Origin of the sequence: Paenibacillus sp. 102 (genome assembly GCF_039549175.1) — a bacterium.
GTDB lineage: Bacteria > Bacillota > Bacilli > Bacillales > Bacillaceae_G > Bacillus_A.
In genome coordinates this window covers 461,235-518,905 of record NZ_JBCGHT010000001.1, presented here as the reverse complement: position 1 = coordinate 518,905, position 57,671 = coordinate 461,235, and the positions used below count along the sequence as shown (strand labels likewise).

62 protein-coding genes, 1 pseudogene and 1 riboswitch (2 of these 64 cut by a window edge) are annotated in these 57,671 nt (G+C 35.5%); of the genes and pseudogenes, 43 read left to right on the top strand and 20 right to left on the bottom strand.

From position 1 onward, the window contains the following. The 3 genes from metE to AAIE21_RS02670 form a co-directional block, all read right to left on the bottom strand. On the bottom strand, window positions 1-341 hold the start of the coding sequence (gene metE, locus AAIE21_RS02680; protein ID WP_343265341.1) for a 5-methyltetrahydropteroyltriglutamate--homocysteine S-methyltransferase. It extends 1,948 nt beyond the left edge of the window; only the first 341 of its 2,289 coding nucleotides appear in the window; the start codon lies at window positions 339-341; the stop codon falls past the left edge of the window. Window positions 342-470: 129 nt separating this feature from the next. Next, window positions 471-659, bottom strand: a riboswitch (cobalamin riboswitch). A gap of 345 nt (window positions 660-1,004) precedes the next feature. Further along, the gene (locus AAIE21_RS02675) at window positions 1,005-1,559 is read right to left on the bottom strand and encodes a PadR family transcriptional regulator (protein WP_343265340.1); all 555 of its coding nucleotides are present in this window, start codon (window positions 1,557-1,559) and stop codon (window positions 1,005-1,007) included. A 92-nt stretch (window positions 1,560-1,651) separates the two neighbouring features. Next, entirely contained in the window at window positions 1,652-3,187 is a 1,536-nt protein-coding gene (locus AAIE21_RS02670) for an MDR family MFS transporter (protein ID WP_343265339.1), read from the bottom strand. A 580-nt stretch (window positions 3,188-3,767) separates the two neighbouring features. Here AAIE21_RS02670 and AAIE21_RS02665 point away from each other — a divergent pair. Further along, window positions 3,768-4,280, top strand: coding sequence for a hypothetical protein (locus AAIE21_RS02665; RefSeq protein WP_343265338.1), 513 nt, complete (start codon window positions 3,768-3,770; stop codon window positions 4,278-4,280). A 27-nt stretch (window positions 4,281-4,307) separates the two neighbouring features. Here AAIE21_RS02665 and AAIE21_RS02660 read toward each other — a convergent pair whose 3' ends face one another. Continuing rightward, window positions 4,308-4,541, bottom strand: a complete 234-nt coding sequence (locus AAIE21_RS02660; RefSeq protein WP_343265337.1) for a phage holin — start codon at window positions 4,539-4,541, stop codon at window positions 4,308-4,310. Between the two features lie 436 nt (window positions 4,542-4,977). Between AAIE21_RS02660 and AAIE21_RS02655 the strand changes: the two genes are divergently transcribed. Continuing rightward, a complete protein-coding gene (locus AAIE21_RS02655; RefSeq protein ID WP_343265906.1) occupies window positions 4,978-5,598 on the top strand; it encodes a YkyA family protein in 621 nt (206 codons plus the stop codon). A gap of 30 nt (window positions 5,599-5,628) precedes the next feature. On the opposite strand, the gene AAIE21_RS02650 is transcribed toward AAIE21_RS02655, so the two are convergent. Further along, window positions 5,629-6,081, bottom strand: coding sequence for a YkyB family protein (locus AAIE21_RS02650; RefSeq protein ID WP_343265336.1), 453 nt, complete (start codon window positions 6,079-6,081; stop codon window positions 5,629-5,631). Between the two features lie 178 nt (window positions 6,082-6,259). On the opposite strand from AAIE21_RS02650, the gene AAIE21_RS02645 reads away from it, so the two are divergent. Further along, window positions 6,260-7,798, top strand: coding sequence for a Ppx/GppA phosphatase family protein (locus tag AAIE21_RS02645; protein ID WP_343265335.1), 1,539 nt, complete (start codon window positions 6,260-6,262; stop codon window positions 7,796-7,798). 108 nt (window positions 7,799-7,906) lie between these two features. Beyond that, on the top strand, window positions 7,907-10,015 hold the full coding sequence (locus AAIE21_RS02640; protein ID WP_343265334.1) for an RNA degradosome polyphosphate kinase: 2,109 nt from the start codon (window positions 7,907-7,909) through the stop codon (window positions 10,013-10,015). A gap of 466 nt (window positions 10,016-10,481) precedes the next feature. Here the strand turns inward: AAIE21_RS02640 and AAIE21_RS02635 are convergent, their stop codons facing one another. Next, complete coding sequence (locus AAIE21_RS02635) at window positions 10,482-10,715, bottom strand: hypothetical protein (RefSeq protein WP_174099227.1); 234 nt, start codon at window positions 10,713-10,715, stop codon at window positions 10,482-10,484. A 99-nt stretch (window positions 10,716-10,814) separates the two neighbouring features. After that, window positions 10,815-11,672 (bottom strand): metallophosphoesterase, encoded by an 858-nt coding sequence (locus AAIE21_RS02630; RefSeq protein WP_343265333.1) that lies wholly within the window; start codon window positions 11,670-11,672, stop codon window positions 10,815-10,817. Window positions 11,673-11,968: 296 nt separating this feature from the next. On the opposite strand from AAIE21_RS02630, the gene fadH reads away from it, so the two are divergent. The 3 genes from fadH to AAIE21_RS02615 all read left to right on the top strand — a co-directional run bounded on the left by fadH (window position 11,969) and on the right by AAIE21_RS02615 (window position 14,900). Then, window positions 11,969-12,733 carry a 2,4-dienoyl-CoA reductase gene (gene fadH / locus AAIE21_RS02625; protein WP_343265332.1) on the top strand — a complete coding sequence of 255 codons (765 nt, stop codon included), beginning with the start codon at window positions 11,969-11,971 and terminating at the stop codon, window positions 12,731-12,733. A 266-nt stretch (window positions 12,734-12,999) separates the two neighbouring features. Next, the gene (locus AAIE21_RS02620) at window positions 13,000-14,217 is read left to right on the top strand and encodes an EAL domain-containing protein (RefSeq protein ID WP_343265331.1); all 1,218 of its coding nucleotides are present in this window, start codon (window positions 13,000-13,002) and stop codon (window positions 14,215-14,217) included. A gap of 182 nt (window positions 14,218-14,399) precedes the next feature. After that, entirely contained in the window at window positions 14,400-14,900 is a 501-nt protein-coding gene (locus tag AAIE21_RS02615; protein WP_343265330.1) for a DUF3993 domain-containing protein, read from the top strand. An 11-nt stretch (window positions 14,901-14,911) separates the two neighbouring features. Here AAIE21_RS02615 and AAIE21_RS02610 read toward each other — a convergent pair whose 3' ends face one another. Continuing rightward, window positions 14,912-15,154, bottom strand: a complete 243-nt coding sequence (locus AAIE21_RS02610) for a glutaredoxin family protein (RefSeq protein ID WP_343265329.1) — start codon at window positions 15,152-15,154, stop codon at window positions 14,912-14,914. A gap of 233 nt (window positions 15,155-15,387) precedes the next feature. Between AAIE21_RS02610 and AAIE21_RS02605 the strand changes: the two genes are divergently transcribed. The 12 genes from AAIE21_RS02605 (at window position 15,388) to AAIE21_RS02550 (ending at window position 23,956) form a co-directional block, all read left to right on the top strand. Further along, window positions 15,388-15,624: a YkuJ family protein gene (locus AAIE21_RS02605; protein WP_000055151.1), complete on the top strand. Its 237-nt coding sequence runs from the start codon at window positions 15,388-15,390 to the stop codon at window positions 15,622-15,624. A gap of 217 nt (window positions 15,625-15,841) precedes the next feature. Beyond that, window positions 15,842-15,991: a hypothetical protein gene (locus AAIE21_RS02600; RefSeq protein ID WP_343265328.1), complete on the top strand. Its 150-nt coding sequence runs from the start codon at window positions 15,842-15,844 to the stop codon at window positions 15,989-15,991. Between the two features lie 75 nt (window positions 15,992-16,066). After that, a complete protein-coding gene (locus AAIE21_RS02595; protein ID WP_343265327.1) occupies window positions 16,067-16,585 on the top strand; it encodes a ribonuclease H-like YkuK family protein in 519 nt (172 codons plus the stop codon). A gap of 82 nt (window positions 16,586-16,667) precedes the next feature. Next, a complete protein-coding gene (abbA, locus tag AAIE21_RS02590) occupies window positions 16,668-16,859 on the top strand; it encodes an antirepressor AbbA (protein WP_343265326.1) in 192 nt (63 codons plus the stop codon). A gap of 246 nt (window positions 16,860-17,105) precedes the next feature. After that, on the top strand, window positions 17,106-17,549 hold the full coding sequence (gene cbpB, locus AAIE21_RS02585; protein WP_343265325.1) for a cyclic-di-AMP-binding protein CbpB: 444 nt from the start codon (window positions 17,106-17,108) through the stop codon (window positions 17,547-17,549). A gap of 366 nt (window positions 17,550-17,915) precedes the next feature. Then, window positions 17,916-18,773 carry a LysR family transcriptional regulator gene (locus AAIE21_RS02580; protein ID WP_481858649.1) on the top strand — a complete coding sequence of 286 codons (858 nt, stop codon included), beginning with the start codon at window positions 17,916-17,918 and terminating at the stop codon, window positions 18,771-18,773. A 71-nt stretch (window positions 18,774-18,844) separates the two neighbouring features. Beyond that, on the top strand, window positions 18,845-19,567 hold the full coding sequence (gene dapD / locus AAIE21_RS02575; RefSeq protein ID WP_343265324.1) for a 2,3,4,5-tetrahydropyridine-2,6-dicarboxylate N-acetyltransferase: 723 nt from the start codon (window positions 18,845-18,847) through the stop codon (window positions 19,565-19,567). A 58-nt stretch (window positions 19,568-19,625) separates the two neighbouring features. Further along, window positions 19,626-20,756 (top strand): N-acetyldiaminopimelate deacetylase, encoded by a 1,131-nt coding sequence (locus AAIE21_RS02570; protein ID WP_343265323.1) that lies wholly within the window; start codon window positions 19,626-19,628, stop codon window positions 20,754-20,756. A 204-nt stretch (window positions 20,757-20,960) separates the two neighbouring features. Continuing rightward, window positions 20,961-21,509 carry a peroxiredoxin gene (locus AAIE21_RS02565; RefSeq protein ID WP_343265322.1) on the top strand — a complete coding sequence of 183 codons (549 nt, stop codon included), beginning with the start codon at window positions 20,961-20,963 and terminating at the stop codon, window positions 21,507-21,509. Between the two features lie 72 nt (window positions 21,510-21,581). Further along, window positions 21,582-22,040, top strand: a complete 459-nt coding sequence (locus tag AAIE21_RS02560; protein ID WP_343265321.1) for a TlpA disulfide reductase family protein — start codon at window positions 21,582-21,584, stop codon at window positions 22,038-22,040. Between the two features lie 297 nt (window positions 22,041-22,337). Beyond that, window positions 22,338-23,204, top strand: coding sequence for a cytochrome C oxidase assembly protein (locus AAIE21_RS02555; protein ID WP_343265320.1), 867 nt, complete (start codon window positions 22,338-22,340; stop codon window positions 23,202-23,204). Between the two features lie 86 nt (window positions 23,205-23,290). Then, window positions 23,291-23,956, top strand: a complete 666-nt coding sequence (locus AAIE21_RS02550; protein WP_343265319.1) for a potassium channel family protein — start codon at window positions 23,291-23,293, stop codon at window positions 23,954-23,956. Window positions 23,957-24,003: 47 nt separating this feature from the next. On the opposite strand, the gene rnjA is transcribed toward AAIE21_RS02550, so the two are convergent. After that, a complete protein-coding gene (rnjA, locus tag AAIE21_RS02545; RefSeq protein WP_343265318.1) occupies window positions 24,004-25,671 on the bottom strand; it encodes a ribonuclease J1 in 1,668 nt (555 codons plus the stop codon). A 3-nt stretch (window positions 25,672-25,674) separates the two neighbouring features. Continuing rightward, the gene (locus AAIE21_RS02540; protein WP_343265317.1) at window positions 25,675-25,887 is read right to left on the bottom strand and encodes a DNA-dependent RNA polymerase subunit epsilon; all 213 of its coding nucleotides are present in this window, start codon (window positions 25,885-25,887) and stop codon (window positions 25,675-25,677) included. Between the two features lie 592 nt (window positions 25,888-26,479). Between AAIE21_RS02540 and AAIE21_RS02535 the strand changes: the two genes are divergently transcribed. Beyond that, entirely contained in the window at window positions 26,480-27,253 is a 774-nt protein-coding gene (locus tag AAIE21_RS02535; protein WP_343265904.1) for a Cof-type HAD-IIB family hydrolase, read from the top strand. Window positions 27,254-27,314: 61 nt separating this feature from the next. On the opposite strand, the gene def is transcribed toward AAIE21_RS02535, so the two are convergent. Next, window positions 27,315-27,869 carry a peptide deformylase gene (gene def, locus AAIE21_RS02530; RefSeq protein WP_343265316.1) on the bottom strand — a complete coding sequence of 185 codons (555 nt, stop codon included), beginning with the start codon at window positions 27,867-27,869 and terminating at the stop codon, window positions 27,315-27,317. Window positions 27,870-28,004: 135 nt separating this feature from the next. Continuing rightward, window positions 28,005-28,085, bottom strand: a pseudogene (locus AAIE21_RS29565) (YjcZ family sporulation protein); the annotation flags it as partial. A 580-nt stretch (window positions 28,086-28,665) separates the two neighbouring features. Here AAIE21_RS29565 and pdhA point away from each other — a divergent pair. The 5 genes from pdhA (at window position 28,666) to AAIE21_RS02500 (ending at window position 34,072) form a co-directional block, all read left to right on the top strand. After that, entirely contained in the window at window positions 28,666-29,781 is a 1,116-nt protein-coding gene (pdhA, locus tag AAIE21_RS02520) for a pyruvate dehydrogenase E1 component subunit alpha (protein WP_000536894.1), read from the top strand. Window positions 29,782-29,784: 3 nt separating this feature from the next. After that, complete coding sequence (pdhB, locus tag AAIE21_RS02515) at window positions 29,785-30,762, top strand: pyruvate dehydrogenase complex E1 component subunit beta (RefSeq protein WP_174099246.1); 978 nt, start codon at window positions 29,785-29,787, stop codon at window positions 30,760-30,762. Between the two features lie 92 nt (window positions 30,763-30,854). Next, the gene (gene pdhC / locus AAIE21_RS02510; RefSeq protein WP_343265315.1) at window positions 30,855-32,147 is read left to right on the top strand and encodes a pyruvate dehydrogenase complex dihydrolipoyllysine-residue acetyltransferase; all 1,293 of its coding nucleotides are present in this window, start codon (window positions 30,855-30,857) and stop codon (window positions 32,145-32,147) included. A 5-nt stretch (window positions 32,148-32,152) separates the two neighbouring features. Next, on the top strand, window positions 32,153-33,565 hold the full coding sequence (gene lpdA, locus AAIE21_RS02505; protein ID WP_343265314.1) for a dihydrolipoyl dehydrogenase: 1,413 nt from the start codon (window positions 32,153-32,155) through the stop codon (window positions 33,563-33,565). Window positions 33,566-33,844: 279 nt separating this feature from the next. Continuing rightward, window positions 33,845-34,072: a hypothetical protein gene (locus AAIE21_RS02500; RefSeq protein WP_343265313.1), complete on the top strand. Its 228-nt coding sequence runs from the start codon at window positions 33,845-33,847 to the stop codon at window positions 34,070-34,072. A gap of 1 nt (window position 34,073) precedes the next feature. Here the strand turns inward: AAIE21_RS02500 and AAIE21_RS02495 are convergent, their stop codons facing one another. After that, a complete protein-coding gene (locus tag AAIE21_RS02495; RefSeq protein WP_343265312.1) occupies window positions 34,074-34,466 on the bottom strand; it encodes a DUF1885 family protein in 393 nt (130 codons plus the stop codon). Between the two features lie 134 nt (window positions 34,467-34,600). On the opposite strand from AAIE21_RS02495, the gene AAIE21_RS02490 reads away from it, so the two are divergent. The 4 genes from AAIE21_RS02490 (at window position 34,601) to AAIE21_RS02475 (ending at window position 35,610) form a co-directional block, all read left to right on the top strand. After that, entirely contained in the window at window positions 34,601-34,897 is a 297-nt protein-coding gene (locus AAIE21_RS02490) for a DUF3055 domain-containing protein (RefSeq protein WP_003199960.1), read from the top strand. 196 nt (window positions 34,898-35,093) lie between these two features. Further along, window positions 35,094-35,222: a GapA-binding peptide SR1P gene (locus tag AAIE21_RS02485; protein ID WP_343265311.1), complete on the top strand. Its 129-nt coding sequence runs from the start codon at window positions 35,094-35,096 to the stop codon at window positions 35,220-35,222. Between the two features lie 62 nt (window positions 35,223-35,284). Then, window positions 35,285-35,416: a GapA-binding peptide SR1P gene (locus AAIE21_RS02480; RefSeq protein ID WP_006095811.1), complete on the top strand. Its 132-nt coding sequence runs from the start codon at window positions 35,285-35,287 to the stop codon at window positions 35,414-35,416. Between the two features lie 62 nt (window positions 35,417-35,478). Further along, window positions 35,479-35,610, top strand: coding sequence for a GapA-binding peptide SR1P (locus tag AAIE21_RS02475; RefSeq protein WP_343265310.1), 132 nt, complete (start codon window positions 35,479-35,481; stop codon window positions 35,608-35,610). A gap of 33 nt (window positions 35,611-35,643) precedes the next feature. Here AAIE21_RS02475 and AAIE21_RS02470 read toward each other — a convergent pair whose 3' ends face one another. Further along, a complete protein-coding gene (locus AAIE21_RS02470; protein ID WP_343265309.1) occupies window positions 35,644-36,474 on the bottom strand; it encodes a protein-glutamine gamma-glutamyltransferase in 831 nt (276 codons plus the stop codon). Between the two features lie 75 nt (window positions 36,475-36,549). Beyond that, window positions 36,550-38,022, bottom strand: a complete 1,473-nt coding sequence (locus AAIE21_RS02465; RefSeq protein WP_481858648.1) for an aminotransferase class I/II-fold pyridoxal phosphate-dependent enzyme — start codon at window positions 38,020-38,022, stop codon at window positions 36,550-36,552. 611 nt (window positions 38,023-38,633) lie between these two features. Between AAIE21_RS02465 and AAIE21_RS02460 the strand changes: the two genes are divergently transcribed. Beyond that, entirely contained in the window at window positions 38,634-38,903 is a 270-nt protein-coding gene (locus tag AAIE21_RS02460; RefSeq protein ID WP_343265308.1) for a UPF0223 family protein, read from the top strand. An 81-nt stretch (window positions 38,904-38,984) separates the two neighbouring features. Here AAIE21_RS02460 and AAIE21_RS02455 read toward each other — a convergent pair whose 3' ends face one another. Beyond that, complete coding sequence (locus tag AAIE21_RS02455; protein WP_343265307.1) at window positions 38,985-39,611, bottom strand: YktB family protein; 627 nt, start codon at window positions 39,609-39,611, stop codon at window positions 38,985-38,987. Between the two features lie 207 nt (window positions 39,612-39,818). On the opposite strand from AAIE21_RS02455, the gene AAIE21_RS02450 reads away from it, so the two are divergent. Both AAIE21_RS02450 and AAIE21_RS02445 read left to right on the top strand, forming a co-directional pair. Next, on the top strand, window positions 39,819-40,007 hold the full coding sequence (locus AAIE21_RS02450) for a hypothetical protein (RefSeq protein ID WP_001250169.1): 189 nt from the start codon (window positions 39,819-39,821) through the stop codon (window positions 40,005-40,007). Window positions 40,008-40,095: 88 nt separating this feature from the next. Beyond that, window positions 40,096-40,887 carry an inositol monophosphatase family protein gene (locus AAIE21_RS02445; RefSeq protein ID WP_343265306.1) on the top strand — a complete coding sequence of 264 codons (792 nt, stop codon included), beginning with the start codon at window positions 40,096-40,098 and terminating at the stop codon, window positions 40,885-40,887. Window positions 40,888-40,932: 45 nt separating this feature from the next. Here the strand turns inward: AAIE21_RS02445 and AAIE21_RS02440 are convergent, their stop codons facing one another. Then, entirely contained in the window at window positions 40,933-41,112 is a 180-nt protein-coding gene (locus AAIE21_RS02440) for a DUF5325 family protein (RefSeq protein WP_000400124.1), read from the bottom strand. A gap of 140 nt (window positions 41,113-41,252) precedes the next feature. Here AAIE21_RS02440 and typA point away from each other — a divergent pair, with 140 nt between their 5' ends. The 3 genes from typA (at window position 41,253) to AAIE21_RS02425 (ending at window position 43,940) form a co-directional block, all read left to right on the top strand. Continuing rightward, window positions 41,253-43,097, top strand: a complete 1,845-nt coding sequence (gene typA / locus AAIE21_RS02435; RefSeq protein WP_343265305.1) for a translational GTPase TypA — start codon at window positions 41,253-41,255, stop codon at window positions 43,095-43,097. Between the two features lie 251 nt (window positions 43,098-43,348). Further along, window positions 43,349-43,651, top strand: a complete 303-nt coding sequence (locus tag AAIE21_RS02430; RefSeq protein ID WP_343265304.1) for a YlaH-like family protein — start codon at window positions 43,349-43,351, stop codon at window positions 43,649-43,651. Window positions 43,652-43,664: 13 nt separating this feature from the next. Next, window positions 43,665-43,940: a hypothetical protein gene (locus AAIE21_RS02425; RefSeq protein ID WP_343265303.1), complete on the top strand. Its 276-nt coding sequence runs from the start codon at window positions 43,665-43,667 to the stop codon at window positions 43,938-43,940. A 37-nt stretch (window positions 43,941-43,977) separates the two neighbouring features. Here AAIE21_RS02425 and AAIE21_RS02420 read toward each other — a convergent pair whose 3' ends face one another. Beyond that, complete coding sequence (locus tag AAIE21_RS02420; RefSeq protein WP_026049164.1) at window positions 43,978-44,178, bottom strand: YlaI family protein; 201 nt, start codon at window positions 44,176-44,178, stop codon at window positions 43,978-43,980. A 142-nt stretch (window positions 44,179-44,320) separates the two neighbouring features. Here AAIE21_RS02420 and AAIE21_RS02415 point away from each other — a divergent pair, with 142 nt between their 5' ends. Both AAIE21_RS02415 and AAIE21_RS02410 read left to right on the top strand, forming a co-directional pair. Beyond that, window positions 44,321-44,776 carry a pyridoxamine 5'-phosphate oxidase family protein gene (locus AAIE21_RS02415; RefSeq protein ID WP_343265302.1) on the top strand — a complete coding sequence of 152 codons (456 nt, stop codon included), beginning with the start codon at window positions 44,321-44,323 and terminating at the stop codon, window positions 44,774-44,776. Window positions 44,777-45,051: 275 nt separating this feature from the next. Further along, window positions 45,052-46,380 carry a PhoH family protein gene (locus AAIE21_RS02410; RefSeq protein ID WP_343265301.1) on the top strand — a complete coding sequence of 443 codons (1,329 nt, stop codon included), beginning with the start codon at window positions 45,052-45,054 and terminating at the stop codon, window positions 46,378-46,380. A 30-nt stretch (window positions 46,381-46,410) separates the two neighbouring features. Here AAIE21_RS02410 and AAIE21_RS02405 read toward each other — a convergent pair whose 3' ends face one another. Then, window positions 46,411-46,908: a molybdopterin-binding protein gene (locus tag AAIE21_RS02405; RefSeq protein WP_343265300.1), complete on the bottom strand. Its 498-nt coding sequence runs from the start codon at window positions 46,906-46,908 to the stop codon at window positions 46,411-46,413. A gap of 153 nt (window positions 46,909-47,061) precedes the next feature. Here AAIE21_RS02405 and AAIE21_RS02400 point away from each other — a divergent pair, with 153 nt between their 5' ends. The 3 genes from AAIE21_RS02400 to pyc all read left to right on the top strand — a co-directional run bounded on the left by AAIE21_RS02400 (window position 47,062) and on the right by pyc (window position 52,433). Next, window positions 47,062-47,349 (top strand): Fpa/YlaN family protein, encoded by a 288-nt coding sequence (locus tag AAIE21_RS02400; RefSeq protein ID WP_017151139.1) that lies wholly within the window; start codon window positions 47,062-47,064, stop codon window positions 47,347-47,349. A 122-nt stretch (window positions 47,350-47,471) separates the two neighbouring features. Continuing rightward, window positions 47,472-48,656 carry an FtsW/RodA/SpoVE family cell cycle protein gene (locus AAIE21_RS02395; protein WP_174099263.1) on the top strand — a complete coding sequence of 395 codons (1,185 nt, stop codon included), beginning with the start codon at window positions 47,472-47,474 and terminating at the stop codon, window positions 48,654-48,656. A 330-nt stretch (window positions 48,657-48,986) separates the two neighbouring features. After that, window positions 48,987-52,433 (top strand): pyruvate carboxylase, encoded by a 3,447-nt coding sequence (gene pyc, locus AAIE21_RS02390; protein WP_343265299.1) that lies wholly within the window; start codon window positions 48,987-48,989, stop codon window positions 52,431-52,433. Between the two features lie 92 nt (window positions 52,434-52,525). Here pyc and AAIE21_RS02385 read toward each other — a convergent pair whose 3' ends face one another. Then, the gene (locus AAIE21_RS02385; protein ID WP_343265298.1) at window positions 52,526-53,473 is read right to left on the bottom strand and encodes a COX15/CtaA family protein; all 948 of its coding nucleotides are present in this window, start codon (window positions 53,471-53,473) and stop codon (window positions 52,526-52,528) included. A gap of 499 nt (window positions 53,474-53,972) precedes the next feature. Here AAIE21_RS02385 and cyoE point away from each other — a divergent pair, with 499 nt between their 5' ends. The 3 genes from cyoE to ctaD all read left to right on the top strand — a co-directional run. After that, window positions 53,973-54,896: a heme o synthase gene (gene cyoE / locus AAIE21_RS02380; RefSeq protein ID WP_343265902.1), complete on the top strand. Its 924-nt coding sequence runs from the start codon at window positions 53,973-53,975 to the stop codon at window positions 54,894-54,896. Window positions 54,897-54,992: 96 nt separating this feature from the next. Next, window positions 54,993-56,042: a cytochrome c oxidase subunit II gene (coxB, locus tag AAIE21_RS02375; RefSeq protein WP_343265297.1), complete on the top strand. Its 1,050-nt coding sequence runs from the start codon at window positions 54,993-54,995 to the stop codon at window positions 56,040-56,042. Between the two features lie 33 nt (window positions 56,043-56,075). Beyond that, window positions 56,076-57,671 carry the 5' portion of a cytochrome c oxidase subunit I gene (ctaD, locus tag AAIE21_RS02370; protein ID WP_343265296.1) on the top strand. It continues 267 nt past the right edge of the window, so 1,596 of the gene's 1,863 nt are visible here — the first part of the coding sequence; the start codon lies at window positions 56,076-56,078; its stop codon lies beyond the right edge, outside the window.

The window sequence follows — 57,671 nt, the reverse complement described above, 5'->3', positions numbered from 1 at the left end:
TTAAACCATTTTGTCATTTCGGAAGCAACGTGATCTTTAGAGCCTCGTGCCATCGCGAAATATACATCAAGATAAGAAGAGAACTCAGAAAAACGTGATGGAATAAAGCCGAGCATATAAGCAGTATCTAGTACATGATCATAATATGTAAAATCGCCAATAGGAATTAAGTCAATTCCTTTTTCTTGTTGTGCCTTCACATGCTGAAGACGAATTTCTTTCATGCTTGTTAAAAATTGCTCTTCATCAATTTTGTTTGCCCAAAAAGCTTCTAACGTTTTTTTCCATTCTCGGTGTAATCCAATACGTGGATACCCTAAATTACTTGTTTGAATTGCCATTTAAAATTCCTCCCTAATTGAAAGTAAGCATTTCCGTTTACTCGGAAATGCGTGTAACGAAAAGTATAAAGGTACAAAAAATAGCCCTTTCTCCTCGTTCATAACACCTAATCATCATCCGTGAGTCTATCAGTGTTGTTAAAATAGGCAGGTCTCCTGGCTTATGCTTTATACGATTTCTTTCACCTTCCCGTTTTCACAGTGGTATAGAAAAGAAGTCTCTGCACTTACAGTGGCGGGACCGCGTTGGAATTTCACCAAGCTTCCCTTTTAAACACGAAATAAGAAATTTCGGGTACCTATTTTCCTTTATGAAAGGAATTTAACAAGCGAATATGATATTGAAACAAATTCTAACATAATTTTTTAAATTTTGTCTACTGTTTTGAAATAAGAATATTTTAAAGTTTTTAATTCTTATTATTCAGAAAAATAAATCTGCTAAAATTGAAAAATAATAAAGAAAGATGTTTTTCATCATTAACTTGCATGCAAGAATAACGAGAAAATATGAGATGAGTGTTAAAAGAAAACAAGAAGACGAATGTTGATTGATTAGAAAGTAGATAAGAACAAAAATAGAGAAAAACTGCTCGTAAGAACTTGATTAATGAGAATTTTTACGAGCAGTGGGAAGAAAAGCATTCAGGTATAGAAGTTTTACTATATATCCATTCCAATTTCAGAAAGACATCCAGCGCTTGCATCCTTATGTAGTTCATTTAACCAATGTAATTCAACGGTAATATGTTCAATAACGCTTTTTAAAATATATAGTTGTGCACGAGGGATTGTTGTTTTACTATGGTCGTATATCGCTTGCATCGTATGTAAATATTGAATTGTATCATCTCTTTTTTTTTCTAAAATAGGAATAATAGCTTTTTCATCGCCAAAATGAGCAAAGGAAAGAGCTGAATAGATTGGTTTATATATTTGGTTTTTAGCTTCAAATTGCTTCAATAAAAGAGTCTGGAAAAGATCTTTTCCAAATTCAGTGATATGGAAAATTGTTTTATCGGGTCGATTGGTATCTCGTACTACGTTTGTAACCGCAATTGCTCCTTGCTTTTCTAATTGTTCAAAAGCGTAGTAGAGAGAGCCTTTTGCATATTTAATATAACAATCCATTTGCCGTTCTTTCATTGTGTGCTGCACTTCATATGGATGTTTATCTCCTTCGAGTAGTAAACCGAGAATGACTAGTTTCATACTCATGCTGTCTCAACTCCTGTAATATAAACTTTATACATAGTATAAACGGTATATCTCTTTCGATAAAGAGATATACCGTTTTGTTTTGTCATATATTAACTTACTTGTTTCTGTTTTTTCGTTGTTCCAGTTAAGAGACGTTCTTTACCCATCATTGTAATACAGATAATACTTAGAATAGCTGGGATAAGCGCCCAGAAAAATGTATCGGCAATAGATGTCGCAAGTGCTTGTTTAATTCCATCCAATATTTGCGGTGGGATTTTTTCAGTGGCATGCGGTGATAATAAAAAGCTTGTATCCCCGCTTTCGGGTGCCATCTTCGCCAATTCTGGAGGGAAAACAGTTTTTAATTTGTCAGTGAAAATATGGTTTTGAATCGTACCAAAAATTGTTACACCAAGAGTCATACCGAGAGAACGGAAAAATGAGTTTGTGGATGTGGCAGAACCTCGGTCTCTCATTTCTAAGTTGTGAATGGAAGACATACTTAAAACAGAGAAAGAGAAGCCGACTCCAAGTCCAGCAAGAATCATAAAGAGTGTTACGAGTACGCGTGGTGTTTCCATTGTTAAGGTGCTGAGTAAATAGATACCAAGTACAAAGAAAATACCCGACACGACCATGATGTTACGGTAACTTGTTCGTGAAGCGAATTGTCCACCTGTTTGGCTTCCAATTACAGAACCAACCATCATTGGTGTTAAAATTAGTCCAGCATTTGATGCGGAACCACCGAGGACGCCTTGGACAAAGATTGGAATATAAACTGTGCAAATAATAAAAGCTGCGCCATAGAAAAAGGCAACACCTTGACTTGCTGCAAATAATTGCTTTTTAAATAAATGGAAAGAAATAATCGGTTCTGTTGCTCGTCTTTCTACGAAGAAGAAGATAATAAGCATAATAGCAAACGTAGTAAATAGGCCAAGAATCATATTGGAATTCCATGCATATTCCTTACCGCCAAGTTCTAGTGCAAACATTAAGCAAACAATGCTTATTACAAGTGTAATAGCACCAGCCCAATCGATTTTTTGTTTTTTATATTGTAGAGACTCTTTGTAGTACTTGGAAATGAAGAAGAAGGAAATAAGACCTAATGGAATATTAATATAAAAGACCCAGTGCCAACTTATATAATCAGTAATATAAGCGCCTAATAAAGGGCCGAATACGCTTGACGTTCCGAAGACTGCTCCAAATAATCCCGTCATTTTCCCTCGTTTTTCTGGTGGGAATATATCATACATGATTGTGAAGGCAATTGGCATGAGAGCACCGCCACCAATCCCTTGAATCGCTCTGTAAATACTTAGCTGTTCAATGCTTGTTGCTGTACCACAAAGAATAGAGCCAAGTAAGAAGAGAAGTAATCCACCGATATAAAAACGTTTACGACCATACATATCCGAAAGTTTTCCGAAAATCGGCATTCCTGCCATTGTTGCTACCATATAAGCTGATGTGACCCAAACAAATTTATCAAATCCCCCTAGGTCTCCAACAATTGTTGCCATGGCAGTGGCAACGATTGTATTATCCATTGCTGCCATTAAAATACCAAGTAATAATCCAGCAACAACAAATTTTGTTGTACTCACTTTGTTTTGAGATGTTTGTTCTTGCAAACATAGTCCTCCTTTTATATAAGATTAATTACTCTTTAGGATAGTGATCCTTGCTTTAATATGTCTTTATGTACGACTATGATTTCAGTATTCCTTTTATAAAAGGTGCCATAAAGAATAGAAAGTATAAATTATATTATAGTCAAATTTGACTAAAAGGCAAATTTTTTTACTTAATCCAGCTACTTGCGGATAGTAAGATTCCTACCTCGAAATTCAGCGAAAGTACAGAAGTTAGGTGGGAGATCAACAGCTTGTAAAATCCCGGATTAGTGAGAGCTAATAATTAGTGGAGGGTGAACTTCTACTAATTAGCATTTTACTTTATAGCTTTCAATATTGAAGAAATAAAAGGAAGTTATTGAATAACATGGTGTATAGCTATTTAAAATGGTTTTTTAATCGCGTTGTCGAATAAGATAAAGAAGAAAGATAAAAATGTTGAAGACGTATATTTTTTATTGAGAGAAAATAGAAAGATATTTTAAAGGGAACGAATTGGAGAAGGGTGTTTTAATATTGAAGAGAACAGAATAAATTTGTACAGATAATAACATCTGGAATGAGGTGAATTGTCATTGTGAAAATGTGGGAAATAAGTCTAGATAAAGAAGTGTTCCCTTTGTCTTTACAGCCTGTTATGTGGATAGAAGGTGGTTCTAAAGAAGTTACGAGTAAACAATCTAATCAAAATGTAACAGTAACATTACAAATTCGCAGTCAAAAAGATAAGGGTTTTTCACAAAAAGTTGTTTATGGTATACATGAAATTCTTTTTATTCAATTAGAAGTTGAAAACATAGGAAGTGAAGAGGTTTCTCATGTAATCGTTAGTCATATGATTCGGGATTATTTTGCATATATCCCTAATACATTACAAACGAATAAAGGAACGGGAGAGTTTTTATTTCAACTTGTAAGGTGGCGTATTGATGAATTACTATCAGGTGAAAAGGCTCAATTAACCTGTCAGGTGAAAGCATCACGTATACAAATTCCGTCCAGTATTTCATTACGTGCTACATACACGTTCCAGCAGAAAGGCCGATTATATGGGCCACTACAAACAAAAGAAGTGATGTTGATACAATAAAAAGGAACCCTGATATGGGTTCCTCTTTTAATGAAGGTTATGCTTCTTTAATAATTCTTTTTGTTCCAGGCCTTTTTTTCCTACATAGTTATTTTTATATCCGAAATATAAAATATATAAGAAAGAAGCAACATTTATGATTGCATCAATTTGTTCATTTGTAATAAAAGAAAGCCCGAATGATTCAAATAATAGTTTTAATGATAAGAGAAATCCAGCTAAAAAACGAGTGATGTCTGAAATATTTTCTCTTTGTAACATTTTCTTCTCCTTTCGATAATGGATATATACTATATATATGAAATAGAAAAGAAAATGAATACAAGCTATACGGACAAATCTATCAGGGGAGAGTCCATTTCTTATTTTGATTATTGTTATGGAATATAAATAATGTTTTTCGTAACAAATTTTTCTCTTTTGTTACAAAAAAACAATTCTTTGTAACAAAAGTCTTTAAAAACAGATTTAAACATCATATAATTGTGATGGATGTGTCAATACATTTTTGCACAATGGTTTTTCATTTAAAAAGTGTAGGGAGAATAATCTCTACACTTTTCCTTTTAAGGAAATAAAAAGAATATTTGTAAGTTGTTGCAAGTAAACCTTTACACTGTGTAAAATGGACAAGAAAAGATTGTAGGGGGAAAAGAAGTTGAAATATAATAAAATAGCAATTGTAACGGTTTTATCTATGACATTATTAGCTGGTTGTTTCGGACCAAAACCAGAAGAGGAATTATATGTAGCATTTGAAAATGCTGCAAAGCAAGAAAAGTTAATGTTTGAAGACGCGAAAAAATTAGAGACATTAGAAAAAGAAGGTCAAACATTATACGGTCAAATTGTACAAGAAGGAAAAGATAATAATCAAGCGGTGAAAGAAAAGTTAGATCAAGCAATGAAAAATACAGCAGAACGCGGGAAAGTAATTGATAAAGAAAAAGAAGCGTTGAATAAAGCTCAAGAAGAAGTAAAATCAGTCGATAAATATGTGAAAAAAATCGAAAATGGTAAGCTAAAAGAACAAGCAGATAAAGTGAAAAATACATATGAAAAACGACATGAGTCTTTTAAGAAGATGTATGATAACTATAGTAAATCTTTGAAGTTAGAAAAAGAATTATTTACAATGCTTCAAGATAAAGAGGCAAAATTAAAGGATATTAGTGATAAAGTAAAAGCGGTGAACGAATCTTATAAAGCTATTGATGCTGAAAAAGATAAGTTTAATGAATATACAAAATCATATAATACAGAAAAAGTAGCATTTTATAAACAAGCGAACATTAAAATAAAAGAAGAGAAAAAATAAAGCAGGTTGGCCGTTATGGCCAAACCTGCTTTATTTTTTTGTGTACGTACGACGATACCAAGGAATCGGTTCGCTTAATTTTTTTTCTTGTTTTAGCGCTTCCGGCCCAATATAATCTTGGAGCGTTTTTTTCGCTACTGCTAAAGGTAGAGTTGTTTTTGGGTTTCTATAGGAAGATTCGAGGCTACCGAGATGCGGGAGATTACTGAAATCATCTTTTGTAGGAGGAATATGAAAGAAATAGTCACCTAATCGAATGAGAACATCTGATTGTTGCTGACTAAAACGCGGATTTCTAGAGAAATGTAATCCTTCTTTTATTGCTTTCTTTTCCTTAATTAAACGCTCCAAAGCAATCTTTTTCAACCAATATAAATATTTAGGATTTGTAGCAGCTTTTGCATGCCGGTTCACAATGAAAATAGATTGAGCCAATCGATCAATAGAATGTTGTTTGTGTGACTGTGACTGTGAAGGTTTCATAGTGGGACCCCTTTCTAGTTTTTCAATATTATAGCATAAATAAAAGTAGTTTTTATTATATCAAAAAATGATTGTATATATTTTCAATATTAAAGCAATATTGTTACAAAAAACAACTATTTTGTATAATAGTGATAGGAATGGTTTCTAGAAATTTGATAATGAAAGAGTGAGAAGTGTGAAAGATATATTGAAACAGCAATATGCCATTATTGATATTGGTTCAAATACGATGCGATTAGTGATTTATGAAAAACAAAATGGGGGTTTTTATAGAGAAATTGAAAATACAAAGGTTGTGGCACGGTTAAGAAACTATTTAATAGATGGTGTGCTAATAGAAGAAGGAATGAATATACTCTTACAAACATTACTCGAATTTCAAGAAAGTACAAGATTTCACGGATTACATAATGTGTTATGTGTTGCGACAGCGACCATTAGACAAGCAAAAAACCAAGAAGAAATAAAAAAACTTGTAGAAGGAAAAACTGATTTTGTACTTAGGGTTTTATCTGAATATGAAGAAGCACGCTATGGTTATTTAGCTGTGATGAATTCAACTTCTTTTACTGAAGGAATTACTGTCGATATTGGCGGGGGAAGTACGGAGGTTACGTATTTTCGGAATCGAGAAATTATAGAGTATTATAGCTTTCCTTTTGGGGCACTTTCTTTAAAACAACAATTCATTCATCATGAGACACCAACTGCAGAAGAATTAGAAGAATTAAGAAGATATTTATGGTATCAATTTGAAACGTTACCTTGGTTAAAGGAAAAAAGGCTACCTCTGATTGCGATAGGCGGGAGTGCCCGGAATATGGTGAAAATTCATCAAAATATAATTTCGTATCCAATAGCAGGTTTGCATTTATATAAAATGAAGGAAGCGGATATAAGGGATGTAAAAGAGGAATTAGAAGGTCTTTCTTTTGCAGAATTACAGAAGTTAGATGGGTTAGCAAAAGATCGGGCTGATACAATTATTCCAGCGGTAGAAGTATTTTATATGCTAACAAACATAATACAAGCTCCGTCCTTTGTATTAAGCAGGAAAGGATTACGAGAAGGTGTTTTCTATGAGGAACTTACAAAAAATTTAGGTGTTTCTTATTATCCAAATGTGATAGAGGAGAGTCTACACTTATTGTCCTATGAATATGAAATGGATATGAAATTTGTTGTTCAACTTATCAAGCAAGGAACGTTAATTTGTACACAACTTGAAGAGTCTGAAATGATTTCTTTTTCAGAAAAAGATTGGTGTATATTTTATCAAGCTGCCAAAGTGTTTAATATTGGGAAATACATAGATGCAGAAGCAAGTCGTCTGCATACATTCTATTTATTGGCGAATAAAACAATTGACGGTATGATGCATAAAGAGCGTATTAGGCTTGCGCTTATCGCATCTTATAAGTCGAAAATGTTATTTAAACAGCATTTGGAACCATTTGAAGGGTGGTTTGATAAAAATGAACAAAAAAAGATTCGTTTGTTAGGAGCGATTTTACAATTTTCTGCTGCTTTAAATGTGAGGCAAAGGAAACTGATTGAAACGATTCAAGTGAAGAAAAATAAAGAGGGGCTTGTCTTTCACATTGAGTGTGAACAATCGGCTTTAGCAGAAAAAGTGCAGGCTGAAAAGCAAAAGAAACAACTTGAAAAAGTATTGAAGGTGAACATTCAACTGGTGTTTGAAGGGAAATGTTAAGTTGTACGGATGTCTTTACAAAAAATTTACACTTATATAAATTGGAATTTGCTACAATAAATGTAACTAAATTATATTGAAAAAGTTTCAAAGGGAAGTGTGAGGGAAATGGAATTGATAAAGGACAATCCTGTAAATTTTAATGATACTGCTTACTATAATAACCGCGAATTAAGTTGGCTTGCTTTTAATGAACGTGTATTGCAAGAGGCGCAAGATCAAAGTAATCCACTTTTGGAAAGATTAAAGTTTATTAGTATTTTTAGTTCGAATTTGGATGAATTTTTTATGGTACGTGTTGCGGGATTAAAAGATCAAGTAAAAGCTGGCTTTAATCAACCGGAAAATAAAGCTGGCTTAACACCGAAACAACAACTAAATAAAATTGCTATGAAAGCTCATGAATTGATGACAGTTCAGTATAATACATTTAAAAACACTGTGTTGCCAGCGCTTGAAATGGAAGGTGTCGAGCCGTTAACATTTCAAGATTTAACAAAAGAACAACGTGAATTTATTGAAGAATATTTTGATGAACAAATTTTTCCAGTGTTAACCCCTGTGGCAATAGATGCGTATCGCCCGTTTCCTATGTTGTTAAATAAAAGCTTAAACTTGGCCACTATTCTGTATGATGAAAAACAAACAGAGGAAGAGAATCGAACAAAACTTGGAATCGTTCAAGTACCATCATTGCTCGAACGTTTTATTTTTTTACCGAGTGAAGACCACAAGCATAAATTTATTTTATTAGAAGATGTAATTAGTAGCTTTACTCATAAGTTATTTACGGGATATAAAGTATCTTCTGTTACACGTTTTCGAATTACACGTAATGCAGATTTAACAATTCATGAAGAGGGTGCACGTGATTTATTAAAAGTGATTGAAAAAGAGTTAAAAAAACGTAAATGGGGAGCGGCTGTCCGTTTAGAAATTGGCAAAGAGCATGTCGATGAAAGAGTTTTAGCTTTATTATATGAAGTGTTAGAAGTGAAAGATGAAGATGTATATATGATGGATGGACCGTTAGACTTAACATGTTTATTCTCCTTGTATAAAAAATTAGCGCCTTTATATGATCATCTTGTTTACCCAGCGCTTATACCACAGCCCCCTCAAGATTTAGATGATGAAGAAGATGTATTTGAAAAAGCGATAGAGCATGATATTTTACTACATCATCCGTTTGAATCTTTTCAGCCAGTTATTGATTTTGTGCGTGATGCAGCAGATGATTCGAATGTACTAGCAATAAAGCAGACGTTATACCGTGTAAGTGGGGATTCACCGATTATTCAGGCTTTAAAAACTGCAGCGGAGAAGGGGAAACAAGTAACAGTACTTGTTGAATTAAAAGCTCGTTTTGATGAAGAAAATAACGTCCATTGGGCAAAGGAACTTGAACAAGCTGGTTGCCACGTTATTTATGGTGTAAGTCATTTGAAAACACATAGTAAAATTACCCTGGTTGTAAGAAGAAAACACGGAAAAATCGAAAGATTTGTACATCTAGGAACAGGAAATTATAATGATGCGACAGCAAAGTTATATACAGATTTTGGATATATTACATCCCGAAAAGATTTTGGGGTAGATGCGACAAATTTCTTTAATTACTTGAGTGGTTATACAACAAAGCCACACTTTCATCACTTGTCAGTAGCACCGTTTGATATACGTCATCAATTTATGGAATTGATCGATGAAGAGGTTCGTTATCATAAACAATATGGGGATGGACATATTATTGCAAAGATGAACTCGTTAACAGATAAACCGTTAATTCAAAAACTATATGAAGCATCACAAGCTGGAGTAAAAGTGGAACTTGTTGTTAGAGGAACGTGCTGCTTGCGGCCTGGTATTAAAAACGTAAGTGAAAATATTCGTGTGATTAGCCTTGTTGGACGTTATTTAGAACATAGCCGTATTTATTATTTTCATCATAATGGAGATGAGAAGATTTATTTATCTTCAGCTGACTGGATGACAAGGAATATGGAAAAGCGAGTAGAAATCTCTTTTCCAATTCTAGGTTTTGAAATGAAAGCAAGAATAAAAGCAATCTTGCAGCTTATTTTAGCGGATAACGTAAAAACACGTGAACAAAATAAAGATGGTGAATACTATTATGTAATAAATAATGGTTCACAAGAGATTGATAGCCAATTGAAGTTATTTAAGATGGCTTATCAAAATACGGATGCAGAGTAATGTGTGAATTCAAAAAAGTATAAAACCATTTTTTTAGACGGGAGAGAGGATCCGTCCCTACATAGAAGTGGTTCAGCCATATGTCAAGTGAAAACAAAGGTAGAAAATGAGTGGAGGTCCTCTTTTAGTTTCCTAGCAGTGACTGATATGCTGAAGGATATTTATGTATACATACACATTGAAAATACGATATAAAACCATTTTTTTAGATGGGAGAGAGGACCGTCCCTGCATAGAAGCGGTTCAACCACATGTCAAGTGAAAACAAAGGTAAAAATGAGTGGAGGTTCTTTGTTAGTTTCCTAGCGGTGACTCATATGTCAATAAATTAAAATGGATTTATATGTTAAATAGTTAAGTTTAATAACTTGTAAGCAAGTAAATTCCTGGATTCAAGATTATGAGAATACGACGAAAAAAGCCTCTTACTAAATGAAGAGGCTTTTTTTCATAGTTTTTGTGTATGTTAATAATAATATGGTTGGCACGGGCCTCCGTAACAAGGAAACGGCGTTGGTGGATATGGTGGTGGGTACGGAGGATAGTAAGGGGGCCTAGGGCCGAATGCTAAGGCTCCGCCAATTAAGCCACCAGCAAGTCCTGCTAAAAATGGGACACCGAAGAATGGTAAGAAGCGTGAGTCACTTACTGGGCCAATGGGTCCTGAACGAACTAGATAGGGCTGAGGATATGGGTACACGTAAAAACCTCCTTTATTGGACTCATTGTTATCATATGGTGAAAAAGTATGGATGAGCGAGTACAAGAAAGGATATATAAGAAAATAGGCAATGATAGGTTACAAGTGCTGAAGAGTAAATACTGTAATTTCAGGACTGGACAAAAAACGAAATGGAACGCGTGTCCTTCCAAGACCGCGATTTACATAAAGAAGTAATTCTTGAATATGATAAAATCCCTCAATGTAATGCTTTGCTAGGGCTGGGGTAACAAGTGCTCCTAAAAAGGGAAGTTGTACTTGTCCACCATGACTATGTCCAGAAAGCTGGAGGTTCACGGGAAAGTTAGCAATTTTAGGTGCGATATCAGGTTCATGTACGAGTACAATTGTATATAGCTCTTTCTGCACATGTTGTAATGTTACGTCAATTTCTGGTTTTCCAAGAAGCATGTCATCAATTCCGAAAATAGCAATTTCGCTATTATCTAATAAGCGAATACGTTTTTCGGTATTTTGTAATACTTCAAAACCTGCATCATCCATAATTTTCATATAGTATTCGGTTCCATACCCACCATGATCATGATTTCCGTAGATTGCAAATTTACCAAGGGGTGCACGGATGTTTCGTAAAATTGAAGAAACAAAAGGAATTTCGCTATATGTTTGGTAGTCGTCGATTAAATCACCAGTAAAAAGAACAATATCAGGTGCAATCTTATTTATTTTTGAAACGATTGTAGAAAGGTGTTGGAGAGAAAAATAGTATCCTAAATGTAAATCACTAAATTGAACAATTTTCATACCATGAAAATTTGGTGGAATGAGTGGAGAGCTCAGTGTATGGTGAGTCAAAGAAAGACAGTACGGTTCAATATACTTTGCATAGTAATAACCGATACTAGCCGTAATACAGGTATAGAAACAAGAGCGTATTCCGTTTTTTATAAAATTTCTTCTTGTTATTTGTTTCATAGGAATATAAATAGGCCTATATAATGAAAAAAAGTAGGATAAGTATTATATGAATGTGGTGTAGGCCACAACAGCTCTCCTTTCTTTTTATTTCTTCTTAAAGAAGTATAATTGAGTCGATTAACCTTGTCATCTAGTGAAAATAAAATTTAGTAGAATAGTCTAGAGTTAAGAGCATGGTTATTAGGAAAAAGATGGATTGTATATAAAGATATCAGAAAAGTTTAAAAATATAAAGATTTCTATTAAATAAAGTGGTAAAATGAATATGCATTCATTTTTGGGAGGGGATATATTTGAAAGAAAAAGTAGTGATTATAACAGGTGGTTCAAGTGGAATGGGAAAAGGAATGGCAATTCGTTTTGCGAAGGAAGGAGCACGCGTTGTTATTACGGGACGTACACAAGAAAAACTTGAAGAAACAAAAAAAGAGATTGAGCAATTTTCAGGGCAAGTATTGACAGTACAAATGGATGTTCGAAATATTGAGGATATAAGTCGTATGATTGAATATATTGATGAAAAATTTGGACGTATTGATATTTTAATTAATAATGCGGCAGGGAATTTCATTTGTCCTGCAGAAGATTTATCTGTTAATGGTTGGAATGCAGTTATTAATATTGTATTAAATGGAACGTTTTATTGCAGTCAAGCAGTAGGGAAGTATTGGATTGAGAAAGGGATAAAAGGAAATATCATTAATATGGTAGCGACGTATGCATGGGATGCAGGACCTGGTGTCATTCATTCTGCAGCTGCGAAAGCGGGTGTATTAGCAATGACGAAAACACTTGCTGTTGAGTGGGGACGTAAATATGGCATTCGCGTTAATGCAATTGCTCCTGGACCAATCGAACGAACAGGCGGTGCGGATAAATTATGGATTTCAGAAGAGATGGCTAAGCGTACATTACAAAGTGTTCCGCTCGGTAGGCTTGGTACACCAGAAGAAATAGCAGGCTTAGCTTTTTATTTATGTTCCGATGAGGCTGCATACATAAATGGAACGTGTATGACCATGGATGGTGGACAGCATTTGCATCAGTATCCGTTTTAAAAGAGATTATATAAAATGAAAAGTGGGGGATTAATACCCATTCATGCGAGGTAAAATGTGACGGATTTGTGACATATGAAAGAAAAGTATTTACAATAGGTTTTTTATAAGGTATATTTAAGACCTCTTTTTTCTTCATAGTAGAATTGCTAATTCCCCTTAGCATTTTACCCCTCTAATCCCTTCAGGAAAACTGAAGGGATTTTTTATTATTTTTCTATACATATCATGTTATAATTTTTGAAAAGTAAAGGGAGGGAAACATTTTGGTAGATGCGTTAGATGTAATGAGTAATTTGGATAAAGTCCTTCCTTATTATCAAGCTATTTTTAGTGCTGATGAGCATACAGTAATTGGATATGAGGTAGTAGGTCGTATTCAAACGGAGGAAGGGATACAAAGTCTTTCTTCTTTTTTTCATGATGATTCCATTCCAGGTGAATTCCAACTCGAAGCGGATAATGTCATAGTAGAAAAGGCATTAGAACGCTACTTGGAAACAAATCAAACTTTTTTGTTATTTATACATCGTAATGCAAACATATTAATGAATGATGAAGATGAAAGTTTACTTCATTTATTGTTAATGTATGAAAAAAAAGGATTGAATTTAGGGCGTATCGTCTTAGAAATAACAGAGCACGAGTGTAAGGAAGATATAGAACAATTTAATCATTTACTTATGTATTACCGTACATATGGTATTCAAATTTCAATTAATAAAGTAGGAACGGGCACGAGTAATCTGGAACGGATTAGTGTACTGGCACCTGACATTTTAAAGGTGGATTTAACGAATTTAAGACAAACTGCACTTTTACAATCTTATCAAGATATTTTATATTCTTTGTCGTTATTAGCGAGAAGAATTGGTGCGACATTATTATATGAAGAAATTGACGCGTTTTATCAGTTGCAATACGCTTGGAAAAATGGCGGAAGATATTATCAAGGAAATTATTTGAAAGAGTGTTTGCCAGACTTTATTGAAGCGAATATTTTAAAAGAACGCCTTGGTAATGAATGTCATCAATTTATTCAGCATGAAAAGAAAAAATTACAAAAAATTTATCAATTGACGGAAACATTGCGTGATCAAATTGGAAATGTTTTATCTAAGCAGAAAAAGAATGAAAACGTTAATGATTGGTTATTACATTTTAGTCAGCATGTATCACATTATAGTTTTCGAATCTTTATTTGTAATGAAGACGGCTTTCAGCAATCGGGAAACATTATGAAAAAAGATGGTGAATGGATTGTTATGCCAGAGTATTATATGAAAAATTGGAGCTGGCGCCCATATTTTTTAGAAAATATAATGAAAATGAGATTTGAAAATAAAGCAAGGCTCTCTGACTTATATGCAGATATAGAAACAGGAGAGATGGTACGAACATTTTCCTTTCCAATTGATGATGAACATTTTTTATTTATTGATTTGTCCTATGAATTTTTATACGAAGAAGATGTTTTATTTTAATGCACGAAGCAATTCGTGCATTTTTTTGTTTGTTTTTATCATAAATTGGTAATAGTGAAAAAGATGGTGAAAATGCTGTCTATCATTGTAAAGATTTTACGAACGAAACCATCCCTTTCTTTGCATAATCATTGTTACAATGAATACTACAAAGACAAGCTCTGTTAAAGGAAGGTGAAAGAATGAGAAAATATGGAATTTGGTTTGTTCTATTTCTATGTGTTGCCTTTCTAGTTGGGTACAGTGTTACAACGGTTCTTGGTAAAGAAGAAATAAAAGTGGATCGAAAAGAGGTATTTACAACGATTCAAAAGGGATATGAGGCACAATTTTCAATTCGTGGGAAGCATTTATCGATGGGTAAAATGTATGATGCGTTGACACCTTATTTTACAAATAACTTCCTTCAAGTTTTTACGGATGAAAATAGCAATGGTGATAAGCAAAGTGGTGAATATTTACTCCCTGCAAAAGAAGCTCCTTTTTCTTTTACTGCTCAAACGAAATTAGCATATAACGAAGAACATAGACTTTTATACGTATATGAACAGGTGAAAAATGAACAATATCAAATTATTACGTTGCAAAAAGAAGAAGGGAAATGGAAATTAGCTGGTTACCATGAGAGTCAGCAACTTTTAACGGAAATGAAAAAATTACAAGAGTTAAAAGAACAGGAATAGGTAAAGGACGCCTATTCCTGTTCTAGGTTTAGTAACTGTTGCAACTTTTCAATTTGAAAACCAGAGACAACCTCTCCGTCAATGACAACAGTTGGAGTTGAGTATGAGTTATAGTCATATAAAAGACGATTGCGAGCAGAATTATCCTTTTTGACATCAAATTCTTCGTATGTTACGTTATTGTGCTTTAAAAACTCTTTTACAATGGTACACGGTGGGCAGTCTGGTTGTGTATAAACCTCGATTTTTTTCATTATAATTCCTCCTCTTTTTCTGCTTTTTATTATATTCTGCAGCTTTAAAAACCGCAATAAAGAAAGATAAAGATTTTCTTTCTGCTTTTTCCTTCTTTTTTCGACAAATTTTAGTTGAGTTTCTTGCCAAGAAGCTTTATCCTAGAGTGTGGAACATTTTTTCTGTTATGACGGATAGAATGAGTATAGCTGTAAAACCTATTGGTAGGAAGATTAGAGAAAGGGGAGATTTCATGTCTCTACTCCAAGGAATTTTAACTCGACTTGTTAGTCTACAAGAACAAGCTGAAAGCGGTGAAGTAGCACAACGCTATTTTGAAGTGAACGGTGAACGTAAATGTAGCGTGAAATTTTTTGATAAAAGTGAAATGTATGAGTTAGAAGTGTATCAACAAGGTGAAAAGCCACAAGTATATCAATTCGATAATATTGATATGGTTGCGATCGAGATTTACGATATTATTTCTTGATACATACGAAGAAGGTACCGCGAGGAGCGGTACCTTTTTTGGTGATTTGAATAATAACTTTATTTTTCACTAATAGGTAGTAAGAGTATAAGGATTGAAGGAGATATATGGGTGATAGCTACTTGTAAAGGCCTCACTGATGAAATTCTGCTTTATATGTATAAGATTTTTTTGTTCTTCCTACACTGATATTAAAAGTTAGAAAGGAATGTGGAATGTGGAGCGATTACCAATTGTTGTTTGTCCAAAATGTCATATGTCATTTGAAATGAATCATGTATTAACGGCTCAGTCTAATCAGAATGTAATTTATACCTGTCCAGCATGTAAGTATTCCATTCGAAATATAGAAACGAGTAAAGGATAATTAAGTCATATTTTGCTCTTTTGTCCCATACAATGAGAATGCAAAAAGTCTGTCTAATTGAAGGGACGTGACTATGTGGACGGTGAGTATCGATTTTATAACATATCAGAGAGGGATATGGATTTTGAAACAGTTTTCTCACGCATTTGCAATTTTATTGAAAGGGATCCACGTAATTTATATCGACTATCTATTGGAACAGATTCACAAGTGCATCAAAAAGGTACCCGTTTTATTACGGCAGTGCACATTCATCGTGTTGGAAAAGGAGCATGGGGATGCTTGAAACATAAAGTTTTACATAAAAAACCACCTACCTTACGTGAAAAAATATATTTAGAAACACAGTTTAGCCAAGAAGTCGCCTGTTTGTTTACACCGGAACATATAAGGCGTATATGGGAGTTATTACACCCATATGCCCATGAAGGAGCTGGATTTGTAATGGAAATCCACTTAGACATAGGAAAGGATGGATTAACAAAAGAATTTATTTCGGATATGACAACGAAGGTGAAGGCTATGGGGCTAACTGCAAAAATTAAACCTGATGCTTATGCGGCTTTTAGTTATGCAAATCGCTATACGAAATAAAAAACTGAATTTTTTATCTATTAAACTAAACGAATATTTTATATAATAAATAATAAGGAAAAAAGCATAAGGAGAGGAAGATATGCAGAAGGAAGTCACTTTAACAAAAGAAGAAGAAAGCTTGTTGTTAGATATTTTATTTCGACAAAACTATGCTAGTGAAATTCTAGCTGTTGAGCTTACAGATATTGAAAGTGGTTTGAAAACAACTGATATTTCCCAATATAGAAGAATTACAAGGTTATTTAATCGATTGAAAAATGAAGGATACTAAGCGCTACCAGAAAGGTAGTCTTTTTTTTGTGTTCTATGGTAAAATGGAGTGTGTATCATTATTTTTGTTGGAATAAACTAAGGACAAAATAATAATATGAAAACGCTATCATATGATATGAATAGAACTGGGAAATAAAGTGGAAATTTTAGCCGTGGATATGAATAACTGTGAGCAGTAAGTCTTATGGATTGTCTATTGGAGATCATGTTAGCAGGAAAAAAGGGAGAAAAATGGGGGGATAATATGATTAGTATTCCGAAAGGTGAGTTTCAACAAGTTTTTGTTAAAGATTTAATGATTTCATCAGAAAAAGTTGCACATGTTCAAATCGGAAATAGCTTAGAACACGCTTTACTTGTTCTTGTAAAGTCTGGATATTCTGCGATTCCTGTTTTAGATCCTATGTATAAATTACATGGATTAATAAGTACTGCGATGATTTTGGATGGTATTTTAGGATTAGAGCGCATTGAATTTGAAAAACTTGAGGATATGAAAGTTGAGCACGTAATGAAAAAGGACATTCCAAATCTCGGGCTTGAGGATTCATTTGCTAAAGCATTAGAAATGACAATTGATCATCCATTTATTTGTGCTGTAAACAATGATGGGTACTTTGAAGGGATTTTAACAAGGCGTGCTATTTTAAAATTGCTGAACAAAAAAGTAAGACAGTATAATCGATAAAGAAGGGTAAGCGACTTCGAATAAAAAGAGAAGTCGCTTTTTTATCATGCGTCTCTTTTTCGTTTTACCTGGCTATTTGCAGTCAGAGCCTTCCCATCTCAAGGTTAAGGGAAAGGCGAGAAGGGGGTAACTGTTCGTAAAAAAAACGATTGGTAAGGGCTAATAATGAGTGAGGATGTGGGATACTCCCGTTGATTAAAGTTTCACTTTATATAGATTGACTTAAACAAGTATAAAAGCTTAGGTGAAATGCCAATCCATCCAAGCTTCTCGAAAATAAAAATAAAATATTGCATGTTAGAGAATTGTGCAACGTATATATTGAGGTTAGATGGTTACATGTAAGATAAGGAAAGAGGGAGAAAGTTGCAAATTGATGATTTTCAAATGATGGTTGTTTTAGCGCAGGAATCCAATATGAGAAAAGCTGCAGAGCGCTTATTCGTTTCACAGCCTGCACTCAGTCAACGCTTACAATCAATGGAAAAACAATGGGGAATGAAATTTTTTATTCGTTCTCAAAAAGGCTTGACAATTACACCAGAAGGGGAAAAAGTGGCCAATTATGCGAAGGATATGCTGCAAAGAGAAGAAGCAATTAAAAGTGAATTAGCAATCTATCGTACGGAAACATACGGAACATTAAAGATAGCTGTGGCATCTGTGATTGGACAATATTGGTTACCACCTGTTTTAAAGAGATTTGTACAAAAATACCCATTTGTTAAAATATCCCTTTTTACAGGGTGGAGTAGTGAAGTACAAAAGCATTTTTATGAAGGGGATGTCCATGTCGCTATATTACGAGGGAAACAAGAATATAAAGGGCATAAAGAGCAATTATTTGAGGATGAGCTATATTTAGTTGACACAGAAATTAAAGATATTTCGATGTTGAAAGATACAAACAGACCGTTTATACAATTTAAAAGCGACTCGACATACTATGGACAAATTCAGAATTGGTGGTATGGATTATTTTCTAATCCTCCTAAACGAACGATTGTAGTTGATCAAATTGAAACATGTAAGCAACTCGTTTTAAATGGAATTGGTTATGCGCTGTTACCTTCTACGGTTTTAAAAGAAGTAAGAGAAAAGACGTATAAAACGCCTGTTCAGTTGAATCGAGAAACGTGGCTATTGACAAGTGATTCTGCAAGGCAATTGAAACAAGTACAAGCGTTTTTAGATATTATAGAAGAAATTCAAACGGAAAAATAAGATTATTGTCTTGCTAGTAGCTCTTTCGTTTGGTAGAGTAACATTATAAATGGATTTAGGAGGCAACAAGCATGAAAATGATGGATGCAAACGAAATTATTTCGTTTATTCAAAAAAGTGAGAAGAAAACTCCTGTAAAGGTATACATAAAAGGGGATTTAAAAGAAGTAACATTCCCTGAAACAGTACAAGCATTTGTGAATAAAAAAGCTGGTGTTTTATTTGGAGAATGGTCTGAAATTAAGACAATTCTTGAAGAAAATAAAAAGCATATTGTAGACTACGTTGTCGAAAACGATCGTCGTAATTCTGCAATTCCAATGCTGGATCTAAAAGGCATTAAAGCTCGTATTGAGCCAGGTGCAATTATTCGTGATCATGTTGAAATTGGCGATAATGCAGTTATTATGATGAATGCAACAATTAATATTGGTGCAGTAATCGGCGAAGGTTCAATGATCGATATGAATGCAGTGCTTGGCGGACGTGCTACAGTAGGTAAAAACTGTCACGTTGGTGCTGGTGCTGTACTTGCAGGTGTTATCGAGCCACCTTCTGCAAAACCAGTTATCGTTGAAGACGATGTTGTAATTGGTGCAAACGTAGTTGTTTTAGAAGGTGTTACAGTTGGTAAGGGTGCAGTTGTTGCAGCAGGAGCGATTGTAACAGAAGATGTACCGCCATATACAGTAGTTGCAGGTACACCAGCGCGTGTTATTAAAGAAATTGATGAGAAGACAAAAGCGAAAACAGAAATTAAACAAGAACTTCGTCAATTAAATCCGGAAAAATAAAGAACGAAAGCGTAAGGGCAAATAAGCTCTTACGCTTTTTATAAATGGTGGTGGAGATATGACAGTCAGTAAATATGTACAAATTCGTAGAGACTTACATAAGATTCCAGAGTTAGGCTTTCAAGAGTGGAAAACACAACAATATATTTTAAATTATATCGGCACCCTTCCTAGTGAATATCTGGAAGTGAAAACATGGAAAACAGGTGTTATCGTTAAAGTAAAAGGAAAAAAACCAGAAAAAACAATTGGATACCGTGCAGATATTGATGGCCTACTAATTCCAGAGGAAACAGGATATGAATTTACTTCTGTTCACGAAGGAATGATGCATGCATGTGGTCATGATTTTCATGCTACAATTGGTTTGGGACTTCTAACCGCCATTGTAAATGAAAGAATAGATGATAATCTTGTTTTTCTATTCCAACCAGCTGAAGAAGGTCCAGGTGGCGCCCTTCCTATGTTAGAAAGCGAAGAGTTGAAAGAATGGAAACCAGATATGATTCTTGGTCTGCATATCGCACCTGAATATCCAGTAGGGACAATCGCAACAAAAGAAGGATTGCTATTTGCAAATACATCAGAACTATATATCGATTTAAAAGGAAAAGGTGGACATGCAGCATATCCACATACTGCAAATGATATGATTGTTGCGGCAAGTCACCTTGTTACACAGCTACAATCGATTGTTAGTCGTAATGTAAATCCACTTGATAGTGCAGTTATTACAATTGGTAAAATCACAGGTGGTACAGTTCAAAACATTATTGCAGAAAAATCTCGCTTAGAAGGAACGATTCGAACTTTATCTGTCGAATCAATGAAACGAGTGAAAAGTAGAATTGAAGCAATTGTTGCAGGGATTGAATATGCGTTTCAATGCGAAGCTGTTATTGATTATGGAGCAATGTATCATCAAGTATATAATCATGAAGAGTTAACGCAGGAGTTTATGATGTTTGCATCTGAGCAAACAAATATGAACGTTGTTACATGTACAGAGGCCATGACAGGGGAAGATTTCGGGTATATGCTTCGTGAAATCCCAGGATTTATGTTTTGGCTTGGAGTAGACTCAGAATATGGTTTACATCATGCAAAGTTACAACCAAAAGAAGAAGCAATTGAACAAACCATTGCGTTTTTAAATCAATATGTAAAGTGGAAAGGGAACAGGGGATAAAGCCTGTTCTTTTTCATATGAAAAATATAATTTATAATGCATTTTTTTTGTAATTCTAACACAATACTTTATAATGGTAGATGGAGGGATAAGTTGTTAGTGATTTATTTTATAATTATGAAATGAAATTGACTGAAAACTGATTCCTCTTACATACTCCAAGAGTAGACAATATATGATAAAAAATTGCGGAGGTTGATACATATGGCAGAACGTATGGTAGCAAAACAAGCTCCACGCTTTGAAATGGATGCTGTTATGCCAAACAAAGAATTTGGTAAAGTAAGTCTGGAAGAGGTTATGAAACAGGATAAATGGACAGTACTTTTCTTCTATCCAATGGATTTCACTTTCGTATGTCCAACAGAAATCATCGCACTTTCTGATCGTTATGATGAGTTCGAAGATTTAGATGCAGAAGTAATTGGTGTATCTACTGATACAATCCATACTCACTTAGCTTGGATTAACACTGAACGCACGAAAAACGGTTTAGGTGAATTAAAATATCCTCTAGCTGCTGATACGAATCATGTAGTATCTCGTGATTACGGTGTATTACTTGAAGAGGAAGGTATTGCACTTCGTGGTTTATTTATCATTAGTCCAGAAGGCGAATTAATGTATCAAGTTGTACATCACAACAACATCGGCCGTGAAGTTGATGAAGTAATTCGTGTTCTTCAAGCTCTTCAAACTGGTGGACTTTGCCCAGCAAACTGGAAACCAGGTCAAGCAACTTTAAACGTTTAATTTTATCGTGAAATATAGGGGTCTAACAATATTTTGTTAGACCTTTCTCTACATCTGTAAGGAGGAGAAATCATGAAATTACGTCAACCAATGCCTTCTTTAGACGGTGCAACAACAGTATTAAATGGAGAAGTAGTACGTGAATCACTAATTGGCGAAAAGCCAACACTTATTCATTTTTGGTCTGTTAGTTGTCACTTATGTAAAGAAGCGATGCCAGATATTAATACATTCCGTGATGAATATAAAGAGCAATTAAATGTTGTTGCGGTTCATATGCCACGTTCAGAGGATGATTTAAACCTTGAGCAAGTGGAAGCAGTTGCAAAAGAGCATGGGATAGCCCAAACAATTTTGATAGATAATCAACACAAGATTGCAGATGCATTTGAAAATCAATATGTACCAGCATATTATGTGTTTGATAAAAATGGTGTGCTTCGTCATTTCCAAGCAGGTGGAAGTGGGATGAAAATGCTAACAAAACGAGTGAATCGTGTGTTAGATGAAGTGAAAAAAGAAGCTGAATAAGATGTGGATTTTTCTACTTACACGCTAGGGTAGTTTGGAGGTAGAAGTTTCTTTTGATATGCGCAAAACCTCCTTTTCATAGGAGGTTTTTTTATCCCTTATTAACGGGCAGTAAGATTACAACCGATTAAAGTTTCACTTTATAGATAATAGGATAAAGGAGAGATATGCCTCCTATGTGCTGATTTAGAAATGAAAATTTTACTGAAGGAAATGGAACTGTATGTTTTAGTTTACTTTTTATACGAAAAATGTGTAAAATCAATGTGATACATAGAAAAAAGGGTGGGGAATCAGGTGCAGATTGGCAGTGCAATTTTATGTTTCTTTTTATACGCATATGTTATTATTGCAGCGGTTTATTTCGGAATAAGTTTTTATGCATATCGCTTAACGAATAAACGCGAATATGAAGAAACATATAAATGGGTGAAAGGTTATTTATCACCAGTATTAGAAATTATGAATGGATTTGTTCTTTTTTTATTTATTGGTTTAATTGCTTTTTCAACAAGCTTAGTTGGAAACAAGACAACGTTATTTGTAATTGGTGTGATTATTTTTATGCTTTTAGGTATTCGCATAGGAAATGCTGTATTTTGGAATGAAAGAAAGATTGATGGGTGGACAGGTATGCTGATTCCAAGTATGCTAGCGGCTATTGTTACGAATATAGAACATGAATATAATCAGCTACATTTTTGGTTAATCATTGTATTAACAATTTTATCTGTTCTGTATATAAGTACAGCATTTTTAACGTATTGCGCAAATGAAAAAGGCGATTCTAATGGACTTCGATTCTTTCGAAGACGAGCATTATTTTGGAGTGTTCCCACGATGTTAGTCATTGGAATTATCGCACTTGTTGTAAATGGATATAATTTTGCGAGCTGGGAAGTATTTTTAGAAACTTGGTGGATTTTTAGCATTTCATTTTGTGCATTTTTAGGAGCAACTCATTATTTATTTCATCAACAACATTATAAATGGGCGCTCTTATTTGCTTTTACACAGCTCTTATTTGCCTTTTTTGGTCAAGAAACATTATTATTTGTGTTTCAAACGTTTAGTTCGTTTGGAAACATTTTTGTTTTTGGTATGCTCATTTGTATTATTGCATTTTATTTGCAGCAGTATTTCTATATTCAAAAACAAAAATAAATATAGGTTGATTGCTAGTCTTTGTGGCAAATATAAAGTGTGCTACAATAAAATAGACAGGACTTGATTTTATTGGAGGAATTCATGTGAGTGAGAAAGAGAAAGAATTTGCTGTCATTGGACTTGGACGTTTTGGGGGCAGTATTTGTCGTGAATTAGCCCAATTAGGTATGGAAGTAATGGCCATTGATCTTAATGAAGATAAAATAAATGAATTTGCAAATATTGCTTCGCATGCAGTGATTGCTGATTCAACAGATGAAATGGTTTTAAAAAGTCTCGGTATTCGTAATTTCGATCACGTTGTTGTTGCAATTGGTGATAATCTGAATTCGAGTATTTTAACAACTCTTATTTTAAAGGAATTAGGCGTAAAAAATATTACTGTTAAGGCGCAAAATGATTATCATGAAAAAGTGTTAAGTAAAATTGGAGCTGACCATATTGTTCACCCAGAGAGGGATATGGGAAAACGAATTGCGAACAATATTGCTTCAAGCAACGTATTAGATTACTTAGAACTTTCAGATGAGCATAGTATTGTAGAGATTATTGCCAATAAAAAGATTGATGGACACTCTTTAATTGAACTGGATATTCGTGCAAAGTTTGGATTAAACATTGTTGCAATTAAGCGAGGGAAGGAAGTTATTGTTTCTCCTCGAGCTACAGAAAATATTCAAGCAGGCGATATTTTAATTGTAATCGGTCATGATGATGAAGTTGATCGATTTAAACATTATTTAAGATAGAATGAAATAGAAAAAGGACAATGCCCAGGAGGCATTTGTCCTTTTTCTTATATTTCCATAATGATTGGTAAAATCATTGGACGACGTTTTGTTTTTTCGTATAAGAATGGTGCTAATGTATCTGTAATTTCATTTTTAATTTCAGACCATTGTGTTGTTTTTCGCTCCATTACTTTTTCTAAATGAGTAGTAATTAAAGTTTGTGCATCATTAATTAAATCGCTACTCTCACGCATGTAAACGAATCCACGAGAGATAATATCAGGTCCTGCTGCAACTTTAAATTCTTTCATATCAATGCTGACAACAACGATAACAAGCCCCTCTTCAGAAAGAATGCGACGGTCACGAAGTACAATGTTACCAATATCACCAATACCGTTTCCATCAATGTAAACAGATCCAGATGGGATTTTTCCAGCAACGTTTGCTTCGTCTGAACGTAAGGCAAGAACATCACCATTATCCATAATGAAGCAATTTTCTTCTGGAATACCACAATCATTTGCTAATTTCATGTGCATACGTTGCATACGATATTCTCCATGAATTGGCATGAAGTATTTCGGTTTAATAAGACGTAACATAAGTTTTTGTTCTTCTTGTCCACCATGACCGCTTGTATGAATATTTGAAAGTTTTCCATGAATAACATCAGCGCCAGCGCGGTATAACATATTAATTGTGCGGCTTACGCTAACTGTATTACCTGGAATTGGTGAAGAAGAGAAAACAACTGTATCGCCAGGAATAATTTGAATTTGACGGTGTGTTCCATTCGCGATACGAGAAAGTGCCGCCATTGGTTCTCCCTGACTACCTGTACATAAAATAACGACTTTGTTAGCTGGTAGTCTATTTAGTTGGGACGCTTCTATAAATGTATCCTTTGGACAGCGAATATAACCAAGATTATGACCGATTTCAATTGCCGCTTCCATGCTTCGACCAAATACAGCCACTTTACGATTGTTTTCAACAGCTGCTTCAACAACTTGCTGCAAACGATGAATATTCGATGCAAAGGTTGCGAATATAATACGCCCTTCTACTTTACGGAAAATATCTTGAATGCTATCACCAACACGGCGTTCAGACATCGTAAAGTTAGGTACTTCACTGTTCGTACTATCGGATAAAAGACAAAGCACGCCGTCTTTGCCAATTTCGGCCATTTTTGTTAAGTCTGCTGGGTCACCTACTGGTGTGAAATCAAATTTAAAGTCACCTGTGTGGACAATTTGTCCTTGCGGTGTTTTCACGACAACTCCATACGAATCTGGAATGCTGTGCGTTGTACGGAAGAACGATACAGATGTTTTTTTGAATTTAATAACATCATCTTCTTGAATTTCGTAAAGTTTTGCTTTTCGAAGTAATCCGTGCTCTTCTAATTTGTTTTTAATTAAAGCAATTGCTAATTTTCCGCCGTAAATTGGGATGTTCACTTGACGTAACAGGTAAGGGATACCACCAATGTGATCTTCATGACCGTGCGTAATGAATAAACCTTTAATTTTATCTTCGTTTCGTACAAAATAAGTGTAATCAGGAATCACATAGTCGATTCCGAGAAGTTCGTCTTCTGGAAACTTAATTCCAGCATCAATTATAATAATTTCATCTTGAAATTGGACAGCATATGTATTTTTGCCGATTTCACCGAGTCCACCAAGAGCGAAAACGGCTGCCTGATCATTTTTTAGGAATTTCATAAATTATACGATCTCCGTTAATGTTAAATCCGCATTTTCTTTTTCGTATTCAAGATGAGCGCCAGTGACAGATTGGACAAACTCGATATTATATGCGAACTTTTGTAATTTTGTACGAACTTCTTTTTGGGACTCAGCTTCTAAATATAAAACTTTTGTATTTTCACGTACTGGAACCTCAGTCATTTTTTCTTGATAGAATACTTTAAAAATCATTGGGAAAACCTCTCCTTGTCTATGTTTTGCATTATCTGTTACCTATTATAAAGCAAATAGGCATGATTTTCATGTTTTTTCGAATGAGAATGAAGAAAAAGCCCGAAATGGGCACGATTTAAGCTATGGTCTTTTTACGGACTAAATCTTTTAAATATCGTTTTAGCTTTTTCTTCAGCTTCTTCAGCATGATTACTCCTTCCTTTCCTTATTTCAAACATGCATGCTTATTTTTTGTTTATTAGTAGTAACTCTTCATCTCCATATACTAGGAAATCATAGAAGATAAATGAGGGAATTGCTGTCCGGATGCTCAGTGATTTTATTGGCTCGTGCAGACGTAATCTCGTGTTACGTTTTTTGCTCTCGCAGGCAGTATGCCCTCAGTTATGAATATAGTATGAGATAGATTAGAAAAGAAAATTCATTTAAACAAATATCAATATTCTTTTGATAGTATATGCATATGGTGAAAATAAGGTTAGAAAGTGAACGCTTTCTTCACAGATGTTTAATATGTTATACTTTTTTTTAGGATTTGAAAAGAAGTAGTTAAGGTAGGAACATAGAAGGGGTAGAAAGGGTTTTGAAAATGAATGATAAAATCGTCTTTTTTGATATTGATGGAACATTATTAGATCATGATAAAAAAATTCCACAATCTACAAGAGAAGCAGTGCGTACGTTGCAAGAAAAAGGAGTACATGTGGCAATTGCGACAGGGCGTGCGCCTTTCATGTTTGAAGATATTCGCAATGAGCTTAATATTCATAACTATGTTAGTTTTAATGGCCAATATGTTGTATTTGAAGATGAGGTTATATTTAAAAATCCACTACAACCTAATACGTTACATGCATTTACAACATTTGCGAAGCAAGAAGGATACCCACTTGTTTATTTAGATCATAAGGATATGAAAGCGACAGTAGAATACCATGATTATGTAAAAGAAAGTTTTGGAAGTCTGCAATTTGAGCATCCATTGTACGAACCAAGTTTTTATGAAAATCGTGACGTTTACCAAACGCTTTTCTTCTGTCAAGCTGGTGAGGAAGAAAAGTTTATTCATGATTATCCAGATTTTCATTTTATTCGCTGGCATGCGTATTCTATGGATATTATCCCAAATGGTGGTTCAAAAGCAAAGGGAATTGAAAAGTTCATTGAGAAATTAGGATTTAAGCGTGAACAAGTCTATGCTTTTGGAGATGGGTTAAATGATCTAGAAATGATTGAAGCAGTTGGAACAGGAATTGTAATGGGGAATGGTCATGAAGATTTGAAAAAACTTGCTAATTATGTGACGAAAGATGTTAGTGAAGATGGGATTCTTCATGGTTTACAGTGGGCTCGTTTATTGTAACAAAAGAGTGTGGGAACCATTTCAATATAGAAAAAAGCAGGAGCTGAAGCTTCTGCTTTTTTTATCTTTCGAACGGTTTTGCGTCATCAGGAGATGCAAAAGGATTTTCTTGATTAATGTGGTCATAGAACATTATGCCATTTAGATGATCAATCTCATGTTGAAATACAATCGCTGGTAACCCTTTTAAACGTAATTTTATCTCTTCACCATCGATAGTAGTTGCTTTAACTGTGATTCGTGTATAACGCGGAACATAGCCAGGTACTTCACGATCTACAGATAGGCATCCTTCGCCACCAGATAAGTATGTACGTTCAACAGAGTGGCTAATAATTTTTGGATTGAATAAAGCATAGCTGTATAATGTCTCATTTATATCAGTAACATGAACAGCAATCATTCTTTTTGAAATGCCGATTTGTGGTGCAGCTAGCCCAATTCCTGGACGTAAATTATATTTTTCAACCATTTCAGGGTTTTGACTGTTTATTACAAATTCAATCATTTCTCGTAGTGTACGTGTATCTTCCTCATTTGCCGGCAGAGGTACTTCTTCTGCTACTGCTCGTAGAATGGGATTTCCTTCACGAATTACATCATTCATTGTAAGCATTCACAATCTCTCCTTTCTTCTTTAGTCTACCAAAGGAGTTGAAAAAAGTCATGATAAAGTACATAGCATGTGTTTAGTAAAAAAAGAACAGACGGCACAGCCGCCTGTTTCTTTCCATAGTTGTTTTGTTTTACATTAACGAATGCAAGCAGCACCAACGATAATTAAAAGGATAAACAATACAACGATTAAGGCAAAGCCGCGTCCAGATCCGCCACAAGAACCACCATAGCCGTAGGAAGGATATGAGCAAGTTGTTGGATAGCAATATGAGTATCCGTACATGAGATGACCTCCTTTATCATTTCCCGCTAATACTGCGGTTACTATAATGTATGGAGTAATAGGAAGGAATGTATGGGTGTTTGCCTAGAAAAGGAAGAAGTGTTTGCATATTTTTATTGTAAAGAGAGAAAAACTAAGTAGAATTAAATCGTTTACATATTATTCTAAGGTCAAAAACAGGTTAAATAGGGAATAATATAACAGTAGGTTACTGCCTACTAATACAGATGTGAAAATAAAAACACGTACGTATGGTGGAAACCTCGATGTTATTCATAAAAAAACGTAACCAAAGTAATTGACATCGTGATTAGAATAGTTGTAAACTAAAAAACGTGATCAAGATTGTATTAATATGTTTCTGAAAAAACATTAGTACAGATTGTTAGGTACACAAAATTATTCTCAACCGATTAGGTTTCCTGTCGGTTTACATGGTTGCGTTTTTTTCTAGCTAATTGCTAGTGAAAGCGTTTCAGAATATGGTTCAAGAGAGGAAGAGGTGAACGGAATGGGTACTAAAACAAAAAAGACCCTATTTAATGTTGATGAGCAAATGAAAGCTATCGCAGCTCAATTTGAAACATTACAAATTTTAAATGAAAAAGGCGAAGTTGTGAATGAAGCAGCAATGCCGGAATTAACTGATGATCAATTAAAAGAATTAATGCGCCGTATGGTGTATACTCGCGTACTAGATCAACGTTCTATTTCTTTAAACCGTCAAGGACGTTTAGGTTTCTACGCACCAACAGCTGGACAAGAGGCTTCTCAATTAGCAAGTCATTTCGCACTTGAAGCAGAAGACTTCATCTTACCAGGATATCGTGATGTTCCACAATTAGTATGGCATGGTTTACCATTATACCAAGCATTCTTATTCTCTCGTGGACACTTCATGGGTAACCAAATGCCTGAAAATGTAAATGCACTTGCTCCACAAATCATCATCGGTGCGCAAATCATCCAAACTGCTGGTGTTGCGTTAGGTATGAAATTACGTGGTAAAAAATCTGTTGCAATTACTTACACTGGTGACGGTGGTGCTTCTCAAGGTGACTTCTACGAAGGAATGAACTTTGCAGGTGCATTCAAAGCTCCAGCAATCTTCGTAGTTCAAAATAACCGTTATGCAATCTCTACTCCAGTAGAAAAGCAATCTGCAGCTAAAACTGTAGCACAAAAAGCAGTAGCAGCAGGTATTTACGGAATTCAAGTAGACGGTATGGATCCATTAGCTGTATACGCAGCAACTGCTTTTGCTCGTGAGCGCGCAGTAAACGGCGAAGGTCCTACTTTAATCGAGACTTTAACATTCCGTTATGGTCCACATACAATGGCTGGTGATGACCCAACTCGTTACCGTACAAAAGATATCGAAAACGAATGGGAACAAAAAGATCCAATCGTACGCTTCCGTGCATTCTTAGAAAACAAAGGCCTATGGTCTCAAGAAGTAGAAGAGAAAGTAATCGAAGAAGCAAAAGAAGATATCAAACAAGCAATTGCTAAGGCTGACCAAGCTCCAAAACAAAAAGTAACTGATTTAATGGAAATCATGTACGAAAAAATGCCTTACAACTTAGCTGAACAATATGAAATTTACAAAGAAAAGGAGTCGAAGTAAGCCATGGCTCAAATGACAATGATTCAAGCAATCACTGATGCTTTACGTGTTGAAATGAAAAATGATCCTAACGTACTTGTGTTTGGTGAAGACGTTGGTGTAAACGGCGGAGTATTCCGTGCTACTGAAGGTTTACAAGCTGAATTCGGTGAAGACCGTGTAATGGATACTCCACTTGCAGAGTCTGGTATTGGTGGACTTGCAGTTGGACTTGCACTTGAAGGATTCCGTCCAGTTCCAGAAATCCAATTCTTCGGTTTCGTTTATGAAGTAATGGATTCAATTTCTGGTCAATTAGCTCGTATGCGTTATCGTTCTGGTGGACGTTGGACTGCTCCAGTAACAGTTCGTTCTCCATTCGGTGGTGGTGTTCATACTCCTGAACTACATGCTGATAGCTTAGAAGGATTAGTGGCTCAACAACCTGGTCTAAAAGTTGTTATTCCATCTACTCCATACGATGCAAAAGGTCTTTTAATCTCTGCGATTCGTGACAACGATCCAGTTATCTACTTAGAGCATATGAAATTGTACCGTTCATTCCGTCAAGAAGTACCAGAAGGCGAATACACAATTGATTTAGGTAAAGCTGATATCAAACGTGAAGGTACAGATGTATCTGTTATCGCTTATGGTGCGATGGTTCATGCTGCATTAAAAGCTGCTGAAGAACTTGAAAAAGAAGGTATCTCTTTAGAGGTTGTTGACTTACGTACAGTTCAACCACTAGATATCGAAACAATCATCGCTTCTGTTGAAAAAACAGGCCGCGTAGTTGTAGTTCAAGAAGCTCAAAAACAAGCTGGTATTGCAGCTAACGTTGTAGCGGAAATTAACGACCGTGCAATCTTAAACTTAGAAGCTCCAGTTGTACGTGTTGCAGCTGCTGATACAGTATTCCCATTCTCTCAAGCTGAGAGCGTATGGTTACCAAACCATAAAGATATTGTTGAAGCTGTTAACAAAGTAATGAACTTCTAATTTTAGTTTTTCATGTGCAAAAGAAATCAGCACATGCTGATTTCTTTTGTGCTTATTCCATAATAATGATATGAATCAGGGGGCTGAATTCCGTGGCATTTGAATTTAAACTACCAGATATCGGCGAAGGTATCCACGAAGGTGAAATCGTTAAATGGTTTATTAAACCAGGCGATGAAGTAAACGAAGACGATGTACTTCTTGAAGTACAAAATGATAAAGCAGTTGTAGAGATTCCTTCTCCTGTTAAAGGTAAAGTACTTGAAGTACTTGTAGAAGAAGGTACAGTTGCAGTAGTAGGAGATACTTTAATTAAGTTTGACGCTCCTGGATACGAAAACCTTAAATTTAAAGGTGACGACCATGACGATGCTCCAAAAGCTGAAGAAGTGAAAGAAGAAGCTCCAGCAGCAGCGGCAGCAACTCCAGCAGCAACTGAAGAAGTAGTAAATGAGCGCGTAATCGCTATGCCATCTGTACGTAAATACGCTCGTGAAAAAGGTGTAGACATTCATAAGGTAGCTGGCTCTGGTAAAAATGGCCGCGTTGTAAAAGCTGATATCGATGCATTTGCAAATGGCGGACAAGCAGTAGCAGCAACTGAAGCTCCAGCAGCAGTAGAAGCTACTCCAGCAGCAGCGAAAGAAGAAGCACCAAAAGCACAACCAATCCCAGCTGGCGAATACCCAGAAACTCGTGAGAAAATGAGCGGTATCCGTAAAGCGATTGCGAAAGCAATGGTTAACTCTAAACACACAGCTCCTCACGTAACATTAATGGACGAAGTGGATGTAACAGAACTTGTTGCTCATCGTAAAAAGTTCAAAGCTGTTGCAGCTGACAAAGGTATTAAATTAACTTACCTTCCATACGTTGTAAAAGCTTTAACATCTGCATTACGTGAATTCCCAATGTTGAACACTGCTTTAGATGATGCATCTTCAGAAATCGTTCATAAGCATTACTTCAACATCGGTATCGCAGCTGATACAGACAAAGGTCTATTAGTACCAGTTGTTAAAGATACAGATCGTAAATCTATCTTTACAATCTCTAACGAGATCAATGAGCTTGCTGGTAAAGCACGTGAAGGTCGTTTAGCTCCAGCTGAAATGAAAGGTGCTTCTTGCACAATTACAAATATTGGTTCTGCAGGTGGACAATGGTTCACTCCAGTTATCAATCACCCAGAAGTAGCAATCCTTGGTATTGGCCGTATCGCTGAGAAACCAGTTGTGAAAAACGGTGAAATCGTTGCAGCTCCAGTATTAGCATTATCTCTAAGCTTTGACCATCGTTTAATTGACGGCGCAACTGCTCAAAAAGCATTAAACCAAATTAAACGTCTATTGAATGACCCACAATTATTAGTAATGGAGGCGTAATAACAATGGTAGTAGGAGATTTCCCAATTGAATTAGATACAGTCGTTGTTGGTGCAGGTCCTGGTGGATACGTTGCGGCAATTCGTGCAGCACAATTAGGTCAAAAGGTAGCAATTATTGAAAAAGCTAACCTTGGTGGCGTATGCTTAAACGTTGGATGTATTCCTTCAAAAGCGTTAATCAATGCAGGTCATCGTTATGAGAATGCAATGCATTCTGATGACATGGGTATCACTGCAGAGAACGTAAAAGTTGACTTTACAAAAGTTCAAGAATGGAAAAACGGCGTAGTTAAGAAATTAACTGGCGGTGTTGAAGGCCTTCTTAAAGGTAACAAAGTTGAAATCATTCGCGGTGAAGCTTACTTCGTAGATGCTAACACATTACGCGTAATGACTGAAGATGCAGCTCAAACTTATACGTTTAAAAATGCTGTTCTTGCAACTGGTTCTACACCAATCGAAATTCCTGGATTCAAATACTCTAAACGTGTTATCAACTCTACGGGTGCATTAAGCTTACCGGAAATTCCTAAAAAACTTGTTGTAATCGGCGGCGGTTATATCGGTATGGAATTAGGAACTGCATATGCTAACTTCGGTACAGAAGTTACTGTAGTAGAAGCTGGCGATGAAATCTTAGCTGGTTTCGAAAAAGCAATGAGCTCTGTTGTTAAACGTGCTCTTCAGAAAAAAGGCAACGTAAACATCCATACAAAAGCTATGGCTAAAGGCGTTGAAGAAACAGAAAACGGCGTAACAGTTAGTTTCGAAGTTAAAGGCGAAGTACAAACTGTAGAAGCTGATTATGTATTAGTAACTGTAGGTCGTCGTCCAAATACGCAAGAAATCGGTCTTGAGCAAGTTGGAGTTAAAATGACTGACCGTGGCATCATCGAAATCGATGAGCAATGCCGTACAAACGTATCAAATATCTATGCAATCGGTGATATCGTTCCTGGACCACCATTAGCTCACAAAGCTTCTTACGAAGGTAAAGTAGCTGTTGAAGCAATTAGTGGCCATGCGTCAGCAATCGATTACATTGGAATTCCAGCAGTATGCTTCACTGATCCAGAATTAGCATCTGTTGGTTACACTAAAAAACAAGCTGAAGAAGCTGGAATGAGTGTATCTGTATCTAAATTCCCATTCGCTGCAAACGGCCGTGCATTATCATTAAACAGCACAGACGGTTTCTTACAACTTGTAACACGTAAAGAAGACGGTCTTCTTGTAGGTGCACAAGTTGCAGGTGCAGGTGCTTCTGATATTATCTCTGAGATTGGTTTAGCTATCGAAGCTGGAATGACAGCAGAAGATATCGCTCAAACAATCCACGCTCACCCAACATTAGGTGAAATCACAATGGAAGCAGCAGAAGTTGCTCTTGGAATGCCAATTCACATTGTAAAATAATTTGAATAAGTAAAACAACCCGTCTCTTAAACGATAAGAGACGGGTTGTTTTGTATGTAATGGGAATGTATCGATTAAAGCTTTAATCGAGCTAACAAAGTCATTATGTATATTTGCTGAATGAATATGTAATACTATATAGCTCAAATTAAAATGTACGTAACTTTAATAGAAATATACTGGATTCAAATCCATTAACATCTTTTCGTATTATGTAATGGATTTGAGTCCAATACCATATCTTATTATAGAATAGAGCATGTCAAAGGAGACGGTTCCATGAAAATCATACATGTTATATTTTATCATTTCCTTTTATGGAGTGGATTTTCTATTGTGTTATTCTTATCAAATGGTGATAAGTTTCATTATAAAGTGATGCTTTTTTTCGTATTCCTTTACCTAGCGTATGTAATTGCTTATGTTGTTCTTAGTGTGAGAAAGCAGGCGTTATTTCTTACTTGCGCAAATAGTATGCTTTTTTTGATGGTATCCTTCCTTTTTTGAACTAGCGTTTATAAAAATACATTGTTCTTCCATTAAATAACCTTAATTCACCCTCTAATTTCTTTGCTAAAAAACGGCAGAATTCATTTGCTTTTCCTTTATCCCCAAATGTTGCAGTAGAAGGTAAGGAGATTTGAACGAAAGATTGTTCCTTCTCTGTTCCAACTCCTACATAAATAGAATTATATCGATCATGACTAGACTTTAGCTCAAGTGTAGTATCGGATGTATCAAGTATCTCGTAGGGAAATGCAACGTTAGTATATGCATAGCTAACTTGCACACCGGTTTGGGAAGTAATTGTTCGATAATAATGAAAAAGTTGTTTTACATCTTCTAATGAGACAGCTTGTTGTTTAGATTTAGGTACAAGTTTAATAAATGCATGTTGCATAAAGATTTCCTCCTGACATAATATATATAGTTATTTTAACACTGTTGCAAATTTTTTGACAATTAAAAAGGGTTCATTACTCGTTTTGTTTAATATATACAAGTAGAAAGTGTTGTGAAGGAAGGAGTGAGTAAATGTTTGAAAAATTGTATGATGAGCATGAAAGTGTGAAGGTACGATTTCTAGGGTTTATGACACATGAAAACCGTTATGATTTTGGGGTTATTTATACAAATATGTTTTTTGGGAAACCTCTTGTTGTTTGCATGCAGACAGGGAGAGCGACTCTACTAGGACAAGACGATGTAGATAATGTTCAACATTTACAACAGGTCTTTAAATTACAATCGGAGGAGGAAGCGGATGACCTAGCACAGTTTTTTAAATTTCTTGTACCGCCAACTTCCTTACATGCTGAATATGAAGAATAAATAAATGCAAACAGTCGTACTTATTAAGATATGACTGTTTTTTTACGTTATTGTCTCATACTAATGTAAAATAAAATTTTTAATGTGTTATACTAAAAACCTATTGACGTAAAAAGTATAACATATTAAAATAAAGACAGAAAGTTAAGCGGTTACAAAAAGTTTTTGGGATTATAAACTTAGGGGGAAATGAAAAATGGGAACAATCGTATGTCAAGATTGTGAAGGTACAATTGCACACTTCGAGGATGAGAAAGTAACAGTACTTTACGGGAAATGTGGATCTTGCGGATGTGATCACAAGGAGCATACAAAAGCCCAATAATATATAGGAATCTTGCAACTATAAAAAGTTTTTAGGACCATAAACTTAGGGGGAAATGAAAAATGGGAACAATCGTATGTCAAGTTTGTGAGGGAACAATTGCCCACTTTGAAGATGAAAAGACAACAGTACTTTACGGGAAATGTGGATCTCATTGCGAATGTGATCACAAAGAACATACAAAAGCCCAGTAATATATAGAACGTGTAAATATGAAGGTTTCAAATCATAATTCAAACTCAGGGGGAAATGAAAAATGGGAACAATCGTATGTCAAGTTTGCGGTGGAACAATTGCCCACTTTGAAGATGAAAAGACAACAGTACTTTACGGGAAATGTGGATCTCATTGCGAATGTGGTCACAAGGAACATACGAAAGCCCAATAATTAAAAAGCGTCTGCATATTGCAGGCGCTTTTTTTAATAGATTGTAGTTGTGTGACCAACCGTTGCAACAATTGCATCATCTCGAATGGGAATGAATTTGAATGTTGTTTGTAGACTGTTAGTAGGAGTATATTGGCTCATGAGGCGGCTATCTATGCGGGTAATAAAATCTGTTAAATATGCTGAGATAAAGGCATAGGGAATTCTTCGTTCATTTAATAAATAAATGATTTGTTCTTTTGTTTGTACTCCTACACCATGCCCGTAAAAAAAGAAATTCCCTAAATAAATCGCATTCTCTCCTTGCCATTCAATGGAGGTTGGATTCACTTGTGGATTTTTAAAGTAAACAAGGTCACCAGGAACGATATCACCGCCGGTTTTTGTTATTAGTTTTAAATCTCGATCATAATCCCATGTATAAAGTAGAAGGTTTGCAAACAGACGATTAAATGTTTCTTCATCATATAATGCTAATAGTGCTTTGTAAAAAATAATAATCATTGCTGTTGCACATTCTGTTCCGTACTTTTTCCCATTTTTAAAAATATCTCGTATCGCGACGGAGGGTGGTACATTTGGAAGTAGTTGAAATCCTCCCAGTGATGTCCTTTGCCAGAATTCAGGGTTACAATAAGATTGCTGGAATGTACGGAACTGAAGTCCACTTTGAAAAAGTTCTAAGGCAGATGTAATAATATGAATTCTTAAATTTAGATCGAAACTGAGTTCATCAGCTGTTCGGAATACATATACTTCTTGATTTCCAGCCATGATGGCTAATATTTGTTGTTTCTCAGTAGCGAACGGTTCGTTTTCACTCGTGATATAAGGATGTACAATAGAACGACCAATCACAATCATAACTGTATCCCCACCTATACGTTACATTCTTTAGTATGGTATGAGTAAAAGGAAAAATGGTGAAAAAAAAGCCTATCAAATGATAGGCTTATATTCTTTAATAACGCGTAATGTTTGTAATGTCATATCTTCGGGACCTTGTACTGGTAGACCCGCTTCTAAATTTTTATGAATGTAATCTAAGTTTTCTTGTGTAATAATTTCACCTGGAGTAAAAATTGGAATCCCTGGTGGATAAACCATTACAAAATCAGCTATAATGCGGCCAGCAGCATTTTCAAATGGGATGACCTCTGTCTCTGAATAAAAAGCATCTCGAGGAGATAGGGCAAGTACAGGGATTTCTGGAATTTCAACTTGTACTTGGACACCTTTGTCCGCTCTCTCTTTAAAGGTAGTTGCTAGTTCTCGTAAGGCCTCAATAAGAATATTAGCTTCGCATTCTGTATCCCCTAATGTAACGAGGCACAGAATGTTATATAAGTCTGAAAGCTCGACTTCGATATTATAATGTTCTCTTAACCATAATTCTGCCTCATGACCTGTAATGCCTAAATCCTTGACAGATACAATCAGTTTTGTTGGATCATAGCTAAATGTTGCATCCATGCCTAACATTTCTTTACCAGGACAGTATAGGTTTTCAACCTCATTTATAGTACTGCGGACATGTTCGGCCAACTGAATTGTTTTTGTGATTAATTCTTTTCCTTCAGTCGCAAGGCGTTTTCTTGCAACATCAAGAGAAGCAAGCAAAATGTAAGAAGTCGATGTTGTTGTAAGCATACTAATAATCGATTGGACATGTTTTACATTCACAAGGCCCTCTTTTACATTTAGAATAGAGCTTTGTGTTAATGAACCGCCGAGCTTATGAACACTTGTCGCTGCCATATCTGCACCAGCTTGCATAGCTGACATTGGTAATTCGTCATGGAAATGAATATGAACGCCATGAGCTTCATCAACTAATACAGGTATTTCGTAGGAATGCGCTAATTCTACAATTTGCTGCAGGTCTGCGGCGAACCCAAAGTATGTTGGATTGATAACGAGTAATCCTTTTGCATCTGAATGTTCCTCGAGTGCTTTTTTTACAGATTGAATCGTAATTCCGTGTGAAATACCGAGCTTTGGATCAATTTCAGGATGAATGAAAATTGGTTTTGCACCTGAGAAAATTATGGCTGACATTACAGATTTATGAACGTTTCGTGGTACAAGAATTTTATCTCCTGGGCCGCAAACGCTCATCACCATTGTCATAATTGCACCGCTTGTACCTTGAACGGAAAAGAAAGTATGATCTGCACCGAACGCAGTCGCTGCTAAGTCCTGTGCTTCTTTAATCATACCCTTTGGATGATGTAAATCATCGAGCGGCGCAATATTAATTAAATCAATTGCTAATGCATTATGCCCAATAAATTCGCGAAACATAGGATCCATTCCTTGTCCTTTTTTGTGACCTGGGATATGGAATTGAATTGGATTTCGCTTACTGTGCTCTACTAAAGCGGTAAACAATGGTGTTTTGTATTGGGACAATCTATACACCCCTTCTTCTTCGTAATATTTATTAGTGAGTTGTTTTATGTGTATCTTGTTCAATAAGAAAGTTATATCCCCTTGTATAGTGTATAACCGTCTAGAAGAACTTGATTTGTTTACTTACCATTCAAAAGTTTTTTCATGGAAGTTTCACTTTATTTTCAATAAAGCAAATGCATTATATCATCAATGATTATATATGTATAGAAAAAATATTATTTTTATTATATGCATAATTAGTAGTAAGTTTGTCCCATTGTGCGTGGGTGGTAAACGTTCAACTGGAGGTTTAAAGAAAGTGAGAAGACATATAGAATTCTAATAATAGAAGTTGTATTTTATTTGGCTCGTGGCCAGTCATATTTTCACATCAAAACTTAGTGAAAATAAAGAAGGTAGGTGAGGGGGAAAATAATACTTGAGATTACATTTTTAGGTGGCTGAAGAGCTATGTTTTTTATTACCTTGTTGTCTTCGGTCTGGCAGGAGATAATTCCATCATAAAAGAGAAATAGTGTATAATGCAAAGTGGCTATAGCGAAGAAGGATGGAAGTTTTATTTTTAAGGTAGCATAATAGTAAAAAATAAAAATGAATGAGGTGTACATATGGAATATCAATACCCACTTGATTATGATTGGTCAAATGATGAGATGGTTGCAATCGTGACATTCTATGAGGCAATTGAAAAGGCGTATGAGAAAGGTATCGCGAGAGAAGAACTGATGAGACTATATCGTCGCTTTAAAGAAATTGTGCCATCGAAAGCGGAAGAAAAGAAAATTGATAAAGAGTTTCAAGAGGTGAGTGGTTACTCAATATATCGGGCAATTCAAAGAACCAAAGAAGTAGAAGAACAAAAGATTGTAAAAATGTAAAAAGATTTTGAAAAATCAAATTCAAGGTGCTATAATGGGATAACAACTTAAAACGGACAATATATATTGTCCGTTTTCTTACTATCGATTGCAAATTTTATATAAAGGAAGGAGTGAGTGCATAGTAGTTTCAACCTTCGCAAGAAATCGGTCATCAGTAAGTTTTGAAAATTCCTCTGGTGAGATGTGAATACCAACTAGTAATTCTGCCTTTTTTATCGTCGCTAAGCGTTCAATCATTTTTTGCAAATCATTTGTTTCAAGTGTGTTATGTGGTTTTACAGCTGGTTTAGTGTGGTCAATGGACCAAACGAAGTCATTTGGTATATTTGTTTTTAAATCATTTAAATGTTCTAAGAAGGCATGAGCCGCTTCCACTTTTTGTGGACACTCATAGATTAAACCAAAGTATATGAAAGCATGGGTACCCCATAAACCAATTTGAAAATGTGGTAGCATTTTATATCCGCGTTTATTTGTTGAAAAAGCAACCCAAGTATCGTTTGGTGGATTGACTTTACGACGTGCATGTTTCGCAACATGATAGAAAAAAGTTTCCCCAGTTTGTTCTGATAAATAATGAGAAAATTGCACGCCTAAAGCTTCTAATTTAGGATGAATATTTGTTTTAATAGCACTCATTCGTTCTTCGAGACCATCAACTGCAAAGACGGCAAAGTCAGCTGATTTAAATGTTTGTAATGTCATGACAGTTCCTCCAACTCCTAGTTTGTTTTTAATTTTAGCATAGCTTGTACTATTCATAAAAAAAACAGCACAAAAAAATTTCAGTAAAAAAATATAATTATGTTGCATAGATGATTTATCCAACATAATATAGTATAAAACAAAAAATCAGAAAATTAAGTTAATTCTAGTCCAAGGGCAGACGAATATTGGGAGGAGGCAATAAAAATGAGACAGGTAATTAACGCGTTAAAGAGAACAGATGCTGAAAAAAGAATTCCGGTGTTAAGATTAGAGTTAGATTATGAATTAGCAACGCTATATGATGCAATGATGGAAAATGATAATCAGAAAAAAGAAGAGTGCGTGCAAAAATTAGAAGTGCTAAGACTTGAAATGATCCGTTTAGAAGCGTAATAATAGTATATGTATAAAAAATAAGTTGGTGCGAACCTTATAAAGGGTTCGTTTTTTCTGTGAACAGTATAGATCGGAGTGTTTAAACATGCAAGAGGTATGGAAAGAAATCGATACAAATGCGAAGCAGTGGATTCGAGAAGCTGGTGAGCGTTTAATGGCATCATTGCAAAAGACACTTATTATAGAGACGAAATCAAATGCAGCTGATTTAGTAACGAATATGGATCGAGAAACGGAGCAGTTTTTGATTGGGAAAATTAAACAAACATTCCCAGACCACTATATTTTAGGTGAAGAAGGGTATGGAGATGAAGTTGCTTCTTCAGATGGAGTTGTTTGGTTAATTGATCCAATTGATGGTACGATGAATTTTGTTCATCAAAAAAGAAATTTTGCGATTTCAATCGGTATTTATGAGAACGGTATCGGAAAAATTGGTCTTATCTATGATCCAGTTCATGATGAACTTTATCACGCTGTAAAAGGAGAAGGAGCTTTTTGTAACGATGTATCCATTCCTCCTTTAGAGAAAAGTGCAGTAGAACATGGAATAATTGCTTTAAATGCAACTTGGCTCACGGATAATCCATTACTTAATATGGAGAAAATGATGCAGCTTGTAAAATTGGCAAGAGGAACACGTTCATACGGATGTGCAGCATTAGAAATGGTCTATGTTGCAACGGGAAGATTAGATGCTTACGTAACGCCTAGACTATCTCCTTGGGATTTTGGCGGTGGAATGGTTATTGTAGAAGAAGTCGGTGGTAAAGTAACGACATTCGCTGGTGCTATGCTTTCTATTGTAGAGAAGAGCAGTGTATTAGTTGCAAAGCCTGGAGTATATGAAGAGTTATTACAATATGTATCACAGTAACAAAAAAAGTAAGAGGCTCAAGACGTAGCTTCTTACTTTTTCATGTTACTGTGATTTACGCATTTTGCGTTTTGTTATAAATCCATATCCGACTGTAACAAATGTACCAATAATGCAAATAATAATGCCGATGGGACTATTTTCAGCAATCATAATTCCAATGCCAATTAAGAAAATAACACCGATAATAGCTGTTAGTAAAAAGCGATATTGAATGTGTTCCATATCTTCACCCTCCAATTTCATTTTACTTTCACAAAAGTAAGAATACAACTATATTTTCATTCTTGATTTTATTTTGATTGCCATTGTATCCCCTTCGCTCTTATAATAGAGAAGGATTAAAAAGACACTAGGAGTTGGACATGTTGAAAAAACGACAAGATTTACGTAATATAGCAATTATCGCCCACGTTGACCATGGTAAAACAACACTTGTTGACCAATTATTACGTCAAGCGGGGACGTTCCGTGCAAACGAGCACGTAGAAGAACGTGCAATGGATTCAAATGACTTAGAAAGAGAACGCGGTATTACAATTTTAGCGAAGAATACAGCGATTCATTATGAAGATAAACGAATTAACATTTTAGATACACCTGGACACGCTGACTTTGGTGGTGAAGTTGAACGTATCATGAAAATGGTTGATGGTGTTTTACTTGTTGTTGATGCATATGAAGGTTGTATGCCACAAACACGATTTGTTTTAAAGAAAGCATTAGAACAAAATTTAACTCCAATCGTTGTTGTAAACAAAATTGACCGTGACTTTGCTCGCCCAGACGAAGTAGTTGATGAAGTAATTGATTTATTCATTGAACTTGGTGCAAACGAAGATCAATTAGAGTTCCCAGTTGTATTTGCATCAGCAATGAACGGAACAGCAAGTTTAGATTCAAATCCAGCAAACCAAGAAGAGAATATGAAATCATTATTTGATACAATTATTGAACATATTCCAGCACCAATTGATAACAGCGAAGATCCACTTCAATTCCAAGTAGCACTTCTTGACTATAATGACTATGTAGGTCGTATTGGAGTTGGTCGTGTATTCCGCGGTACAATGAAAGTTGGACAACAAGTTGCGTTAATGAAGGTTGACGGAAGTGTAAAACAATTCCGTGTAACGAAATTATTTGGTTACATCGGATTAAAACGCCAAGAAATTGAAGAAGCAAAAGCTGGGGATTTAGTAGCTGTTTCTGGTATGGAAGACATTAACGTTGGTGAAACGGTATGTCCAGTTGAGCATCAAGAGGCATTGCCATTACTACGTATTGATGAACCAACATTGCAAATGACATTCCTTGTAAATAACAGTCCATTTGCAGGTCGCGAAGGTAAATATATTACATCTCGTAAAATCGAAGAACGTCTTCGTTCACAGCTAGAAACAGATGTAAGTTTACGTGTAGATAATACAGAATCTCCGGATGCATGGATTGTATCTGGACGTGGAGAGTTACATTTATCAATCTTGATTGAGAATATGCGTCGTGAAGGATATGAATTACAAGTATCTAAACCAGAAGTAATCATTAAAGAGGTTGACGGCGTAAGATGTGAACCTGTAGAGCGTGTACAAATTGATGTGCCAGAAGAATATACTGGTTCTATCATGGAATCAATGGGTGCACGTAAAGGTGAAATGTTAGACATGGTGAATAACGGAAACGGTCAAGTTCGTCTTACATTTATGGTTCCAGCACGTGGGCTAATTGGTTACACAACTGAATTCTTAACTTTAACTCGTGGTTACGGTATTTTAAATCATACATTCGATTGTTACCAACCAGTTCATGCTGGACAAGTTGGTGGACGTCGTCAAGGTGTTCTAGTTTCACTTGAAACAGGAAAAGCATCACAATACGGTATTATGCAAGTTGAAGACCGTGGCGTAATCTTTGTTGAACCAGGTACAGAAGTATATGCTGGTATGATTGTTGGAGAACACACACGTGAGAATGATTTAACAGTTAACGTTGTGAAAATGAAACAGCAAACTAACATTCGTTCTGCAACAAAAGATCAAACTTCAACAATGAAAAAACCACGTCTAATGACTTTAGAAGAGTCATTAGAATACTTAAATGATGATGAGTACTGTGAAGTAACACCAGAATCAATTCGTCTTCGTAAAAAGATTCTTGATAAGAGCGAGCGTGAAAGAGCTGCTAAGAAAAAGAAATCTGTAGAAGCTTAAAACATTATGAAGCTGCCTTTTTATTAAAAGGCAGCTTTTTTAATTCGTTTATTTTTCGAAAATTTACTCTTTTTTCTAGACAGTATTTTTTCTGCAAGGTACTCTTATAGTAGGCAACATAGAGTTTAAAATTTAAGAAGTAAGGTGCTGCTAGTCGATTGAATGAAAGGGGATCATATGGATTATTTTCTATCTTTATTTTAGATAGAGAGAGTTTTATTCATCTTTGCTAGGTAAAGGGGAGAAGTGTAATGCTAGAGAAAATGTCATTTTTTGCAAAGCTATACAATGTAGATGTGAATCCAGAAGTAGGTATGTGGCTGCTTTATGGTACAATGATTATTTTGAGTGCGCTTGTATATAATTTGGGTTTTGCTAGGAAATTATCGCTATTACAAAATGTTGTGATTTATGTGGTATTAGCAATTGGAAGTACGGTTCTAACTTTTTTTGCAGTTTTTTTACCAGTGGGAGAAGGGCTCGTTGTAGCGGCAATTGTGCTAGGTATTTATAGATTACGCTTACATCAAGCAAAGAAACAGAGAGTGAGCTAAGGGAGGATATTTCATGCGTTCTGTACAAGATACATTATACAATTGGCTAACGATTAAAACTGTCGCGGAAGCACGCCCGCATGATGAGGCTGCACAAGAAACATATTTACTGTTTCACAATATGTTATATGAAGATCATCAATTAAAAGATGTAGTAGTGGAAAAGAAAGAAGATATGTATTTGGTTACATATGAACAGGACGGAGAAAAACATTCTACAAGATTTCCAGTAGAGCTTATAGATTGTTTCTTAGATCAAATGAAACGAGAACCGGAGAAATATAAATAAGCCCTCATCTGAATGATTAAGGACTTATTTTGCAGTTTTACCACTCATCTTCTATTGTTTTATCACGATATAAGTGGAATTTTCCGGTTGCATGGCGTTCCATTGTACGTTCTGCAATACGTTCTGTGCATTCCATGCACATATATGTATGAATAGGACGGTTACGAAGCCTTTTGGCCATAGGATTTTCGTCATCTAACTCTTCTTTTTTATCACAAAGCATGCATTTGACTCTCATTTCGTCACCTCAATACAAATTCTATCGATATAAGTATATCATGTAAATTTGATATTTTTGAACTATAGAGGGAAAAAATAATATTTTCGCAATTCGAAAAATAAGTTATTATTAAGATAAAGAAAAGTTTGGAGGTGAAAATATGGCAAATGTAGTAGAACCTACATTGACAGATTCTTTAGTTCAATCTTTACGTGAAGGACATATTATTACAATTGCAACAATTGATTTTGAAAAGGCTGTTCCAAATGTAAGTGCTATTTCATGGGTATATGCAATGAATGAGGCAAGTATACGATTTGCAGTGGATCAACGCTCTCGCATTGCGGAAAATTTACGCCATCAGTCAGGGATTGTACTTACTGTAATGGCAAATGAATCTGTATTTTCCATTAGCGGTGAAGCAAAGATTTTAAAGGAGAGATTGGAAGGTATTCCGCTCAAGCTAACTGTAGTAGAAGTAGCTGTTCAAGAAGTGCGTGATGTTATGTTTTATGGGGCAAAGCTTGCTTCGGAACCAAAATATGAAAAAACATATGATCTTCGTGCTGCTGAAAAACTTGACAATCAAGTTTTAACAGCGATGAAAGAATTATAGAAAAGGATGAGCGCTAGGGTTGTTCATCCTTTTCTACTATTTTAACCAAAGTGAATAGTTGGCATTTGTTGTATGGTATAATGTGAATTTTGGTAAATGAATATGATACCTAGCTATAAATTTGAAAAAAGATTAAGAAAAGTTTTAATTTCTATGAATTTCGATTCTACCTCGTTAATACATTACATATAATTATAACAATGGTTCGTCCATATCATAAATATGGATGAAACCCTTGTTCTACAAATTTAAAAGTGGAGTCAGGGGGTAACAGGTTGGATAAAATTTATGTGTTAGATACGAATGTACTTTTGCAGGACCCTTTATCTATTTTTTCTTTTGAAACAAATGAAGTAGTGATTCCAGCAGTTGTATTAGAAGAGGTTGATTCGAAAAAACGCTACATGGATGAAGTTGGACGAAATGCTCGTTATGTATCTAAATTGATAGATAAATTTCGCGAATTAGGAAAACTGCATGAGAGTATTCCTCTTGAAAATGGAGGGACATTTCGTATTGAATTAAATCATCGCTCATTTGTTCAACTACAAGATATTTTTGTTGAAAAAACAAATGATAATCGCATTTTAGCTGTTGCGAAAAATTTATTTTTAGAAGAGCAAGAGAAAGAGAGTGGAAAGTCTGTTATTTTAGTCAGTAAGGATGTGCTTGTAAGAGTAAAGGCGGATGCTCTTGGTTTACAAGCTGAAGATTATTTAAGTGATCGTGTAATTGAAGTGGACAATATCTATTCAGGTTTTTTAGAAGGCTACATATCAAAAGAACAGTTAGATTATTTTTATGAAAAAGGAGAACTTCCTTTATCAGAAATTGCAAATCACCCATTTTATCCAAATCAGTTTATTGTCATGAAAGATGCGCTTGGTGGTTCTAGCTCTGCACTGGGAATTGTTGATTTTTCAGGGAAAAAAGTGAAGAAACTTGTTTTTCATAATGAGCAAGTTTGGGGAATACGTCCGCGGAATGTGCAGCAAACTATGGGATTAGAATTGTTGCTCCGTGAAGATATTCCGCTCGTAACATTAACGGGTAAAGCGGGAACTGGTAAAACTTTGCTTGCGCTAGCAGCTGGCCTTATGCAAACGGAGGATTTAGGGTTGTACAAAAAACTTCTTGTCGCTCGGCCAATTGTTCCAGTTGGCAAAGATATTGGCTATTTACCAGGAGAAAAAGAAGAGAAATTAAGACCATGGATGCAGCCGATTTTCGATAATCTAGAGTATTTATTTAATACAAAAAAACCCGGGGAATTAGATGCGATTTTAGCAGGGATGGGTTCAATTGAAGTAGAGGCGCTTACTTATATAAGAGGACGAAGTATTCCAGATCAATTTATTATTATTGATGAGGCACAAAATTTAACGAAACATGAAGTGAAAACAATATTAACAAGGGTTGGAGAAAAGAGTAAAATTGTATTAATGGGAGATCCACAACAAATTGATCATCCTTACTTAGACGAATATAATAACGGGCTAACGTATATTGTAGAGAAATTTAAAGAACAAAAAATTAGCGGGCATGTCAAGTTTGTAAAAGGAGAACGTTCGAATTTAGCACAACTAGCAGCGGATTTATTATAAAAAGGAGCAGGACAAAGTCCTGCTCCTTTTTTAAATAATCGTAAACTTACGGATGTTTCGAATTGGATTGTTTATATTAGAACCATCACCAAAGTAAAGGTGAACGGGTCCATCTTCTCGTAATGGTTTTCCGTCTTTTGAAAATCCAAGAATAACATTGTGTGCTTCTTCTAATGAAAGTGTGATTGTATCATGCAGTGTATGAATTTCAACATGTGTCGCTTCAGCTTTAATTTCAGCATTTTTTAAAAAGGGATGAAGTTGTATGCCAAACGTTCCTGTAATGAGTTGCTCTTTTTTGAACTTTTTCACGCTTTTCTGAATAGGTGGGAAAGCGGCGCCATCACGAATTTCGCGATCCCAATGTTCGGAAGTATGCTTGAGATATTCTTCTAATTCTGATTTTTCTTCTTTCGTTTCGGTGAAGTAAGTTGTTAAATCTACTTTTCGATCATCAAAAATCCAAACGCTTGGATCAAGTGTGATTGGAAAGCGAACTTTTCCGTTTATAAATAAAATTTCACTCATTGTTGTTCCCCCATTTGTAATATGCTCCCACTTTTCAGTATAATAGCATTAGACACGATTGTCACAAAAAATGTTTCTATTGCAATTTATTCAAACTATCGCTAATATTAATAGATAGGATAGGAGAGTAGGACGGAAACGGAGGGAATCAATTTGGCGTCTGAGACAGTAGCAAATCATCAGGAAAAGGCACTTGCCCTTCTACAAGCGGATGCGGAGAAGATTTTAAGACTTATTAAGGTGCAAATGGACCACCTTACGATGCCGCAATGTCCATTATATGAAGAAGTGCTCGATACACAAATGTTTGGACTATCCCGTGAAGTTGACTTTGCGGTTCGTCTTGGTCTTATTGCCGAAGAGCAAGGAAAAGACATGTTAGGAGAGCTTGAGCGGGAATTATCAGCACTTCATGAGGCATTTACAAACAAACAACAATAAAGGGTTCAAATAAGGGGGCTCAAACTGGCTAAGTTTGAGCTTTTTATTTGTATAATAAAGCAGGAAGAATTCCAATACATATGGAATACAACAATTAAACGAAAACAGAAAGAGGATATTGAATGAAAAAAGTATGGAAGTCGATGGATTATTCATTATTGCTTCCACTTGTTATTTTATGTGTACTGGGAGTTATAATGGTATACAGTGCTAGCTCTATTGTAGCGATTACAAGGTTTGAAAAAGCGGCTAATTACTTTTTTAATAAGCAATTAATAGCATTAAGTATAGGTACAGTATTGGGGTTAGGGATAATCGCTGTGATTCCATACCAGTTTTGGAGAAAAAGAATTGTTTTATTACTCATGATGCTAGGAAGTATTGGTTTGCTATCGTTAGCGTTATTACTAGGAAAAGAAACTAATGGTGCGCAAGCTTGGGTATTTGGTATACAACCAGCTGAATTTGTTAAACTAGCTATCATTATCATACTCGCGCGTTTCTTTGCAAGAAGGCAAGAAACGGATACCTCAGTATGGAAAGGATCGGCAGGTACAATTCTGTTTATAGGGTTAATCATATTTTTAATCCTAAAACAAAATGATTTGGGGACAGTTCTGTTAATCATTGGTATTGTCGGAATTATGTTCCTTTGCTCAGGTATTCCGATTAACAAGTGGATAAAGCGTATTTTATTAAGTACAATTGTATGGATTCCGCTTTTGTATTTAGTTGGTAACTTTGCATTGAAGCCTTATCAAAAAGCACGTTTTTCAGTGTTTTTAAATCCATTTGAAGATCCACAAGGTGATGGGTTCCAATTGGTAAATTCTTTTATTGGTATTGCTTCGGGTGAATTAAACGGAAGAGGTCTTGGGAATAGTATACAAAAATTCGGATATCTACCGGAGCCTCATACAGACTTTATTATGGCAATTATATCGGAAGAACTTGGTTTTATTGGAGTAGCGATTGTTTTGATTAGCTTATTGCTTATTATTATTCGTTCACTTCGAATTGCTCAAAAGTGTAAAGATCCATTTGGAAGTTTAATTGCTATAGGTATTGCTAGTATGCTTGGCGTGCAGACGTTTGTTAATATTGCTGGTATGTCTGGGCTAATGCCTCTTACTGGTGTGCCTTTGCCGTTTGTCAGTTATGGTGGCAGTTCTTTAATGGCGAATCTATTTGCAATGGGGATATTATTGAATGTAGGTAGTTATGTGAAGCGACAAGAGAAACAAAAAGAAAAACAACAAATAGTGAAAAAAGAACCAGGTGAACCACATCTTGTTGTTGTGAAATAAAAAGGCTTTGTGTTTGATGCACAAAGCCTTTTTTTATTATGGTATTTTCAATAGGTTATACTTTGTGGGGGTTAAACAATAATAGTATATCATATTTATTTCAATGTGATATACAATAAAACTGTCAGAAAAATAATAGTTGTGCTATACTATTTTTGTGAAACAAATTGATAAGAAAACTTATCATTTGTTGAAAAATAAGGTATGATGAATAAAAATAAAGTGAAGCTTTCCAAGTATAATGTAGAAAAGAAAGTGAAGAACTTCACGCTCAAAAGAGCGTGCGCCTATTTAATCTCTAGAGTGGTAGGAAAGTAGAGGGGGAAAATCATGACAAAGCTGCAACGTATTCAAAAAGTATTAGTAGCTAACCGTGGAGAAATTGCAATTCGTGTATTCAGGGCCTGTTCTGAACTTGGTTTAAGCACAGTTGCGATTTACTCAAAAGAGGATAGTGGTTCTTATCATCGCTATAAAGCAGATGAATCTTATTTAGTAGGGGAAGGCAAAAAGCCAATTGATGCCTATCTTGATATTGAAGGTATCATTGAGATTGCGAAAAGCAATGATGTAGATGCAATCCATCCTGGATATGGTTTCTTGTCAGAGAATATTCAATTTGCAAGACGTTGTGAAGAAGAAGGGATTATCTTTATCGGACCAAAGAGTAAGCATTTAGATATGTTTGGAGATAAAGTAAAAGCAAGAACACAAGCGAAATTAGCAAATATTCCAATTATTCCTGGCAGTGATGGGCCTGTTAATTCACTAGAAGAAGTTGGAGAATTTGCTAAGAAGTATGATTACCCGATAATTATTAAAGCTTCCCTTGGTGGTGGCGGCCGTGGTATGCGTATTGTACGCAGTGGTGATGAATTAAAAGAATCTTATGATCGTGCAAAATCAGAAGCAAAAGCTGCTTTTGGTAATGACGAAGTCTACGTTGAAAAATTCGTTGAAAAACCTAAACATATAGAAGTTCAAATATTAGCGGATGAAGAAGGCAATGTTGTACATTTGTATGAGCGTGATTGCTCTGTACAGCGTCGTCATCAAAAAGTAGTTGAAATTGCACCAAGTGTATCGCTTTCAGATGATCTTCGTCATCGTATTTGTGAAGCGGCAGTGCAGTTAACGAAAAATGTAAATTATTTAAATGCTGGTACAGTCGAATTCCTTGTAAAAGGAGATGACTTTTATTTCATTGAAGTAAACCCGCGTGTTCAAGTAGAACATACAATTACAGAGATGATTACAGGTATTGATATTGTTCAGTCACAAATTTTAATTGCAGATGGACACGCTTTACATAGTCCAATCGTAAGCGTACCAAAACAAGAAGACATTATTGTACATGGTTATGCGATTCAATCTCGTGTAACAACAGAAGATCCACTTAATAACTTCATGCCTGATACAGGGAAAATTATGGCGTATCGCTCTGGTGGCGGTTTTGGAGTTCGTCTTGACACAGGGAATAGTTTCCAAGGTGCGGTTATTACACCGTACTATGATTCTTTACTTGTAAAAGTAACAACTTGGGCACTTACATTTGAACAAGCAGCTGCGAAAATGGAGCGTAATTTAAAAGAATTCCGTATTCGTGGTATTAAAACAAATATCCCATTCTTAGAGAATGTGGTAAAACATAAGAACTTCTTGTCAGGAGAATATGATACATCATTTATTGATGCATCTCCTGAACTGTTTGTATTCCCAAAACGTAAAGACCGTGGTACAAAAATGTTAAGTTATATTGGTACAGTAACGGTAAATGGTTTCCCTGGGGTAGGGAAGAAAGAAAAACCAATTTTTCCAGATGCACGTATCCCAAATGTGAAACATTATGAACCAATTCAAAATGGAACGAAACAAATTTTAGACGAACGCGGTGCAGATGGATTAGTAAAATGGGTGCAAGATCAAAAACGTGTACTTTTAACGGATACAACATTCCGCGATGCGCATCAATCTTTACTTGCAACACGTATCCGTACAAAAGATTTAAATCAAATTGCTGAACCGACAGCTAGAATGTTACCGAATTTATTCTCAGCGGAGATGTGGGGCGGTGCAACGTTTGATGTTGCATATCGTTTCTTAAAAGAAGATCCATGGGAACGCCTATTAGAGCTTCGTGAAACAATGCCGAATGTTTTATTCCAAATGCTTCTTCGTTCATCGAATGCAGTTGGTTATAAAAACTATCCAGATAATTTAATTCAAAAATTTGTAGAATGTTCAGCGCAAGCTGGTATCGATGTATTCCGTATTTTTGATAGCTTAAACTGGGTGGAAGGTATGAGAGTTGCAATTGATGCTGTAAGAGACAGTGGCAAGATTGCAGAAGCAACAATGTGTTATACAGGGGATATTCATGACCCGATGCGTAGTAAATATGATCTGAATTACTATAAAAACTTAGCAAAAGAATTAGAAGCATCAGGAGCGCACATTTTAGGCATTAAAGATATGGCTGGATTATTAAAACCAAATGCTGCTTATGATTTAGTTTCCGCATTAAAAGAAACGGTATCGATTCCGATTCACCTTCATACGCATGATACAAGTGGAAATGGTGTTTTAACGTATACGAAGGCAATTGAAGCGGGTGTAGACATTGTCGATGTAGCTGTAAGCTCAATGGCAGGTCTAACATCACAACCAAGTGCAAATACGTTATATTATGCGCTAGGTGGACATGAAAGACAGCCCGATGTGAATGTGGATGCATTAGAAAAACTGTCACATTACTGGGAAGATGTTCGTAAATATTATGAACCATTTGAAAGTGGTATGAATGCGCCGCATACAGAGGTATATATGCATGAAATGCCAGGTGGACAATATAGTAATCTTCAGCAACAAGCAAAAGCAGTTGGATTAGGAGACCGCTTTGATGAAGTGAAAGTAATGTATCGCCGTGTTAATGATATGTTTGGTGATATTGTAAAAGTAACACCGTCATCAAAAGTTGTTGGTGATATGGCTTTATTTATGGTACAAAACCATCTTACAGAACAAGATATTTTTGAGCGTGGACATTCTTTAGACTTCCCGGGTTCTGTTGTTGAAATGTTCTCTGGTGATCTTGGGCAACCATATGGTGGCTTCCCGAAAGAGTTACAAAAAATTATTTTAAAAGGGAAAGAACCACTAACAGTAAGACCAGGTGAATTATTAGAACCAGTAGACTTCGATGCTTTAAAAGAAGAGTTATTCCATAAACTTGGACGTGAAGTAACGATTTTTGATGTGGTTGCATATGCATTATATCCAAAAGTGTTTATGGATTATGAAAAAGTTGTTGGACTTTATGGGAACGTGTCTGTACTCGATACAACGACATTCTTCTATGGTATGAGACTTGGTGAAGAAATCGGTGTGGAAATTGAACGTGGTAAAACATTGATGGTTAAATTAGTCTCAATTGGTGAACCTCAGCCAGATGGAACGCGTGTACTTTACTTTGAATTTAACGGGCAACCTCGTGAAATTGTTGTGAAAGATGAAAGTGTGAAAGCAACAGTTGCACAGCGTGTGAAAGGGAATCGAGAGAATCCAAATCATATTAGTGCAACAATGCCAGGAACTGTTATTAAAGTCGTTGTAAACGAGGGCGATGAAGTTAAAAAAGGTGACTCCATGGCAATTACAGAAGCGATGAAAATGGAAACAACAGTTCAAGCACCATTCAATGGTAAGGTGAAGAAGGTATATGTAAAAGATGGCGATGCCATTCAAACAGGGGATTTATTAATTGAACTAGAGCAATAACAATAAAGAAAAGAGCTGCTGAAAAGCAGCTCTTTTTAGTGGTCCAAAAAGCTTGATTGGTGAGGGCAAATCCCCTACTGGTGAAAGTGTGATTATAATGATTGTTTCTTTTGCGCTGTAGTTGATTTGTGTGTGTCTTGTGCGTTTGCTTTGCTTCTTGTACCTAACATAACTAAATAGCATAATACGGCAAAGAGACAAGAGATAAAGAGTGAGTGTAACAGTGCCATTGACAAGCTTGCATCTGTATATACAACTAAAACACCAACAACTGCTTGAAGGGTAACGAGAATAAATGAGGTAATCCATCCCCAATAAACAACTCGTTGTTGTTTATATTGACGAATAGCAATAAGCATCGCATATAGAATCCAAGCAAATATTAACATTGCTGCGACCCGATGTCCCATTTGAACCCATTCGTGTAACTGGGTAGGCCATGGTCTGTTTTTACTACAAAGTGGGAAGTCTGGACATGCTAAACTTGCACGTTCATGACGTACCAATGCTCCTGTATAGACGACGATATAACTGTAAATTGTTACACCATAAATATGAAATTTCATTTTTTTGTCGATAATGAGAGAACGTGCATCGAATTTTTTGTCAATCTCAAAAATAAGACACGTTAGTAAAATAACAGAAGCAAATGAGATTAAGGAAATACCAAAATGAATAGCGAGTACAGCAGGTACTTGTCCCCATACAACTGCGGCTGCTCCCATTAATGCTTGTGCAACTAGAAATACGAAAGATAAAATAGCGAGCGTTTTTGTTTCACGTACATGTTTATAATATTTCCAGGATAATATACAAAGAAGTGTAACGAGAATCCCTGCAGATCCTGATGTTAAACGGTGACTTAGTTCGATAATTGTTTCCATTGATAAATTTGAAGGAACAAATTCACCATTACAAAGTGGCCATGATTTACCGCAACCTTGTCCTGAACCTGTTTTTGTAACTAATGCCCCTCCTAATAAAACAAATAATAGGTCGAGACATGTAATGACTGCTAACCATTTAATAAAACGTTGCAATCTTTTCACCATCTTTCTGTTATGAAGTTATTGCGAAATATTTTCATCCCATCAATTTTATAGAACAAAACGCGCTACAGTCCTATGATATATAAAAAATAATAAAATAGCAAAGAAATGGGGGAATTGATAAGGTGCTTTCAAAAAACAAAAAAATGGAATGAAAAACACCTATTTTAGGGGAAAATACTTCTATTATAAAAAGAAATGGGGAGAATGCATGTCAAATATGACAAAATAGTTTATTATAGAAGATAATCTCATGTTATGATAGGGAGTAATAGGATAAACTTTTTTATTGTTCGACACAAAAAGTTCATGTTTTCTTCACAAATTGTTTGGGAAATATGATTTAATATATTCGAGTATGGGCGTAGATTAGTAGTAGAGTGAGAAAACAACATTTCTACTGTAATAATATTGCTATATAGAAGCGTATTACTTTTTGTAAAGTAAAGACGTGAAAGAAGGATGAAAGTTTTAAGAGGGGGTTGAAATGATGAACCATGCAACAAGTGAGCTGCATGATGAGTCAGCTGTAACAAATGTACCGGAAACAACACGTGTACAAGATTTATTAGCGCTCGTTAAGATGGGGATTGTAAACTCAAATACACTTACAGTGTTTACAGGGTTTTGGTTGGCTTTACACTTTAATGGATTAAATGCTGTGAATCACTTGGATAAAATGTTCTTTACAATTGTCGGTTCTGCATTAATTATGGCGGGGTCATGTAGCTTAAATAACTATATTGATCGAGATATCGATCATTTAATGGAGCGGACAAAAAACCGTCCGACAGTAACTGGAAAATATAAACCTGGGTTTGTGTTAACGTTAGGTATTGCACTATTGCTTCTTGGATTTGTATTCTTACTACTCACAACACCAATGGCAGCATTGATTGGTTTCATTGGTGCTTTCACATATGTTGTTTTGTATTCATTATGGACAAAACGAGCCTATACACTAAATACAGTAGTAGGTAGTGTATCTGGAGCAGTTCCACCTTTAATTGGTTGGGCAGCAGTTGATCCTAGTTTAAATCATCCAATTGCTTGGATGCTATTTTTAATTATGTTTATTTGGCAAATCCCACATTTCCTCGCGTTAGCGATGAAACGTGTTGATGAATACCGAAATGCAGGCATTCCAATGCTTCCTGTTGTACATGGATTTGATATTACAAAACGTCAAATCATGATTTGGACAGTATGTTTATTACCACTACCATTTTATATGAGTGGACTCGGAGTAACATTCATGGTACTTGCAACACTGCTTAACATCGGATGGATCGTATTAGGATTCTATGGCTTCCGTAAGACGGATGACATTAAATGGTCCGTGCAAATGTTTGTCTACTCCTTGAATTACTTGACAATCTTATTTGTGTCAATGATTGTAGTTACATTCTTCTAAGACAACGACATGAGGGGATTTCTTTACGTTGAGATTTACTTTACTTACTATAGATAAAGTACAATCTAATTCACAAAGAAAGTGGGGGTTGTTTGTATGAAGAAACAGTGGCGACTGCTTTCATTCGTTTCACTGCTGGCTTTACTGTTAGGGGGATGCGGTAAAGCCTTTCAATCTACTTTAATTCCGCAAGGTGAAGTAGCAAAAATGCAATATGATTTACTCTTGTTAGCAAGTGCAATTATGGTAGGTGTAGTACTTGTAGTTACTATTATTTTCTTATATGTAATTGTGCGTTTCCGACAAAAGAAAGGGCAGGAAGATTATATCCCGAAGCAAGTTGAAGGAAATCACAAGCTAGAGATTATATGGACAGTCATTCCAATTATCCTTTTACTGATATTGGCTGTTCCAACTGTTACATATACATTCAAACTTGCTGATGTAAGTGCGATGGAGAAAAAGAATATTGATAAAGATACGATCGTTGTTGATGTAACAGCGAATCTTTATTGGTGGGAATTTTCTTATAAATCAGAAAAGGTAGTAACTTCACAAGATTTAGTTATCCCCACAGGAAAGAAAGTATATTTGAATTTGAAAGGTGCCGACATTAAACATTCATTTTGGGTTCCATCTTTAGCGGGAAAAATGGATACGAATACAGATAATGTCAACAAAATGTGGTTAAAAGCAGATAAAACGGGCACTTATAATGGTTTTTGTACAGAATTTTGTGGCCCATCACATTCTTTAATGCAATTTAAAGTGAAAGCTGTTGATGAAAGCGAGTACAAAGCTTGGATTGCTGATATGAAGAAGATTGATGGTAAGAAGGAAGTAGCTTCTACAAAAGAACAAGAAGGTAAGGAAATATTCAACAAAAGCTGTATTGGTTGTCATGCAGTGGAATCAAATGATAGTAGACCACCTTCTGCACGTATCGCACCAAACCTAGCCAACTTTGCTGATCGCGATATGGTTGCCGGCATTGCTGAAAATAATGAAGAAAACCTAAAAAAATGGCTAAAGGATCCTGAAAATATGAAACCAGGAAATAAAATGACTGGTAAATATGGCAACTTAACGGATGAACAAGTAGATGCATTAAATGCATATTTGCAAACGTTAAAAGTTGAGAAGTAAAGAGGGATTATTTGCGAAGGGGAGGTTGAAAACGTGAGTTCTGTAGCAAAAAAACAGGGGATGGGTGCTGTTATATGGGATTATTTAACGACAGTAGACCATAAAAAAATTGCCATTCTCTATTTAATTGCAGGTGGGTTATTTTTTATCATTGGCGGTATAGAAGCGCTATTTATCCGTCTTCAATTAGCAATTCCAAATAATGCTTTTCTTGTTGGGGATGCGTATAACCAAGTATTAACGATGCACGGCACAACAATGATTTTCCTCGCAGCTATGCCGCTTGTATTTGCATTTATGAACGCTGCTGTACCACTTCAAATTGGAGCACGGGATGTGGCGTTTCCATTTTTAAACTCACTTGGATTTTGGTTGTTTTTCTTCGGTGGAGTATTTTTAAACTTAAGTTGGTTTTTGGGAGGAGCACCTGATGCAGGGTGGACATCTTATGCATCGTTATCCCTTGCTTCTAAAGGGCACGGTGTTGACTTTTATGTATTAGGATTACAAATATCAGGTATCGGCACACTAATCGGTGGTATTAACTTCCTTGTCACAATTATTAATATGCGTGCACCCGGAATGACATATATGCGTATGCCGATGTTTACATGGACAACATTTGTAACTTCTTCACTTATTTTATTCGCTTTCCCACCATTAACAGTGGGATTGGCACTACTTATGTTAGACCGCTTATTTGGTACAAGTTTCTTTAATCCAGCTTTAGGAGGGAATACGATTATATGGGAGCATTTATTCTGGATCTTTGGTCACCCAGAAGTGTATATTCTTATACTCCCAGCTTTCGGAATATTCTCAGAAATCTTCGCTACATTCTCTAAAAAACGATTATTTGGTTACTCATCTATGGTATTTGCAACAGTGTTAATTGGATTTTTAGGATTTATGGTATGGGCGCATCACATGTTCACAGTTGGTCTTGGTCCTGTTGCGAATGCTATTTTTTCAGTTGCAACAATGGCAATTGCAGTTCCGACCGGTATTAAAATATTTAACTGGCTCTTTACAATGTGGGGCGGGAGTATCAGGTTTACAACACCAATGATGTGGGCTGTTGCTTTTATTCCATCATTCGTAATGGGTGGTGTAACAGGAGTCATGCTTGCCTCGGCTCCGGCTGACTATCAATTCCACGATAACTATTTCGTTGTGGCACATTTTCACTACGTAATCGTTGGTGGGGTTGTGTTTGGGTTATTAGCAGGTGCACATTATTATTGGCCGCTTATGTTTAATAGAGTATTAAATGAAACGCTAGGGAAAATTACATTTTGGTTGTTCTTCATCGGATTCCATTTAACATTCTTTATTCAGCATTTCCTTGGTTTAATAGGTATGCCGCGTCGTTACTATACGTATTTACCAGGTCAAGGGTTAGAGATGGGGAACTTAATTAGTTCGATTGGTGCTATATTTATGGGACTTGGAACGATTGTTCTTTTATTCAATGTTGTGAAAACATCGTTGTCTAAAGAAAAAGCAGGACGTGATCCATGGGATGCTCGTACGTTAGAATGGACAATGCCAGCTCCGACACCAGAATATAACTTTAAGCAATTACCATTCGTTCGAGGATTAGATCCGTTCTGGATTGAGAAACGTGAA

Bases quoted from the DNA above. Each gene is read 5' to 3' on its own strand.
- AAIE21_RS02675 (WP_343265340.1), bottom strand. From the start codon at position 1,559: ATGAGTATGAAACTAGTCATTCTCGGTTTACTACTCGAAGGAGATAAA.
- AAIE21_RS02660 (WP_343265337.1), bottom strand. From the start codon at position 4,541: ATGTTACAAAGAGAAAATATTTCAGACATCACTCGTTTTTTAGCTGGA.
- AAIE21_RS02655 (WP_343265906.1), top strand. From the start codon at position 4,978: ATGACATTATTAGCTGGTTGTTTCGGACCAAAACCAGAAGAGGAATTA.
- AAIE21_RS02650 (WP_343265336.1), bottom strand. From the start codon at position 6,081: ATGAAACCTTCACAGTCACAGTCACACAAACAACATTCTATTGATCGA.
- AAIE21_RS02640 (WP_343265334.1), top strand. From the start codon at position 7,907: ATGGAATTGATAAAGGACAATCCTGTAAATTTTAATGATACTGCTTAC.
- AAIE21_RS02630 (WP_343265333.1), bottom strand. From the start codon at position 11,672: ATGAAACAAATAACAAGAAGAAATTTTATAAAAAACGGAATACGCTCT.
- AAIE21_RS02615 (WP_343265330.1), top strand. From the start codon at position 14,400: ATGAGAAAATATGGAATTTGGTTTGTTCTATTTCTATGTGTTGCCTTT.
- AAIE21_RS02610 (WP_343265329.1), bottom strand. From the start codon at position 15,154: ATGAAAAAAATCGAGGTTTATACACAACCAGACTGCCCACCGTGTACC.
- AAIE21_RS02605 (WP_000055151.1), top strand. From the start codon at position 15,388: ATGTCTCTACTCCAAGGAATTTTAACTCGACTTGTTAGTCTACAAGAA.
- abbA (WP_343265326.1), top strand. From the start codon at position 16,668: ATGCAGAAGGAAGTCACTTTAACAAAAGAAGAAGAAAGCTTGTTGTTA.
- cbpB (WP_343265325.1), top strand. From the start codon at position 17,106: ATGATTAGTATTCCGAAAGGTGAGTTTCAACAAGTTTTTGTTAAAGAT.
- dapD (WP_343265324.1), top strand. From the start codon at position 18,845: ATGAAAATGATGGATGCAAACGAAATTATTTCGTTTATTCAAAAAAGT.
- AAIE21_RS02570 (WP_343265323.1), top strand. From the start codon at position 19,626: ATGACAGTCAGTAAATATGTACAAATTCGTAGAGACTTACATAAGATT.
- AAIE21_RS02565 (WP_343265322.1), top strand. From the start codon at position 20,961: ATGGCAGAACGTATGGTAGCAAAACAAGCTCCACGCTTTGAAATGGAT.
- AAIE21_RS02560 (WP_343265321.1), top strand. From the start codon at position 21,582: ATGAAATTACGTCAACCAATGCCTTCTTTAGACGGTGCAACAACAGTA.
- rnjA (WP_343265318.1), bottom strand. From the start codon at position 25,671: ATGAAATTCCTAAAAAATGATCAGGCAGCCGTTTTCGCTCTTGGTGGA.
- AAIE21_RS02540 (WP_343265317.1), bottom strand. From the start codon at position 25,887: ATGATTTTTAAAGTATTCTATCAAGAAAAAATGACTGAGGTTCCAGTA.
- AAIE21_RS02535 (WP_343265904.1), top strand. From the start codon at position 26,480: ATGAATGATAAAATCGTCTTTTTTGATATTGATGGAACATTATTAGAT.
- def (WP_343265316.1), bottom strand. From the start codon at position 27,869: ATGCTTACAATGAATGATGTAATTCGTGAAGGAAATCCCATTCTACGA.
- pdhA (WP_000536894.1), top strand. From the start codon at position 28,666: ATGGGTACTAAAACAAAAAAGACCCTATTTAATGTTGATGAGCAAATG.
- pdhB (WP_174099246.1), top strand. From the start codon at position 29,785: ATGGCTCAAATGACAATGATTCAAGCAATCACTGATGCTTTACGTGTT.
- lpdA (WP_343265314.1), top strand. From the start codon at position 32,153: ATGGTAGTAGGAGATTTCCCAATTGAATTAGATACAGTCGTTGTTGGT.
- AAIE21_RS02500 (WP_343265313.1), top strand. From the start codon at position 33,845: ATGAAAATCATACATGTTATATTTTATCATTTCCTTTTATGGAGTGGA.
- AAIE21_RS02495 (WP_343265312.1), bottom strand. From the start codon at position 34,466: ATGCAACATGCATTTATTAAACTTGTACCTAAATCTAAACAACAAGCT.
- AAIE21_RS02490 (WP_003199960.1), top strand. From the start codon at position 34,601: ATGTTTGAAAAATTGTATGATGAGCATGAAAGTGTGAAGGTACGATTT.
- AAIE21_RS02485 (WP_343265311.1), top strand. From the start codon at position 35,094: ATGGGAACAATCGTATGTCAAGATTGTGAAGGTACAATTGCACACTTC.
- AAIE21_RS02480 (WP_006095811.1), top strand. From the start codon at position 35,285: ATGGGAACAATCGTATGTCAAGTTTGTGAGGGAACAATTGCCCACTTT.
- AAIE21_RS02475 (WP_343265310.1), top strand. From the start codon at position 35,479: ATGGGAACAATCGTATGTCAAGTTTGCGGTGGAACAATTGCCCACTTT.
- AAIE21_RS02470 (WP_343265309.1), bottom strand. From the start codon at position 36,474: ATGATTGTGATTGGTCGTTCTATTGTACATCCTTATATCACGAGTGAA.
- AAIE21_RS02460 (WP_343265308.1), top strand. From the start codon at position 38,634: ATGGAATATCAATACCCACTTGATTATGATTGGTCAAATGATGAGATG.
- AAIE21_RS02455 (WP_343265307.1), bottom strand. From the start codon at position 39,611: ATGACATTACAAACATTTAAATCAGCTGACTTTGCCGTCTTTGCAGTT.
- AAIE21_RS02450 (WP_001250169.1), top strand. From the start codon at position 39,819: ATGAGACAGGTAATTAACGCGTTAAAGAGAACAGATGCTGAAAAAAGA.
- AAIE21_RS02445 (WP_343265306.1), top strand. From the start codon at position 40,096: ATGCAAGAGGTATGGAAAGAAATCGATACAAATGCGAAGCAGTGGATT.
- AAIE21_RS02440 (WP_000400124.1), bottom strand. From the start codon at position 41,112: ATGGAACACATTCAATATCGCTTTTTACTAACAGCTATTATCGGTGTT.
- typA (WP_343265305.1), top strand. From the start codon at position 41,253: ATGTTGAAAAAACGACAAGATTTACGTAATATAGCAATTATCGCCCAC.
- AAIE21_RS02430 (WP_343265304.1), top strand. From the start codon at position 43,349: ATGCTAGAGAAAATGTCATTTTTTGCAAAGCTATACAATGTAGATGTG.
- AAIE21_RS02425 (WP_343265303.1), top strand. From the start codon at position 43,665: ATGCGTTCTGTACAAGATACATTATACAATTGGCTAACGATTAAAACT.
- AAIE21_RS02420 (WP_026049164.1), bottom strand. From the start codon at position 44,178: ATGAGAGTCAAATGCATGCTTTGTGATAAAAAAGAAGAGTTAGATGAC.
- AAIE21_RS02415 (WP_343265302.1), top strand. From the start codon at position 44,321: ATGGCAAATGTAGTAGAACCTACATTGACAGATTCTTTAGTTCAATCT.
- AAIE21_RS02405 (WP_343265300.1), bottom strand. From the start codon at position 46,908: ATGAGTGAAATTTTATTTATAAACGGAAAAGTTCGCTTTCCAATCACA.
- AAIE21_RS02395 (WP_174099263.1), top strand. From the start codon at position 47,472: ATGAAAAAAGTATGGAAGTCGATGGATTATTCATTATTGCTTCCACTT.
- pyc (WP_343265299.1), top strand. From the start codon at position 48,987: ATGACAAAGCTGCAACGTATTCAAAAAGTATTAGTAGCTAACCGTGGA.
- cyoE (WP_343265902.1), top strand. From the start codon at position 53,973: ATGAACCATGCAACAAGTGAGCTGCATGATGAGTCAGCTGTAACAAAT.
- coxB (WP_343265297.1), top strand. From the start codon at position 54,993: ATGAAGAAACAGTGGCGACTGCTTTCATTCGTTTCACTGCTGGCTTTA.